Source organism: Plastoroseomonas arctica (assembly GCF_018128965.1).
Taxonomy (GTDB): domain Bacteria; phylum Pseudomonadota; class Alphaproteobacteria; order Acetobacterales; family Acetobacteraceae; genus Plastoroseomonas; species Plastoroseomonas arctica.
The window spans coordinates 108713-162177 of sequence record NZ_JAAEDH010000009.1 but is presented as its reverse complement, the minus strand read 5'-3'; the positions used below and the strand labels follow the sequence as shown (position 1 = coordinate 162177).

28 protein-coding genes (1 of these 28 cut by a window edge) are annotated in these 53465 nt (G+C 71.1%); 20 read left to right on the top strand and 8 right to left on the bottom strand.

What is annotated here, in order from left to right:
• The 6 genes from tagH to GXW79_RS10030 all read left to right on the top strand — a co-directional run.
• On the top strand, positions 1-856 hold an 856-nt coding region (tagH, locus tag GXW79_RS10055), incomplete at its 5' end, for a type VI secretion system-associated FHA domain protein TagH (protein ID WP_211874246.1).
• A 145-nt stretch (positions 857-1001) separates the two neighbouring features.
• The gene (tssK, locus tag GXW79_RS10050; protein ID WP_211874245.1) at positions 1002-2339 is read left to right on the top strand and encodes a type VI secretion system baseplate subunit TssK; all 1338 of its coding nucleotides are present in this window, start codon (positions 1002-1004) and stop codon (positions 2337-2339) included.
• Entirely contained in the window at positions 2336-3775 is a 1440-nt protein-coding gene (gene tssL / locus GXW79_RS10045) for a type VI secretion system protein TssL, long form (protein WP_211874244.1), read from the top strand. Before tssK ends, tssL begins: the two co-directional genes overlap by 4 nt.
• A gap of 1 nt (position 3776) precedes the next feature.
• Entirely contained in the window at positions 3777-7235 is a 3459-nt protein-coding gene (tssM, locus tag GXW79_RS10040; RefSeq protein WP_211874243.1) for a type VI secretion system membrane subunit TssM, read from the top strand.
• Positions 7211-8584 carry a type VI secretion system-associated protein TagF gene (gene tagF, locus GXW79_RS10035; RefSeq protein ID WP_211874242.1) on the top strand — a complete coding sequence of 458 codons (1374 nt, stop codon included), beginning with the start codon at positions 7211-7213 and terminating at the stop codon, positions 8582-8584. The genes tssM and tagF overlap by 25 nt, the downstream gene beginning before the upstream one ends.
• Complete coding sequence (locus GXW79_RS10030) at positions 8581-9294, top strand: PP2C family protein-serine/threonine phosphatase (protein WP_211874241.1); 714 nt, start codon at positions 8581-8583, stop codon at positions 9292-9294. The genes tagF and GXW79_RS10030 overlap by 4 nt, the downstream gene beginning before the upstream one ends.
• A gap of 115 nt (positions 9295-9409) precedes the next feature.
• Here GXW79_RS10030 and GXW79_RS10025 read toward each other — a convergent pair whose 3' ends face one another.
• From GXW79_RS10025 to tssH, 3 genes are all read right to left on the bottom strand, one after another.
• Complete coding sequence (locus GXW79_RS10025) at positions 9410-9877, bottom strand: Hcp family type VI secretion system effector (RefSeq protein ID WP_211874240.1); 468 nt, start codon at positions 9875-9877, stop codon at positions 9410-9412.
• 131 nt (positions 9878-10008) lie between these two features.
• On the bottom strand, positions 10009-10482 hold the full coding sequence (locus GXW79_RS10020) for an Hcp family type VI secretion system effector (protein ID WP_211874239.1): 474 nt from the start codon (positions 10480-10482) through the stop codon (positions 10009-10011).
• A 145-nt stretch (positions 10483-10627) separates the two neighbouring features.
• Positions 10628-13273, bottom strand: a complete 2646-nt coding sequence (gene tssH, locus GXW79_RS10015) for a type VI secretion system ATPase TssH (RefSeq protein WP_408901550.1) — start codon at positions 13271-13273, stop codon at positions 10628-10630.
• Positions 13274-13554: 281 nt separating this feature from the next.
• Here tssH and tssA point away from each other — a divergent pair, with 281 nt between their 5' ends.
• The 11 genes from tssA (at position 13555) to GXW79_RS09960 (ending at position 26235) form a co-directional block, all read left to right on the top strand.
• Positions 13555-14694, top strand: coding sequence for a type VI secretion system protein TssA (tssA, locus tag GXW79_RS10010; RefSeq protein WP_211874237.1), 1140 nt, complete (start codon positions 13555-13557; stop codon positions 14692-14694).
• Between the two features lie 134 nt (positions 14695-14828).
• Positions 14829-15332 (top strand): type VI secretion system contractile sheath small subunit, encoded by a 504-nt coding sequence (gene tssB / locus GXW79_RS10005; protein WP_211874260.1) that lies wholly within the window; start codon positions 14829-14831, stop codon positions 15330-15332.
• Between the two features lie 6 nt (positions 15333-15338).
• A complete protein-coding gene (tssC, locus tag GXW79_RS10000; RefSeq protein ID WP_211874236.1) occupies positions 15339-16832 on the top strand; it encodes a type VI secretion system contractile sheath large subunit in 1494 nt (497 codons plus the stop codon).
• A gap of 101 nt (positions 16833-16933) precedes the next feature.
• A complete protein-coding gene (gene tssC / locus GXW79_RS09995) occupies positions 16934-18454 on the top strand; it encodes a type VI secretion system contractile sheath large subunit (protein WP_211874235.1) in 1521 nt (506 codons plus the stop codon).
• Positions 18451-19242, top strand: a complete 792-nt coding sequence (locus GXW79_RS09990; RefSeq protein WP_211874234.1) for a type VI secretion system accessory protein TagJ — start codon at positions 18451-18453, stop codon at positions 19240-19242. Before tssC (GXW79_RS09995) ends, GXW79_RS09990 begins: the two co-directional genes overlap by 4 nt.
• Positions 19243-19250: 8 nt before the next feature.
• Positions 19251-19757: a type VI secretion system baseplate subunit TssE gene (gene tssE / locus GXW79_RS09985; RefSeq protein WP_211874233.1), complete on the top strand. Its 507-nt coding sequence runs from the start codon at positions 19251-19253 to the stop codon at positions 19755-19757.
• Positions 19758-19872: 115 nt separating this feature from the next.
• The gene (tssF, locus tag GXW79_RS09980) at positions 19873-21696 is read left to right on the top strand and encodes a type VI secretion system baseplate subunit TssF (RefSeq protein WP_211874232.1); all 1824 of its coding nucleotides are present in this window, start codon (positions 19873-19875) and stop codon (positions 21694-21696) included.
• Positions 21693-22853: a type VI secretion system baseplate subunit TssG gene (gene tssG, locus GXW79_RS09975; protein ID WP_211874231.1), complete on the top strand. Its 1161-nt coding sequence runs from the start codon at positions 21693-21695 to the stop codon at positions 22851-22853. Before tssF ends, tssG begins: the two co-directional genes overlap by 4 nt.
• Before the next feature lie 31 nt (positions 22854-22884).
• Positions 22885-24381: a class I SAM-dependent methyltransferase gene (locus tag GXW79_RS09970; protein WP_211874230.1), complete on the top strand. Its 1497-nt coding sequence runs from the start codon at positions 22885-22887 to the stop codon at positions 24379-24381.
• A 104-nt stretch (positions 24382-24485) separates the two neighbouring features.
• Positions 24486-25142 (top strand): OmpA family protein, encoded by a 657-nt coding sequence (locus GXW79_RS09965; RefSeq protein WP_211874229.1) that lies wholly within the window; start codon positions 24486-24488, stop codon positions 25140-25142.
• Between the two features lie 10 nt (positions 25143-25152).
• On the top strand, positions 25153-26235 hold the full coding sequence (locus tag GXW79_RS09960) for a hypothetical protein (protein ID WP_211874228.1): 1083 nt from the start codon (positions 25153-25155) through the stop codon (positions 26233-26235).
• A 90-nt stretch (positions 26236-26325) separates the two neighbouring features.
• Here GXW79_RS09960 and GXW79_RS09955 read toward each other — a convergent pair whose 3' ends face one another.
• The 5 genes from GXW79_RS09955 to GXW79_RS09935 all read right to left on the bottom strand — a co-directional run bounded on the left by GXW79_RS09955 (position 26326) and on the right by GXW79_RS09935 (position 50508).
• Positions 26326-28812, bottom strand: coding sequence for a serine/threonine-protein kinase (locus tag GXW79_RS09955; RefSeq protein ID WP_281414706.1), 2487 nt, complete (start codon positions 28810-28812; stop codon positions 26326-26328).
• A gap of 88 nt (positions 28813-28900) precedes the next feature.
• On the bottom strand, positions 28901-31927 hold the full coding sequence (locus GXW79_RS09950) for a CHAT domain-containing protein (RefSeq protein WP_211874226.1): 3027 nt from the start codon (positions 31925-31927) through the stop codon (positions 28901-28903).
• Positions 31918-48000 carry a filamentous hemagglutinin N-terminal domain-containing protein gene (locus GXW79_RS09945; protein ID WP_211874225.1) on the bottom strand — a complete coding sequence of 5361 codons (16083 nt, stop codon included), beginning with the start codon at positions 47998-48000 and terminating at the stop codon, positions 31918-31920. The genes GXW79_RS09950 and GXW79_RS09945 overlap by 10 nt, the downstream gene beginning before the upstream one ends.
• Before the next feature lie 3 nt (positions 48001-48003).
• Complete coding sequence (locus GXW79_RS09940; protein WP_211874224.1) at positions 48004-49542, bottom strand: ShlB/FhaC/HecB family hemolysin secretion/activation protein; 1539 nt, start codon at positions 49540-49542, stop codon at positions 48004-48006.
• A gap of 372 nt (positions 49543-49914) precedes the next feature.
• Positions 49915-50508 carry an OmpA family protein gene (locus GXW79_RS09935; RefSeq protein WP_211874223.1) on the bottom strand — a complete coding sequence of 198 codons (594 nt, stop codon included), beginning with the start codon at positions 50506-50508 and terminating at the stop codon, positions 49915-49917.
• A gap of 132 nt (positions 50509-50640) precedes the next feature.
• Here GXW79_RS09935 and GXW79_RS09930 point away from each other — a divergent pair, with 132 nt between their 5' ends.
• From GXW79_RS09930 to GXW79_RS09920, 3 genes are all read left to right on the top strand, one after another.
• Positions 50641-51984 carry a cytochrome P450 gene (locus GXW79_RS09930; RefSeq protein WP_211874222.1) on the top strand — a complete coding sequence of 448 codons (1344 nt, stop codon included), beginning with the start codon at positions 50641-50643 and terminating at the stop codon, positions 51982-51984.
• Positions 51985-52150: 166 nt separating this feature from the next.
• Positions 52151-53131, top strand: a complete 981-nt coding sequence (locus tag GXW79_RS09925; RefSeq protein ID WP_211874221.1) for a TRAP transporter substrate-binding protein — start codon at positions 52151-52153, stop codon at positions 53129-53131.
• Position 53132: 1 nt separating this feature from the next.
• Positions 53133-53465, top strand: partial view of a TRAP transporter small permease gene (locus GXW79_RS09920; protein ID WP_211874220.1) — the 5' portion only. 201 nt of this gene lie beyond the right edge of the window; 333 of the gene's 534 nt are visible here — the first part of the coding sequence; the start codon lies at positions 53133-53135; its stop codon lies off the right edge, out of view.

Sequence of the window (53465 nt, the reverse complement as noted above, 5' to 3'; positions counted from 1 at the left end):
GGCCTATCCGTCCGCGCCCGCGTCGGCGGCACCGGCCGCCTTCGCACCGCCGCCGGCATCGCCCCCGCCCGCCGCCTTTGCGCCCGCCGCCGATGCCGTGCCGCCGCCGATGACGCAGTTCCACGGCGACGACGCGGATCCGTTCCGCGAGGATGTGCCGGTGGCCAATAGCGGCCCGCCGCCGGCGGCTCCGGTGGTGGTGGCCTCGGTGCCGGTGGCGGCGCCCCCGGCCCCCGCCGCCGCGCCGGCATTCGCGCCGGCGCCTCCTGCCTATGTACCCTCGGCCAATGGTGGCGGCGACGCGGCCGCGGGCCTGGCTGCCTTCCTCGCCGGTGCCGGGCTCGGATCGGTGCCCCTGCGCGCCAGCCCCGAGGAGACGCTGCAATCGCTGGGCGCCGCCTTCGCCGCGGCGATCGGCGGCATGCGCGCGTTGCTGATCGCGCGGGCCGACGTGAAGCGCGAGTTCCGCATCGAGCAGACCATGCTCCGCGCTGGCGCGAACAACCCGGTAAAGTTCTCCGCCTCCGACGAGCAGGCGATCGCGGGGATGATCCAGCTCGGCCCGCAGAAAAGCGTCGCCGCCCTGGCCGAGACGGTCGCCGATCTCACCGCGCACCAGGTGGCCACGCTCGCGGCGACCCAGGCGGCGGCGCGCGCCCTGCTCGAGAAGCTCGCACCGGCCGTGGTGGAGGGGGCGGACGCCACCAGCAGCGGCCTCTTTGCCAGTCGCGAGAAAAAATACTGGGAGGCGTACAAGAAGCTTCACCAGCAGGTCAGCGACCAGTTCGACGATGATTTCGACAGCGCCTTCGGCAAGGAATTTGCCCGGGCCTATGAGCAGGCTTCGAAAAAATAGTCGGGGAAAAAAACCGGCCGGGAAAGAAATCGCCGTGACGGCGATCTTCATCCCAGGGACTGATGCGGGCCGGGATGATCTGATCTAGGATCGATCGGGCGGCGTGACGTGAGGCCCGTGGTTTTGGGCAGGGGGACAAGCCTGGATGGCGTGGAACGACAAGGTCGTGTGGCAGGAGGGCATGTTCCTCCGCTCGCAGCACTTCCAGCAGGCGGACCGGTATGCCGAACACCTCGTGCAGATGCGCGCCGCACCGCTGCGCGCGCATCCCTGGGGGGTGACGGAGCTCTCGCTCGACCGCGACCTGCTCGCGGCGGGGAAATTCGCCATCGCGTCGTGCTCGGGCATCATGGAGGACGGCACGCCCTTCGCCGTCCCCGGCGATGCCGACCAACCCACGCCGCTCGACCTGCCCGAGGGGCTGCGCAACTGCGTGGTGTTCCTGGCACTTCCCGTGCGCCAGCCGGGTGCGGCCGAGGTCACCGCCGGCGACGGGCCCGATGCAATGACCGCGCGCTACGGCCTGCGCAGCTTCGAGGCCTATGACACGCACAGCCAGTCCACCATGCCGGCCGAGTTGCAGATCGGCCGCCCGCGCCTGCGCTTCATGCTCGAGACGGAGGAGCGGCCCGGCTTCTCCTGCATCGGGCTTGCGCGTGTGGTCGAGGTGCAGGCGGATCGCCGCGTGGTGGTCGACGAGCGGTTCATCCCGCCGTGCCTGCGCGCCTCGGCCGCACCGCCGCTGGCAAACCTGATCGGCGAGCTCGTCGGCATGTTCGGGCAGCGCGCCGAAGCACTCGCCGCGCGGCTGACGCAGCCCGGCTCACGCGGCGTCGCTGAGGTCGCGGACTTCATGCTGCTGCAGACGGTCAATCGCTGCCAGCCGCTGCTGGCGCACTGGGCCGATGCGGCGAATGTGCATCCCGAGACGCTGTATGCCTCGCTGGTGCAGATCGCCGGCGAACTCGCCACCTTCACCGCGCCGGACAAGCGCGCGACGGCCTACCCGGCCTACCGGCATGAGGATCTGCAGCGCAGCTTCGCGCCCGTGGTCGCCGATATCCGGCGCTCGCTCTCCGCGGTGCTCGAGACAAACGCGGTCGCCATCCCGCTGCAGGACCGCAAGTTCGGCGTGCGCGTGGGCCCGATCGTGGATCGCAACCTGCTGCGCGCCTCCTCCTTCGTGATGACGGTGCAGGCGGACCTGCCCGGCGAGCAGCTGCGCCGGCTGTTCCCCAACCAGGTCAAGATCGGCGCGGTCGAGCACATCCGCGAGCTGGTGAACGTGGCCCTGCCGGGCATCGCGATCCGGCCGCTGCCGGTGGCACCGCGGCAGATCCCGTTCACCGCGGGTGCGACCTATTTCGAACTGGACCGTGGCTCCCCGCACTGGGCGCAGATGCAGAATTCCGGCGCCTTCGCGATCCATGTCTCCGGTGAATTTCCGGGCCTGCAAATCGAACTCTGGGCGATCCGCGGATGAGCGACAACCCGTTTGCCGAACCCAATGACAGCGACAAGACCGTCGTTCGCGGGCCCGCGGGCCCGAGACCAGCGGGGCCGTCGCCCGCCGGCCCCAGGCCGGCCGCACCGCCGCCCTACCAGGGTGGCGGTGGTGGCATGCCGGGCGGGGGTATGCCCGGGGGTGCCGGGCCAGCCCCGGCCGGGCAGTCCGCGCCGCGCCTGGCGGGCGAGGCGGAGGCCATCCCCAAGGTCGGTATCGGCCCTCTCGCCGCTGCCGCGGCACCGTTGCTGGACCTGCTCGCGCGCGTCGCGCAGGCGGGCATGGCGAGCCAGCCCAATGCCGATGATCTGCGCGAACGCGCGGTCCGCGCCCTGCGTCAATTCGAGGTTGATGCCCGCGACGCCGGCATCTCCGCCGAGCAGCTGCGCGCCGGCCACTACCTGATCTGCGCCAGCCTCGACGACGTGGTGCTCGCCCAGCAATGGGGCATCCAGTCCAACTGGTCGACGCGCTCGCTCGTCTCGACCTTCCACCAGGAGGTGAAGTCGGGCGACCGCTTCTTCGACGTAATGGCGGGCATGCAGAAGGAACCCGGCCGCTGGCTGCACGCGATGGAGGTTGCCTATCTCTGCCTCTCGCTGGGCTTCCAGGGTCGCTATCGCCTTTCGCCGCGCGGGGCTTCCGAACTCGACCGCATCCGCGAGGGGCTCTATCAGCTGCTCGTGCAGCTTCGCGGGCAGTTCGAGCGCGAGCTTTCGCCGCGCTGGAAGGGCGAGGATGCGCCCCATCGCGGCCCCGGGCGCGGCATTCCCGCCTGGGTCGCGGCCTGCTTCGCCCTCCTGTGTCTCGGTGGCGGCTGGTACTACCTGAGCAATTCGCTCGCCGATGCCTCGGATGATCTGTACGGCCGCCTCGCCCGACTGCCACCCGGCCGCCTGCCCGAGATCGAGCGCAGCGCACCGCCGCGCCCGCCCGCGCCGCCGCCGCCCGCGCCAAACGCCGTCGTGCGCCAGAGCCCGATGGTGCGGTTCCGCGAATTCCTCAAGCCCGAGATCGATGCCGGCCTGGTCACCGTGTTCGGGGATGCGCGCAGCGTGACCGTGCGCATCGCGAGCCGCGGCATGTTCCCCTCGGGCTCGGCGACGCTGGAGCCGCGCTTCAACGACCTGATGAGCCGCATCGGCCTGGCACTCCGCGAGGAGCCGGGGCGGGTGCAGATCATCGGCCATTCCGACAACCAGCCGATCCGCACCGCGCGCTTCCCGTCGAACTTCGAACTGTCCCGCGCGCGCGCGGATTCGACCATGGCGCAGATCGCCGCCGTCACCGGCGACCCGCGCCGCTTCTCCGCGGAAGGCAAGGCGGATTCCGACCCGCTGCAGCCAAACACGACACCGGAGGGCCGCGAGGCCAATCGCCGCATCGAAGTCGTGCTGTTCTGGGGAGTGAACTGAGATGGAAGCATTCGCTCCCTTCTTCAAAGGCCGTGCCCTCGTCGCGATGATGGGCGTGGCGATGGTCCTGCCGATCATCTACCTGTTCAGCCCGCTCATCGTCATCGATGGCTTCCGGCCCTTTGAGACGCAGATCTCGCGGCTCGCGACCTGCGCCGTGATCTTCCTGGTGTGCCTGCTGGTCATCTTCCTGATGGAGCGGCGGCGCCGGAAGCGCGACTTCAACCTCATGCAGGGCGCGGCCGAGGCCGATGCCGGGGCCGACCAGGCCGCCGAGGAAGAGGCCGAGCTGCGCGAGAAACTCGCCAACGCCATGGCGGCGTTGCGCAAGGCGAAGGGCGGCAAGGGCGGGTTCCTGTATGACCAGCCCTGGTATGTGATCATTGGCCCGCCGGGTTCGGGCAAGACCACCGCGCTGGCCAATTCCGGCCTCGAATTCCCGCTCGCCGATGGCGGCAAGCTGCAGGGTGTCGGTGGCACGCGGCTGTGCGAGTGGTGGCTGACCGACCGCGCCGTGCTGATCGACACGGCCGGGCGCTACACGACGCAGGATTCCGACGCCTCGGCCGACAAGGCCGGGTGGGAGCGTTTCCTCGGTCTGCTCAAGAAGAACCGGCCGAAGCAGCCGCTGAACGGCGTGCTGGTGGCGTTCGGCATGGACATGATCGCGCGGCTGGGTCCGGCCGAGCGCGAGCAGCATGCCCGCGCGGTGCGCCGGCGCATCAAGGAGCTCGAGGAGAATCTGGGGCAGCGGCTGCCGGTCTATGTGCTGATCAGCAAGGCCGACCTGATCCCCGGCTTCGTCGAGTTCTTCGACGACCTCGACAAAAACGGGCGCGAGCAGGTCTGGGGCGCGACCTTCCCCGCCGGCAAGAATGCCGAGGGCGCGGTGGGCCTCTTCGCCGCCGAGTTCCAGGCGCTGCTGACGCGGCTGCAGGAGCGCGTCGTGGAACGGCTTCAGCAGGAGCGCGGGCCGCAGCAGCGCGCGGCGCTGGCCGGCTTCCCGGCGCAGTTTGCCGCCCTCGAAGGCCCGCTCGGCGCCTTCCTCCAGGCAGGGTTCGCGGGGACGCGGCTGGAGCCGGCGCCCTTCCTGCGCGGATTCTACTTCACCTCCGGCACCCAGGAAGGCTCGCCGCTGGATCGGCTCGCGGGCGCGATCAGCCGCAATTTCGGGCTCGATGCGCGGCGTCCGGCCGCGGTGATGGGGCAGAAGGGGCGCGCCTATTTCCTGGGGCGGCTGCTCAAGGATGTGGTGTTCAACGAGGCGCGGCTGGCCGCGCGCAACCGTGGGCTCGAGAAGCGCAAGCGCATCGTGAGTGCCATCGCCTGGTCGCTCGCGCTGCTGATGATCCTGGGTGGCGGCTTCTTCGGCTACACCGCCTGGAGCGCCGAGCAAACCCGCACGGCGAGACTCGCGGAGCAGCTGACGAAGGCCGAGCAGGCGACGCAGGGCGTACCGTTCGACCGCATCACGGACGCCGAGTTCCAGCGCGTTCTCCCCTACATGGCCGCGGCGCGCGACCTGCCGCCGGCGGCGCGTGGCGACGGCGCCTGGCTGGGCCTCAGCCAGGAGGAGAAGCTGGTCGCGGGTGCGGAGAGCGCCTATCGCCGCGCCCTCGAACGCAGCTTCCTTCCGCGCATCCTCGCGCGGCTGGAACTGCAGATCCGCGGCGGCTTCCAGCGGCCGGAATTTCTCTACGAAGCCACGCGCGTCTATCTGATGATCGGCGGTGAAGGGCCGATGGACAAGGAGCTGGTCAAGCAGTGGTTCCAGGTCGAATGGGCGCGCGCCTATCCGGGCGCGATCGGCGAACCGACGCGCGTCGCGCTCGCGCAGCACCTGGACGCGATGCTCAACCTGGCGAACATGCAGGTCTATCCGCTTGACGGCGCGCTGGTCGATGAGGCGCGGCGCATCTTCTCGCGCCTGCCGCTGGCCGACCGCATCTACGCGCGCATGCGCACGGTGGCCGCGAACATCCCGCCGTGGCGGCCTTCGGATGCCGCCGGTGCGGCGGGGCAGCGCTTCTTCACCCGCGCCTCGGGCCGGCCGCTGACGGAGGGCATCGCCGGGCTCTACACCGTCAATGGCTTCTACCGCGCGCTGCTGCCCGCGCTCGGCGACGCGATCCGCGTCGGCGCGCAGGAAAGCTGGGTGCTCGGCCCGGCGGCCGCGGCGCAGCGGACCGAGGACCTGCCGCGCATCGAGGAGCAGGTGCTGACCATCTATGCCAACGAATACGCCTCGGTTTGGCAGCAGATGCTCGACGACCTGGCACTGCCGGGCTTCAACGGGCTGCAGAATGCGGCGGAGGGCCTCAACATCCTCGGCGCGCCGAATTCACCGCTGCGCGACATGCTGCGCTCCATCTCGCGTGAGCTCTCGGTCGGCACGCCGCCAGAGGGCGTGACGCCGCCGGCCCCGACCGGTTCGGCCGCGCGCGTCGCGGCGGCGCAGGGTGGCCCGCCGGAGCCCAAGGTGTCGGACCCCGTCGCACGCGTGGTGGAGACGCGGTTCGAGGCGCTGCGTGCCGCCTCGGGCCAACCGCTCGAAGGCATCCTGACCATCATCAACGACCTCTATGTGCAGGTCGCGCGGCTCGCCACCGCCCCGCCGGGGACGGTGCTGCCGCCACCGGTCGGGCTGGATCCCGGGCAGCGCCTTTCGGCCGAGGCGGCCCGCGCGCCGCAGCCGCTGGGCCGCTGGCTGGCCGGGCTGTCCACGCAGACCTCCACCGCGCGTACGGGTGGCGCGCGCGCCGCCATCGCGGGTGCTGCCGGTGCCGCCGGCGGGCTGCTGCCGAGCTGCCGGGCGATGGAGGGACGTTTCCCGTTCCGCGTCGATGGCCAGGAGATGCCGGTCGACGACTTCACCCGCTTCTTCGGGCCGGCCGGGGTGCTGGACCAGTTCTTCACCCAGCAGGTCCGCCAGTATGTGGACACGACGCAGGCGGTGTGGCGGCCGGTCGCGGCCTCCGGCCTCGCGCCGCCGATCACGCCGGCGGATGTGGCGCAGTTCCAGCGCGCGGCGAATATCCGCGACGCCTTCTTCCCCGGTGTCGCCGCGGCCGGGCTGCGCTTCGAGATCGTGCCCCAGGGCATGGACCCGGGCGCTGCCGGCGCCGTGCTGGAAGCCGAGGGTCTGCGCACGGAAATCCGCCGCGACGGGCCGTCCCGCCCGCTGCCGCTCTCCTGGCCGTCGCGGACCAACACGACGCTGACCTTCGAGCCGGCGTCTTCGGCCGGGACGCTGAACTTCGATGGCGGCTGGTCGGCGCTGCGCCTGATCCTGCGGCGGCAATCCACCCTGCAGGCAACGAACGACCCCACGCGGCTACGGGTCAACGTCCAGCATGGTGACCGCTCCATCGTCTTCGAATTGCGGGCGGGGAGCTCGAAGCACCCCTTCGGGTTGCGCGACCTGGCGGAGTTCCGATGCCCGACGCTCAGCCCGAACTGAGCGGCGCGCCGCTCGCGCTCGGCATCTACGGCAAGATGCCGGCGCACGGAGATTTCGTGCGCCGGGGCCTGCCGAGCAGTTTTGTGGCGCCCTGGGACGCCTGGCTCGCGGCCGGCGTCGCGGCGGCACGCGAGCAGCTCGACGCCGGCTTCGCCGCCGTGTGGGACGAGGCGCCGGCCTGGCGCTTCTCCCTGCCGGCCGGCGTGTGCGGGCCCGATGCGGTGGCCGGCGTGATGCTGCCTTCCGAGGACACGGTCGGGCGGCGCTTCCCCCTTACGGCGGCAGCGCTGCTGCCGCCGGGCGTGGTCGCCGAGGAAAGCTGGTTCACGCGGCTGGAAGCGGCGGTCCGCGCCGCGCGGCAGGGCGCGCTCGATGCGGATGGGATGATCAGGGCGATGCAGTCTTCCCCGGATGCGGCGCCCGAGGCGGGCGCGACTTCTGGCGATGTGCTCGGGATGCTCGGCGGCGGGATGGCGGCAGCCGCCTTTGCCGAACCGGCGCCTGTGGCCGCCGCGCCGACGAGCGTCGCGGATAACTGGGATTCACCGCTCGGCGCGGACCCGATGGAAGGCCCGGCCGAGAGCGTGGTGCCCGCGGCGGACGACATGTGGGGCGCGCTGCTGGGCGACGCGCCGGCCGATCCTGCGCCGAAAGAGGACCCGCTCGATGGCCCGGTCGTGCCATCCGCCACGCCGGTCGACTGGAGCGACGTGATCGGCGACGCGCCGCTCGCCGCGCCACCTCCGATGGCGGACATGCCGGAGGCCGGCGACATGTGGGGCAACCTGCTGGGCGATCCGGAGACCGGCAGGGCGACGACCGAGGCATCCGGCGGCATCTCCGAAACCGTCGCATCGGGGGTGACCGACGAGAACTGGGATGAACTGCTCGCCGACACGGTGGAGGTGCGCCCGAACAGCGCGACGGCCGCAGCCGGACCGGCGCCCGACGCAAGCGGAGGGCAGGGCGCGGTGACCGGCAGCACCGAGGAAGCCTCAACCGGCGATCGCGGGCGCCGGTTGCCGGGCGACGCCGACATCGGGTTCGCGCACACGGAGCCGACCGATCCCGCGGCTGAGTCGACCGCTGCGATGGTAGCCTCCGTGGCGGCCGCCCAGATCGCCGCAGCCCAACCGTTCCCGGATGCCGCACCTCCGGCGGTTGCCGCGCATGACGTCGCAACCAACGACGCGCCGCCGCACGCGCCGCTCATCCGCCCCGAACATGGCGGGTGGTGGACCCTCGGCGGCGCCCACCTGTCGCCGATGGTCTGGCCCCTGCCCGAACTGCCGCCCGCGGAGAGCTTCATCTTGTTGTTGCACAACCAGGACCCGGAGAGCGGCGCATGAGCGGATTGCTCAAATCGGAGGCGGTGACCCATCCGGGCGCGGTCCGCAAGCGCAACGAAGACGCGCTGGTGGACAAGGCGGAGATTGGGCTCTGGGTGGTCGCGGATGGCGCGGGCGGCCACGGCTCGGGCGATGTCGCCTCCACCGCGATCGCGGAATCGCTCGGGCAGATGCCGGCGGGACTGTCCGCAGCCGAGCTGCTGGCGCAGATCCGCCTGCGCCTCACCGCCGTGCATGCCGAGCTGCAGGCTGAGGCGGAGCGGCGCGGGCCGAGCCAGATCCTGGCATCGACGGTCGTCGTGCTGCTGGCGCGCGGTGGCCATTTCGCCTGCCTATGGGCCGGCGATTCGCGCATCTACATGCTTCGCAACGGCACGCTCAGCCGGGTGACGCGCGACCATTCCCTGGTGCAGGAGCTTGTCGACCAGGGGACGCTGAGCGAGGCTGAGGCGGAGCAGCACCCGCAGGCCAACGTCATCACGCGCGCGATCGGCGGCCACGGCGACCTGATGCTGGACAAGCTCTCCGGCCGCATCATGACCGGCGACCGGTTCCTGCTGTGCAGCGACGGGCTGTTCAAGGCGCTGCCCGAGGCCGAGATCGCCGGCATCATGGCGTCAGGCCTCGGCGCGAGCGCGCTGGTCGATCTCGCCGTCGAGAGGGGCGCGCGGGACAATGTCACCGCGGTGGTGGTGGACGTCCCGACCTGAGCTGAGGGTCGGATCGGCGCGATCGCGCCCAATCCTTATCGGCGTTGGCTTGTATGTCGCTGCCGTGTCGCGACCGGGTGCGGTCAGGCCCGCTCCGCCGACCGCCGGAAGGGGCTCAGCGCCCCTGGTACAGGTCGTAGTTGGCGCTGGCCGAGTCACCGGCGCTGTCGTTGCTCCAGGTCCAGGTCTTCAGCTCGAACTGCTTGAACCCGATCATCCAGGTGTCCACGGGACGGTCGCCGGCCATCGCCAGCTTGTACTTCGTCATGGTGGAATCGGTGAGGGTCAGCCGCGCATAGGCTTCGAGCTGGCCGGTCTTGTTGGTGCGCACCCAGTCGATGATGACGGAGCGGTTCAGCTTGTTGGTGAGCAATTCGTTCATCAGGTTGCTGGTCGCGAAGTCCAGCAGCTTCACGATTTTGACGTGCTGCACGGTCGGTCGCGCCCGGTTGTTCGCGTCCGCGCCGACGCTGTCGAGGTTGCGCTCGACGCCCCACTCCACGTCTTCCAGCAGGATGTATTTGTCGTAGCCCTGGGAATCGACCGTCCCGTCCGAGCCTTCGAATTTCATCAGAATGGGCATGGGTCAGCGCTTTCCTGCCAGGTGCGGGCGGTGACTTCGCGCAAACGCCGGGCCCGGCAAAAGCGGACCCGGCGTAGGCAATCGCGTGGCCTTGGGGGCCGGCACAAGGCCCGCCCCCAAGGCCCGCGTCATCAGACCTTGACGGCCTTGGCCAGGTCCCAGCCGACGGTCGCCGGGCTGCCCGAGAAGTCGTCGCCGATCGGGTTGTACTTCAGGATGAACTTGTCGAAGTTCAGCGACAGGCTCTCGGAGGGGCGGTCGCCGCCCGACGACAGCGAGTAGCCCGAAAGGCCCGTGCCGTTCAGCTCGAACGACAGGTATTCCTGGGCGGCGCCGGCACCGGTGCGCAGGAACGCGATCTTGACGATCTTGTTCAGCTTGCCGTGCAGGGCTTCTTCGAGCAGCTTGATGGTCGCGCCATCGGTCAGCTTGGAGACGGTGATCTCGCTCACGGACACGATCGAACCTTCGCGGGTCGAGTTGCCGTAGGCGGAGGAGATGCCGCGGCCGACGCCGAACTGGCAGGACTCGACCGGGATCCACTTTTCAAAGCCCTGGATCGTGGACTCGCCGGGAACGCCTTCGTAGTCGATCATGATGGTCATCGTAGTCTCTCCCTTTGCAACAACCCGCGGTTGAAGGCAGACCCCATGTCCACCCCTGACCGATAGGTTAGCGGAATAAATACTCCGCCGTAATACCTCAAAACGTCCTTGTGACCCCGTGCCGCCCTGCGGTCCTAGCGATCACCTATTCGATCGTATAGCGGAACGATCCGTCCTCCGCAATACCCACTGCCACTTTCGTGATCTCGGCACCTTCGGCGCGCTTGCCGAGGATCTGGCCGGACAGTTCGGGCAGCAGGGTGCGATTGAGGATGTTCTCGATGTTGCGGGCGCCGGACTCCACCTCGGTGCAGCGGGCGGCGATCGCCTGCGGCAGCTCGGGGCCGTACTCCAGCGGCACGCCGTAGGTCTCCTTCAGCCGCTTGTTGATGCGGTTGAGCTGGAGGACGACGATCTTGCGCAGAACCGCATCGTGCAGCGGGTAGTAGATGATGACGTTCACGCGGCCCAGGAAGGCGGGCTTGAACACCTTCAGCAGGTCGGGGCGCAGCGCCTCGCCCAGCGCCTCGGGGTCCGGCATCGTGTCCGGGTCGGCGCAGAGCTTCGCGATGGTGTCGGTGCCGGCATTCGACGTCATGATCAGGATGCAGTTGCGGAAGTCGATGTCGCGACCTTCGCCATCCTTCATGTTGCCCTTGTCGAAGACCTGGTAGAACACGTCCTGGACGCCCGGATGGGCCTTCTCCATCTCGTCGAGCAGCACGATGGAGTAGGGGCGCCGACGCACCGCCTCGGTCAGCACGCCGCCCTCGCCATAGCCGACATAGCCGGCCGGCGCGCCCATGAGCATCGAGACCTTATGCTCTTCCTTGAACTCGCTCATGTTGATGATGGTGATGTTGCCCTCGCCGCCATAGAGCAGGTCGGCCAACGCCATCGCCGTCTCGGTCTTGCCGGTGCCCGAGGTGCCGGCGAACATGAACACACCCACGGGCTTGCGCGGATCGGTGAGGCCGGCGCGGTTGGTGCGGATGGCCTGGGCCACCGCTTCCATCGCGTGGTCCTGGCCGATGACGCGGGTCTTCAGCGTCTCGGCCAGCGCGAGCACGCCCTTGATCTCGTTCGACACCATCCGGCCCACGGGGATGCCGGTCCAGGTGGCGACGACTTCGGCAACCGCCGCGCCATCAACCAGCGGGTGGACCAGCGGCTCCTCGCCCTGCAGCTTGTGCAGTTCGTTGGTCGCCTCGGCGAGCTCCGCACGCAGCTTGTCGGGATCGGCCGCATCGGCAGCCTGGTCGGCCGGCGCGGCCTCACCCTCGGCCAAAGGCTCGGGCGGATTCTCGAGCGCGGTGCGCAGCTCCTTGATGACCGCGACGAGCTTCTTCTCCTCGTCCCACTGCACGTTCAGCGCCTCGAGCTCCTTCGAGGCCTGGTCCTTCTCGCTCTCGAGCTCGGTCACGCGCTTGAGGTGATCGGCACCGGTCACCGCCTCGCGCGAGAGCGAGGCGAGTTCGGCGGCGACCAGGTCCAGCCGGCGCATGCGGTCCTCGATCGGGGCCGGGATCGCGGCCTGCGACATGGACACGCGGGCGCAGGCCGTGTCGAGCAGCGACACGCCCTTGTCGGGCAGCTGGCGCGAGGGGATGTAGCGGGCCGACAGCCGCACCGCATCGTCGATCGCCTCGTCGAGGATGCGCACGCCGTGGTGCTTCTCCAGCGTCGGCACCAGGCCGCGCAACATGGCGCGGGCCAGAGGCTCGGTCGGCTCGTCGATCTTGACCACCTGGAAGCGGCGGGTCAGTGCGGCGTCCTTCTCGAAGTACTTCTTGTACTCGGCCCAGGTGGTGGCCGCGATGCAGCGCATCTCGCCGCGCGCGAGCGCCGGCTTGAGCAGGTTGGCCGCATCGTTCTGGCCCGCGGCGCCGCCGGCGCCGATCAGCTGGTGCGCCTCGTCGATGAACATCACGATCGGGATCGGGGAGGATTTGATGCCGTCGATCACGCCCTTGAGGCGGTTCTCGAACTCGCCCTTCACGCCCGCGCCGGCCTGGAGCATGCCCAGATCGAGCGCCATGAGCCGCACCTTCTTCAGCGCCTCGGGCACGTCGCCGGCGGCGAGACGCAGCGCGAGGCCCTCGATCACCGCGGTCTTGCCGACGCCGGCCTCGCCGGTGCAGATCGGGTTGTTCTGGCGGCGGCGGGTGAGGATGTCGATGATCTGGCGGATCTCGCCGTCGCGGCCGAGGATCGGGTCGATCTTGCCGGCCTTCGCTTGCGCCGTGAGGTCGGTACAGAACTGATCGAGCGGTCCGCCACCGCGCGGCGCTTCGCCGGGTGCGGCACCGGCAGCGGCCGCGCCGGGGCTGCCAGCGGGGGCCGCGTCATTGGCCTCGTCGCTGCCTTCGGTGAAGCCCTCCAGACCGCGGCGAAGCTGGTCGGCCGGGATCGCCATCAGGCTCGGTGCGCTGTCCTTGAGGCCGCGGCTCAGCGTCTCATCGTTCAACAGCGCGATCAGCAGGTGGCCGGAGCGGATGATGCCCTTGCCCTCGAGCGAGGCGAGCAGCCAGGCCTCGCGCAGCCAGGTGACGATGTCGGGCGACAGGGCAGGGGCGCGGGCATTGCCGGTGCGCAGCTTGTCCAGCGCGCGGGTGATCTCCATGCCGACCTTGCCGGCATCGATGCCGGCCTTGCGCATGATCACCGAGATGTCGGAATTCTGCAGCTCGATGAGCTTCAGCAACACATGCTCGATTTCGACGTTGTAGTGGCTGCGGGAGAGCGTGAGCCCGGCAGCGCCTTCGAGCTGGCGGCGCGCAAGCGCGTTCATCCGCCCGACAAGTGTTTTCAGGTCGAGAGCAATCATGCTGGAACGCATCCCACCGCAAAGCGACGCCGAAAGCGCCGCGGTTTAAGAGCCCTGGGGCGTGCGAACGCGCGCCCGGACAAGCCCCCCCGAATACGCATCGAAGACTAGATGCGCGCACGCATCAAGTCCATGGCCTTGCCCTGGCCGCCGAACGGGTTTTCAAGACGGTACGAAGAAATTCGTTCCGATACGGCTTTGCATCGGCAGGCGTTGCGCTACACTCCGGGCTCAGGGGGAATGGCATGTCTGAACTGACGATCGACCTCGCGGCGCTGCTCGCGCCCCTCGCCGAAGGTGACGGCGCGGGCGTGGACATGCGGACGGATTTCACGCCCAAGGCTCCCTACCAGCTGCTGCGCGGCGCGCGCGGCGAGGCCCGTGCGCTCGAGCGTCTGCTCGACGGCGGCGACCCAAATGCCGACCCCGTTGCGATCGCCGGCCACTGGCGCGACGTGAAGAAGATCGCGACCAACATCCTCGAGACCAAGTCGAAGGATTTCGAGATCGCGGCCTGGCTGACCGAGGCGCTGGTGCGCCAGGATGGTCTGACCGGCGTCCAAGCCGGCGGGCTGCTGATCAAGGGCATCGCGGAGACGTTCTGGGACAAGGCCTTCCCCTCGCTCGAGGAGCCGGAGGGGCTCGAGGATCGCGCCTCTCCCGTCGGCGGCCTCGCCGGCGAAGGGGCCGATGGCACGCTGATGCAGCCGCTGCGCCGCACGCCGATGTTCAAGCGCGGCGACGGCAGCATGTGCGACCTGTTCCTCTACAAGCGCGCTGAGGAAGTGGCCGCCATCGTCGATGCCGAGCGCAAGGCCAAGCGCCTGAAGGAAGGCGTGCCCGAGCTCGAGGTGCTGCAGCGCGAAGGTCGCGCCGACAGCGCCTTCCTCAAATCCGTGGGCCTCGCGGCGATGGCCGCGCGCGAAGCCTGGGTCGCGATGGATGAGGCGCTGACCGATCCGTTCAAGGGCAACGCGCCGTCTGCGCGCAACGTCACGATGCTGCTTGACGAAGTGATCGGCATCGCAGTGAAGATCGTGGGTCCGTTGCAGGCCGCCACGGTCGCGACCGAGGAGGGCGAGGCGGCGGCGGGCGATGGCGATGCGGGAGGTGCCAGCATGATGGATGGCGGCGGCATGGCCATGCCCGGCGGCGCGCCCGGTCCGCGCGCGATGCGCACCCGGGAAGACGCGATCAAGCAGATCGAGGAGATCGCGGCCTGGTTCAAGAAGACCGAGCCGCATTCCCCGGTGGCGTATACTCTTGAGGACACCGCCCGGCGGGCGCGCTTGCCGCTGGACGAGTTGCTGGCCGAGGTTCTGACCGAAGGCGACGCCCGCAAGGCGATGCTGGTTCGTCTGGGTATTCACCGGCCAGAAGGGTGATGGTTGACGGGACGGCCGGATGGGGGAAGCTTCATCGAGAGTGCCGTTGACCATAGGGCTAGGGTTTGCGTAGGCTCCGGTTCAGTCTGGCTGCGCGGCCAGTTTCCGAGAAACGAAATTAGAAAGGGTTGGCGATGAGCAGCGTTCACGACAAGCTTGCGCGCGTGCGGAAGCCGCGCGTCCACATCACGTATCAGGTCGAGACCGAGGGCGCCGAAGTCGTTCGTGAGCTGCCGTTCGTGGTCGGCGTGATGGGCGACTACGCCGGCGACCCGGCCGAGCCGCTGAAGCCGCTCGGCGAGCGCAAGTTCACCCAGATCGACCGCGACAATTTCAACGACGTCATGGCGCGCATCCAGCCCGGCCTGAACCTCAAGGTCGACAACACGCTCGCCGGCGACGGCAGCCAGCTCGGCGTGAACCTGAAGTTCAAGTCGCTCGACGATTTCGACCCGGCGCGCGTCGCCGAGCAGGTCCCCGCGCTCAAGGCGCTGATGGAGACCCGCTCCAAGCTGCGCGACCTGATGAGCAAGGTCGACCGCTCCGAAGACCTCGAAAAGATGCTCGAGGACGTTCTGCAGGACAAGGACAAGCTCGGGCAGCTGTCGTCCGAACTCGGCCTCGACAAGAAGGAATAAGAGATCATGAGTGAGGCCCAGGGCTCCGCCGCGGCAGCGGCCACGACGACCACCGAAGGTGGCGTCTCCTTTCTCGATCAGGTCATCGGCGCGACCAAGCAGACTGAGCGCGATCGCGCCCAGGACCTGATCAAGGCACTGACCGAAGAAGCGCTGAAGGGCACCGTCACCTTCAGCCGCAACCTCACGGTCACCTTCGACCGTGCCATCGCGGCGATCGATCAGAAGCTCTCCGAGCAGCTGAACAAGATCATGCACCACCCGCGCTTCAACAAGCTCGAAGGCAGCTGGCGCGGCCTGAACTACCTGGTCATGAACTCCGAGACCGGTACCGGCCTCAAGATCAAGATGATCCAGGCGTCGAAGAAGGATCTCTCGCGCGACCTGCAGAAGGCCGTGGAGTTCGACCAGAGCCAGATCTTCAAGAAGCTCTACGAGAACGAGTTCGGCACCCCCGGCGGCGAGCCTTACGGCGCGCTCATCGGCGACTACGAGTGGACGAACCACCCCGACGACGTCGAGACGCTGCGCCTGATGTCCTCGGTGGCGGCCGCGTCCTTCGCGCCCTTCATCTCGGCCGCCGGCGCGGGCCTGTTCGGCATGGACAGCTGGCAGGAGCTCGACAAGCCGCGCGACCTCGCCAAGATCTTCGACACGACGGAATACGCGAAGTGGCGCGCCTTCCGCGAGAGCGAGGATGCGCGGTTCGTGAACCTCGTCATGCCGCGCACCATCGCCCGGCTTCCCTATGGCTCCGCGACCAAGCCGGTCGAGGAGTTCAACTACGAGGAAGCCGAGTACGATGCGGCCGGCAACGCGAAGCAGATGGAGCACGAGAGCTACAACTGGATGAACGCCGCCTACGTCATGGGGGCGCGCCTCACCGACGCCTTCGCGCAGTACGGCTTCTGCGTCGCGATCCGCGGTGCGGAAGGCGGCGGCAAGGTCTCCAACCTGCCCACGCACGTCTTCAAGTCCGATGACGGCGACAGCGATCAGCAGTGCCCGACCGAGATCGGCATCACCGATCGTCGCGAGGCGGAGCTCTCCGGCCTCGGCTTCCTGCCGCTCTGCCACTACAAGAACACCGACTACGCCGTGTTCTTCGGTGGCCAGTCCGTGCAGAAGCCGAAGAAGTACGACCGCCCGGAAGCGACGGCGAACGCCGCAATCTCCGCGCGCCTGCCCTACCTGATGGCGACCAGCCGTTTCGCGCACTTCCTGAAGGTGATGGCGCGGGACAAGATCGGCTCCTTCATGGAGGCGACCGACGTCGAGAATTGGCTGAACCGTTGGATCCGCAACTACGTCAACGCGTCGGAAGGCGGCGGGCAGGAAATGCGCGCTCGCTACCCGCTGCGCGAAGCGAAGGTTGAGGTGAAGGAAGTGCCCGGCAAGCCGGGCGTGTACAACGCCGTTGCCTACCTGCGCCCGTGGCTGCAGATGGAGGAACTGTCCACCTCCATGCGCATGGTCGCGCGGATCCCGCAGAAGTCCTGACGCGGCTGTTCTGAAGGGGGGCGGGCTCCATGGGCCCTGGGCCAGACGGCTTGGCCGTCCTGGAAAGCGCGCCCCCCGAAATCTTGGGGGGCGCCGATGTGGTGCGCCCCGCGCTCCGCGCGCGCATCCTGTCCGGCAATTTCTACGGTCCCGGCTACACCGACACTGGGGCCGACCTGTCGCACCTCGTCGCCGGCGCGAAGCCGGTCGAGGCGCTGCAGCTTTGGTGCGGCGCGCGGCTGCCCAGCCTGCTCGCGCATGATGGTACCGCGCGGGGCAAGCGCCTGGCCATGCAGCGGCTGGAAGCCTCCATCGACCGCGACATCGCCGCCATCGACAAGCTGATCGGCACCCAGCTCGACGCGATCCTGCACCATGAGCGGTTTCGCCGCCTCGAGGGCGGCTGGCGCGGGCTGCACTGGCTGGTGGACCAGGTGCCGTTCGGCGCCAAGGTCAAAGTGCGCGTGCTGAATGCGCGCTGGGCCGAGATCTGCCGCGATTTCGACAAGGCCTCGGATTTCGACCAGAGTGCCCTATTCCGCATCATCTACGAGGGCGAGTTCGGCACGCCGGGCGGCGAGCCCTTCTCCATGCTCATGGCCGATTACGAAGTGCGTCACATGCCCGGCCCCGGCAGCCCGACCGACGATGTGAGCGGGCTCGACGGCCTCTCCGCCGTCGCCGCCGCCTCCTTCGCGCCGACGGTGATCGCCGCGCATCCCGCCCTGGTCGGTTTCGACACCTGGGGCGAGGTCGGCGCGCATTCCGACATAGCCGAGCCGTTGCGCAGTTCCGACCGGCTGCGCTGGCGAAGCCTGCAAACGCGCGACGACACGCGCTTCCTCTGCGTGGTGCTGCCGCGCATGGCGGCGCGCTGCCCCTGGCCCGATGACGGCACCCGCGCCGACCGCTTCCGCTACCGCGAATACGCGCCCGATTCATCGACGCGCGTCTGGACCTCGGCCGGCTTTGCGCTCGCGGCCGCCGCCGTGCGCTCCTTCGCCACCTCGAACTGGCCGGCCGATATCCGCGGCGCCACGATCGACCACGAAGCCCAGGGCGGCGTCATCGCCACGCTGCCGAATGAGCGGCACTTCGCCGACCCGGTCGGTCTGGCCCTGCGCCCGCCGATGGAACTCGCATTGACGGACGACCAGGAGCGCCAGGCGGTGGAAGGCGGCCTGGTCCCGCTCGTCGGCCTCGAGGGCCTGGGCGAGGCGAGCTTCGGCGCCATGCCGTCGATCCACGTGCCGCCCAAGATGAATTCGGACATCGCCAACGCGAACCAGCGCCTCTCGGCGCAGTTCAACGCGCTGCTGTGCATGTCCCGCTTTGCACATTGCCTCAAGCTGATGGGCCGCGACATGGTCGGCTCCTTCCAGGATGCGGACCAGATCCAGCGTCGGCTGCAGGCCTGGCTGCAGAAATTCGCCGACATGTCGGCGGGTAGTGATCGCGGCGCGCGCTACCCGTTGCGCGAAGCCAAGGTCCAGGTCACCGAAAAGCCGGGCAAGCCCGGCGTTTTCGGCTGCGTGATTCATCTTCAACCCCATTACCAGCTCGACGAGGTCGGTGCCTCCTTCCGGCTGGTGACGGATCTTCAGGCGGCGAGGTCAGCATGACGACGACAGGCGAAGCGTTCACCAGTGGCGACATCGACGGCGCGGTTGCCGCCGCGATCGCGGCCGTCAAGGCATCCCCGCGCGAATCCGGCCTGCGCTGGATGCTGGCCGAGATGCAGATCTTCGCCGGCGAGATCGAGAAGGCGGACCGTGCGCTCGACGCCGTCATCCTCGACGAGCCCTCGCCCGCGGTGCTCGAATTCCGCTGCCTGCTGCGCGCCGAGGAATGGCGACGCCAGACCTTCGCCGAAGGCCGCCTGCCCAAGTTCCAGGGCGATGACCCGACCGAGGCGCAGAAGGCCGCCATGCAGGCGCTGGTGCAGCTGCGCGCCGGCGACGTCGCCGGCGCCAATGCCTCCGCCGCCGAGGCGGAATCCCTCCGCGCCCGCGTCTCGGGCAAGCATGGCGACGTCGCCTTCGACGACCTCCGCGACGCCGACGACCTCTTCGCGCCGATCTTCGAGGTGATCACCACCGGCGGCGACTACATGTGGGTGCCGGTCGAGCGACTGCGTGCGCTCTCCTTCGACGCCCCGCGCCGTCCGCGCGACCTGTACTGGCGCCGCGCCGCGATCGAGACCAAGGATGGGACGGAAGGCGTGGTCTACCTGCCCAACATCTATCCCTGGACCGCGAAGGACATGCCCTCGCCGCTACGCCTGGGCCGCAACACGGATTGGACGGAAGCCGAGAAGGGCCCGGTGCGCGGCCTCGGCCAGCGCCTGCTGCTGATCGGCGAGGATGCGGTGCCGATGGCCGAGGTCACCGAGCTGACCTTCGAAGACTGAGCCGCGCAATGAGCGACACGCGGCGCAACGACAAGAATGCAGGGGCGCGGATCCGCCTGCCCCTGCTGGACCGGCTGCTCGACGCCGATCCAGATGCGCCGGCCGACCCGCCGCTCACCCAGGGCTACGCCATCGAGATTCTGCGCGGCGCGGTGCGGCGCGACATGGAGACCCTGCTCAATGCGCGGCGCCGGCGCGTGCCGACACCGCCGGGGCTGCTGGAACTCGCCGTCTCCCCGGTGGGCTACGGCGTGCCGGACCCGACGGCGGGCGCCTTCAGCGAGGAGCAGCGCCGCCTGGCCGTCGCGCGCGAGGTGGAGGCGACCATCCGCCGCTACGAGCCGCGGCTGATGCAGGTGAAGGTGCAGCTGCGCGACGCCTCGCGCGAGGCGATCGACCGCGTGCTGCGCTTGCGGATCGAGGCGGTGCTGCGCACCGACCCGGTGCCGGAGCAGATCAGCTTCGAAACCGTGGTGCGCCCCTCCACGCTCGATATCTCGGTGACCGAGGGGTAGCGGCTCGACCGGCGACCCCCTGCGAAAGCGGGTCGCCACATGCTAGACGTTGTACCTGCGCGGACGGGATGATGCCCGCTCGCACCGGCTGCGCTTTGACCTTTGGGATGGTGCCGTGTCCGATACGCTGCTGCCCTACTACAACCGCGAGCTCGCCGCGATCCGCAAGCTCGCCGGCGAATTCGCGGACGCCTATCCGAAGGTCGCAGCCCGCCTGCGCGTCACGCCCGACGCGGTGGACGACCCCTATGTGGAGCGGCTGCTCGAAGGTGTCGCCTTCCTCGGCGCGCGCGTGGTCAAGCGCCTTGATGACGAGCTGCCCGAACTGTCGGACGCGCTGCTCGAGATGCTCTCGCCGCAGCTCCTGGCACCCGTGCCCTCGATGACCACGGTGCGCCTGCACGGGCCGCCCGAGGCGCCCGAACCGGTGCTCGTCAAGCGTGGCCTGCTGCTCGAGACTGAGCCTGTGCGCGGCGAGCCGGTGCGCTTTGCGACCTGCCACGACGTGACCCTCTGGCCGATCGACGTCGAGGCGGCGCGGCTTTCGGGCCAGCCCATCGCCGCCCCCGCAAACCCGCGCGCGCCAGGCGCCCAGGCCTGCCTGCGCCTCACGCTCAAGACCAAGACTCCCGACGTCACATTCGCCCAGCTCGGCGTCGACAAGCTGCGCTTCCACCTGCGCGGCGTCGGCGCCCAGGCCGCGCTGCTGATGGAACTGATTGGCACCGCCACCACCGGCGTGGCACTCGCTGACAGCGCGCTCGACGCCAGCCCCACGCTGTTGGGCCCGGAATGCGTCTCGGTCGGCGCCTATGCCGAGGACGAGGCCGCACTCCCCTGGCCACGGCGCGCCTTCGCCGGGCATCGCCTGCTGACCGAGTATTTCGCCTTCCCGGAAAAATTTCACTACCTCGACATCACCGGCCTCGACGCCCGCACCCTGGTCCAGGAAAGCGACAAGCTCGAGATCTTCTTCTATCTCTCGCGACCCGCGGCCGAGCTGGAGCGGGTGATCAATGCGGAGAGCTTCGCGCTCGGCTGCACGCCCGCGATCAACCTGTTTCCGCATCGGTGCGAGCCGGTGGCACTCGACGGCACCGTCGCCGAGTTCCGTGCGGTGACCGATGCGCGGCGGCCGGTGGCGCTGGAGATCTATTCGGTCGAGGCGGTTCGGGAGAGCCGCTCGGATGGCTCGATCCGCGAGGTGATGCCGTTCTACCGGCTCGGCTCGGACACCGAGGATGCGCGTGTCGCCGAGATCACCTTCATCGCGACCCGCGAGCCGGCGAACCCGCCCTTGACGGGGACCGAGACGATGATCTCGCTGCGCGACCTGGCCTTCGACCCGACGATGCCGGCCGATGGCGTGCTGACGGTGGAGGCGCTGTGCTGCAACCGCGACCTGCCCTCGATGCTGCCCTTCGGCGGCGGCCAGCCGCATCTGCGCATGGTCGAGGGCGGGCCGCCGGTGAAGCAGATCGATTGCCTCTCGCCGCCCACGCCCACGCTGCGGCCGAACCTGCTGGAGCGGAGCGCGTGGAAGCTGATCTCGCATCTCGCGCTGAACCATCTGAGCATCGCCGGCGGTGCCTCGGCCGCGCATGCACTGCGCGAATTGCTGCGCCTGCATGACCTGCGCGATTCCGCCGAGAGCCGCGCCGCGCTGGGCGCCCTGCTCGCGGTCGATTCCAAGGCCGGCGTCGCGCGGCTGCCCGGCGGGCGCGCCGGCGCCTTCGTGCGCGGGCTGGAAGTGACGCTCACCTTCGACCAGCAAGTCTGGCAATCCGCCGGGCTGTTCCCGCTGGCGCAGGTGCTGGAGCGCTTTCTCGCGGTGCAGGTGTCGATCAACGCCTTCTCGCGTACGGCGGCGGTTCTCCGCGGCCGGCCAGGTGTCGCCGCGCGCTTCCCCGCACGGAGCGGGACGCGGGTGCTGCTGTGAGCGACGAGACGACCGGGGAACCGCCGGCCGAGCTCGCGACCAGGGCGGCGTCGCTGCTCGACGAGGCGATCGACAAGACGGCAAACGTGCCGCGCTTCGGCGTGCTCGAGGGCCCCGAGCGCCCGGTTGCGTCCGAGACGCCGGCGGCGGCCCTCGCCGGGCCTGTCGTGGACGAGGGCGAGCCAAAGCCATCGCCCTCCCTGCGCATCCTCTCGCCGGTCGGGTTGCTGGCGCGCGAGCCCACGCGCTTCCATCCCGACGAAGCCGCCGCGATCGCCGCGCGCGTCACCGGGAAGGAGGCGCGCGACCTCGATTTCCGCTCGCCCGTGCGGCTCGGCGCGCCGGGCGGGGCCGTGGTGCAGGCCAAGCCAGAGGATGGCCAGATCACGCTCGGTACCTTCGGCCTGATCGGACCCGGCGGCGTGCTGCCGCGCCACCACACCGCGACGGTCGCGGGCGAGGTGCGCAAGCGCTCGCGCGCGCTCAACGCCTTCATGGACCTTCTTGCCCGGCGCATGGCCGGCGCCTTCACGGAAGCCGGGGCGAAGTACCGACCCACGCGCAACCCCGAGCCGGCGCGCCTCGCGCTCGCGGCGACCATCGGACTCGCCACGCCGGGCCTTGACGGCCGCATGGCCATGCCGCTCGACGCGCTGCTGTATCATTCGGGCAACCTCGCCTCGCGCAGCCGCAGCGCGGAGCGCCTGCGCGGCATGCTGGAGGCCGAGACCGAGCGCGCCGTGGAGATCGAGGAATTCGCCGGCGGATGGATGCGCCTGCCCGCCACCGAGCAGACCCGCATGCCGCTTGGCCGCGGCGCGCCGCAGCATTGCGGCCTCGGCACCACCGCCGTGCTCGGCGCCCAGGTGTGGGACGCGCAGGCGCGCTTCATCATCCGCATCGGACCCCTCACGCGCGAGGAGTTCGAGGCGCTGCTGCCCGGCCGGCCGATGTTCAAGCGCGTGACCGACCTCGCGCGGCTCTTCGTGGGCCTCGACACCGGCTTCGCGGTCAACCTCGTCCTCAAGGCCGACGAGGTGCCGCAGGCGCGTCTGGGCGGCAACACCCAGCTCGGCTGGTCCTCCTGGCCTGCCACGGCCAAGCCGCGCACCGGCCACAGGCGCGACGCGATTTTCGAGCCACAGGAAGTGACATGATGTCGGCACGCCAGACCCCGGACCTCGGCGCATGAGCGGCGGGATGAAGGACAGCTACGCGGCGGCGGATATCCGCTACCTCGCCGCCTTCCAGGAGGAGACGGTGCCCGCCCGGCTGCGCCTGGCCGCCGCCCTGCAGGATTCGATCTGGAACCCGGACCACGAGCGCCTCACGGTCATCGACATCGGCTGTGGTCGCGGCGTGACGGCGACGGTCCTGGCCGCGGCCAACCCGGGCTGGGACGTGCATGGCCTCGACCTGCAGCCCGCCCATGTCGCCGAGGCGCGCGAGATCGCCGAGGAGGCGGGCCTCGCCAACCTGCATTTCCATGAGGCCGACATCGCCGCGATGGACGAGGCGACCCTGGCGAGGACCCTGCCCGAGGCAGACCTCGTCATCCTATACGGCGTCTGGACTTGGGTGCCCGATATCGTGCGTGACGGCATCGTGCGGTTCCTGGCCTCCCGGCTCAAGCCCGGCGGGATGCTGCTGATCGGCTACAACTCGCTGCCCGGGTTTTCGGATTCCATCGTGCTGCAGAAGATCATGGCGCAGGGCATGGCGGCTTCCACCGGCTCGGACGCGGCGCGGGCGCGCGCGGCGGTGGGCGTGGTGAAGTCGCTGGCCGATGCAGGCGCGCGCTACTTGCCCTCCGAGAAGATGCTGGAGCGGCTGACCGGCTACTCCGACGGCATGTCCGCCTACCTCGCGCATGAATACGGCACTGGCTTCTGGCGCCCGGAGTTCGGCGCCGATGTGCGCCAGGCGATGGTGCCGGCGCGGCTCGACTACGTGGGTTCCGCGGTCCCGGCGGAGGTCGCCCCGGAATTGAACCTGCGCCCCGAGCAGCGGCTCGCTCTGGAGGGGCTGCCGCCGGGCATGGACCAGGACCTGATGCTGGACCTGTTCCTGCTGCGCCGGTTCCGCCGCGACGTGTTCATCAAGGGCAAGCGCCCGGGCGGGCGCGGCATGCTGGCGCACCTGCCCTTCGCCCTGTTCCTCGCACCCGAGAAGGTCGATCTTTCGATCCAGACGATCGCGGGCAAGGCGGAGCTGCCGGCGGCCGCGAACGCCGCGCTGATCGATGCGCTCGTCGCCGGTCCCAAGACGCTCGGGCAACTCGCGGCGCTGCCGGCCTGCGCGGGCCTCTCGCCGGCTGACCTCGGGCTGATGCTGTCCACCACCAACACAGCGCTGCCTCTGTGGCGGGCGCCGGGTGCGGGAGACGCGGCCCGTGCGGCACGCACCAACCGTGTTCTGCTCAGCCGCCTTGGCGGCGAGGCGGCGGCGAGTTCCTCCCCGCTCGGCTTCGTGGTGCCGGCGCTCGGTGGCGGGCACATCATCTCCGCCTCCGACCTCGGGGTGGCGTGTGCGCTGCAGGCCGGCGCGCCGCCGGAGCCCGCAGAGCTCGCGCGGCGACTGTGCCGGCCCGGCGCCTCGGAGGCGGATCTGGCGCGCGTGGAGCAGGGTGCCTTCGCCCTGCTTGAGCGCCAGTACGGCACTTGGAAGGCGATGGGAGCGGTGTGATATCGTCACGCTTTCGGGTGTTACGCGCCGGAACCCATGAGAGCCATTCCGGTAGCCGAACTTTGATGGTATGCATGGCTCAACCGTACAGGAGACCCCTTCCGATGACCCTCCGCCTCGCATTGGCCGGCGCCGCCGCCATCGCCCTGAGCCTTCCCGCCATGCCCGTCCTGGCGCAGAGCGACCCCGCCGCACTCGATCTGATCCAGCGCCTGCGCCCGCAATCCGGCTCCACCCGCGGCATCCGCGTCCCGGGTGCGGCCGAAAGCGCCCCCGCCGCACCGACGGTGCAGCCCGCGCCGGTCTATTCCACCCCGCGCGCGAACCCGCCGAGTGCGGCCGTCGCCGGCCCCGGTGCGCCCGTCGCGCGCCCCGCGCCCCCGGCACGCGAGACGACGGCTACCGACGGCGTCGCCGCGGCCAACATCACGGTCACCTTCCCCTCCGGCTCCTCCACTCTGACGCCGGAAGCCGAGCGCCAGCTCGCCCCGCTCGGCCGCGCGCTCGCCTCGGCCGATCTCGCCGCCTTCCGCTTCCGTATCGAGGGCCACACCGACACCGTCGGTGACGCCGCCTCCAACCAAGCCCTATCCGAGCGCCGTGCCGCCGCGGTGCGGAGCTTTCTGATGCAGCGTTTCAACGTCGATGCGGCGAGGCTGTCCGCGGTCGGCATGGGCGAGAGCCAGCCGCTGGTCCCGACCGGCGACGAGGTGGCCCAGCCGCGGAATCGCCGCGTGCAGATCGTGAACGTCGGCGGGTAAGAACGCAGCCGTGCCGGAGGGTCCGGACGACACCGTCAGGATCATCCCGGCGCATGCGCCGGTGGGGCAGGGCGTCCACGCCCTGAGCCCCGCCGCGCCGATCGCGGGCAGCGCGCGCAGCCGCGGTATCCTCGTCGCCCTCATCCTGCTGCTCGTCGTGGTCCTGGGCGGGTCGATCACCGCCTGGGTGATCTTCGCCGGGCCGCGACCCGAGACGACCGCCGCCGCCACCTCCACCGGTTCATGGAGCCCGCAGCCCAACGCGGCCGCGATCGCGGTGCCGGCCGAGCCCATCGGCATCCCTGGCGTCGTGCAGGCGGGACTGTCGAACGCGCCGGTGCAGCGCTCGCTCTCCAGCCGCGTCATCGTGCCCGTGCTCGACGAGCAGTCGCTGCTGGCGCATGCAGCGCCGATCGCGCGCCTGTTCCGCCTGCGCGAGAATCCGCTCGTCTTCATCCTGGATTTCCCGAGCCTCGACGAGCAGGGGGCCGCGATGAACCGCCTGGCCGCGCTGGTCGAGAAGGCGGGACAGCCGCGCGACCGGGTGCTCGACGATGCGGCGCTGGCGCGGGCCATCAGCGAAGCCGGCGACACGGCGGCCACCTATTACTACGGGCATAACTACCGGGCGAGCGACATCGACCGCTTCTTCGCGCTCGCCTGGCGCGACCGCGTCACGCTCACCCCGGGCGAGGAATGGCTGCGCCTGCAGCACGCGACGGCGCGGGAGCTCGTGGGCGATGTCGATTTCGCCGTGCTGTCGATCCCGGGGGTGGAACGTCGCGTGGATGCGTCGATGCGCGCGGCCATCCTGCACCACGAGATCGGCCACGGCCATTTCTTCACCCGGCCGAGCTTCGCCGCCCATGTGAACCGCGTCTGGCGCGAGGTGTTCACCGAGGCCGAGCGCGCCTCCTTCCGCCGCTTCCTGTCCAGCGAGGGCTACGACGCCCAGTTGGAAGAGGTGATGGTGAACGAGACCATGGCCTTCGTGGCCTTCACCCCCGATCGTCGCTTCTTCAACGCCGGCATGGTGGCGATGGATGACGGGCGGCTGCAGGTGTTGCGCGCCGCCTTCCTCTCGGCGTTCTGACGGCGGCAAGCGGCGCGCGCGCGACCGCTATCGGGCGCGCGGTTCATCTTCGCAAGGGCAGAGGGTCGCGGCCGTCGCCCGCTCACCGCCTCAGCGGCGGGGAACCGTCTCGATGATGATCGGGCGCACCAGAACGCGGTTGCCGGCGGTGCGTGCATTGCGGAGCGCCCCGGCCAGCGCGTTGAGATAGTCCTCCTGCTGCTCGATCACGGGCCGGGTCGTCGCGAACAGGGGGCGGTCGGAGGCGATGACGATCGCAAGGTCGGTGCCGAAGGGCTCGTCGACCGGCCAGCCGTTGAAATTGCCGCGCGGCTCGCCCAGGCGGATGCGGGCGCCAGCGGGTTGCAGCTGCGAGGGCACCAGATGGGCGACCTCGCCCAATTTGTTGAAATATGCGACGTAGAGATGCGCCGGGTAGTCGGGCATCTGCACGTCAAGGCGCATCAGCTGGCCCTCGACCAGCGGCGCTGTGCCCACCAGCGCCACGCGCGGCGCCCGGTCGCCCTGCGCCAGCACCGGGCGGAACAGGTCCAGCGCCTGGCAATAGGGCCCCTCGAAGCTCTGCAGCGCGAGCCGGGCGGAGCCTTCGGGGATGTTGCGGGCGCTGAGTTCCTGGCGGACCAGCGCGTCGTCGCCGCGGCGGACGACGCCGCCGATGGTCAGCGACTGGTCCGAGGCGGTGAAGCTGAGCAGCCCGCAGCTCGAGGCCTGGACGGCGGCGAGTGCGGCGGCGCGGAAATCGGGGCGGATCATCGCGAGCTGCTGCTGGCGCGCGATCTCCGCCTGGCGTGCGGCTTCCTGCTGCGCGGCGAGGTCGGCCTGGCGCTGCGCCTCGGCCTGGCGCGCGAGGTCCGCCTGGCGCTGTGCCTCGGCCTGCCGCGCGGCCTCCGCTTGGCGGGCGGCTTCCTGCTGCTGCGTGAGCGTGCCTTGCTGCTGTCGCGCGATCTCGGCCTGCCGGGCCGCTTCCTGCTGTGCCGCGGCGGCCTGCTGCTGCAGCCGGGCGAGTTCCGCCTGCCGCGCGGCCTCGGCCTGTCGCGATGCCTCGGCCTGCCTCGCCACCTCGGCCAGCCGGGCCGCCTCGGCCTGGCGCTGGGCCTCGGCCTGGCGTGCGGCGTCCTGCTCGCGCAGGAGCGCCTGCTGGCGCGCCTGCTCCTGCTGGGTGAGGCGCTGCTGGCGCTGGGTCTCGGCGAGGCGGGCGAGCTCGGCCTGGCGCGCCGCTTCGAGGCGCTGTGCCTCGGCCTGGCGATCGGCCTCGGCGCGGGCGGCTTCCTGGCGGGCAGCCTCGGCGACGCGCGCTGCTTCCTCGTTGCGCTCTCTCTCCAGGCGCGCGGTCTCCAGGCGCGCCGCCTCGGCGCGCGCGGCGGCGGCAATGGTCTCGGCCTGGCGCTGGGCTTCCTGGCGGGAGAGCTCCGCCTGGCGGACGATTTCGGCCTGCCGCGCAATCTCCTCGGGCGAGGGGCCCGCACCGGGCTGGATCACGAAGAACCAGACGGCGACGGCCGCGGCCGCGAGACCGCCGACACCGCCGAGGATCAGCGGCAGGGGCGATTTCTTTCCCGTGGTGGTCACGGGAGTCGGCTTCGCCGTGGGGTTCGTGCGGGTCGTCGCCGTCGTCGCGGCGTTGTTCGCCGAGGACCCGTCGAGCCCGGGCAGGCCCGGCATTGCGCTCGGCGGGCGCGAACCGGTGGCGAGCATGGTCGCATCGGCGTCGCCGCCCGGCATCGGCAGCGCCGCGGAGGAGGCGTTCGGGTTGACGATCGCGTCCTGGATGCCGGCCGCAAAGGCTTCGGCCGAGGCGTAGCGATCCTCCGGCCGCTTGGCGAGGGCGCGGCTGATCACCGCGTCGAAGCTGCGCGGCACGATCCCCGACAGCTGCGAGGGCGGCGGCGGCTCGGTGTGCAGCGCCTTGTGCATCACCGCCGAGAAACCACCCTCGAACGGCTTCTCGCCGGTCAGCAGCTGGTAGAGCATCACGCCCGCGGCCCAGATGTCGGCACGGGCATCGACGGGCTCGCCTCGGAACTGCTCGGGCGCCATGTAGGAGGGCGTGCCGATCAGCGTGCCCACCTGCGTCATCGAGGAATTCTCGAGCCGCGCGATGCCGAAATCGGCGATCTTCACCTGCGCGTCCGCACCGTGCGACGACATCATGATGTTGCCGGGCTTGATGTCGCGATGGACCACGCCGCGGGCATGCGAATACGACAGCGCCGAGCAGACCTGGCCCATCAGCCGGGCGACGTCGGCCACGGTGAAGCGCTCGTGCTTGTCGAGCCGGTCCTTGAGGCTGCCGCCCTCGACCAGTTCCATCACGATCCAGGCGGTCTCGGCATTCTCGCCGTAGTCGTAGACGCCCACGATGTTGGGGTGGCTGAGGCGTCCGGCGGCCTGCGCCTCGCGGCGGAAGCGGGCATGGGCCTCGGCGCCGTCGGGGTCGTTGGCAGCCGGCACCTTCACGACCTTGATGGCCACGCGGCGTTCGATGATGCGGTCCACGGCGTCGAGGACGGTGCCCATGGCGCCAGCGCCAAGGGTCCCGCGGACTTCGTATTTCTGGGCTAGCTCGGCCGGAAGCATCGAACCCCGCTGCAGGTTTTCGTCAGGGGCTTGTTATAGACGCGAATTCCTTTCGCTGTCGCCAGCGGATGCGCCCCGCGAAGGCGCATCAGAGAATGCGCGCGCTGGCGGTGTCGGCCGCCGCGCGGCGCAATGGCGCGGCGGCGGGCGCACGCTTGCCATCGCCGATCAGCGCGAAGGGCGCCCAGTAGTAGGGATGGGCGAAGTTGGCCGGCAGGCGCCGCCCGGCCTCGTCGAGCAGCAGGATCTGCGCGCCGCGCAGCGCGGCCGCGGAGGTGCCGCCCTCCTGGCTCTGGCGGCGAATGGAATCCGCCACGATCAGCGAGGCGGCACCGTCATCGACGGCCCAGTGGGTGATGAGCAGGCCGCGCGCGCCGGCGTAGAAGAACGACCGCGCGAGGCCCGACAGCGCCTCGCCGCCGGCACCCGCCGCACCGCCGGTGTTGCAGGCGGAGAGGATGACGAGGTCCGCGTCCATGCGGATGTTCATCACCTCGGAGGCGCGCATGAACGACGCGTTCGCATCGGCCGCGTTGGCCGGCGGCGTCAGCACGATGGTGGGCTCGGGCAGGCAGTTGATCTCGCCGGCGAGCAGCGCGTGGGTCGCGAGGTGGACGATGCGGTATTGCCCGAGATTGGCCGCGCGGAACCGCGCCTGCGTGAAATCCGCGCCCATGATCACGGAATCCGGGCTCGCGCCGGTGAGCTGGCGCGCGGCGAGCACCTCGGCACGGGTCCCGGGCAGGCGCCCCAGGCCGGTCGCATTGCGCGCATCGGTCCCGCAGCGGTCAGCGGGGAAGCTGCGCGCCAGCTGCGCCTGGGAAGGCGGGGTGAAATCGCCGAAGCCGATATAGGGCAGCGGTGCCGCGGAGCCGCCCGAAGCGGCGCGCAGCGTGGCCAGCGTCTGCGGGCTGGGCACGTGCACCACGGCATGTCGGCGGATCAGGAACGGGGCGGACCCCAGCGTGTCGCGCTCCGCCGGGCCGGCCAGCAGCAGCCCGAAGGGCACCGAGAGCAGCGGCCCGTCGGGGGCGATGATCAGCGTCGCCGCCCCATCTGTCGCCGCGGCGACCGGCGCGATCAGCGCGTCATAAAGCGCGCGCGATTCGGCGATGGAGAATTCCGGCACCTGGCCCTGCTGGTTCAGCTCGATCGAGGCGCGCAGGCGCACCACACGCTGCTCCGCCTCGGTCTCGCCGAGTGCGGTGCGCACCGCACTCACCCGGCCACCGCGGATCGCCATGACGTAGCCGTGGCGCGGGCCGAGCAGCATGGTCACCAGCGCCTCGTCGGGCGCGAGCACCCGCGCGACGGCGGGGGCATCGACGGCGCTCAGCAGCAATTGCCGGTAGCCGGGGGCGGCGGCGGCGACTTCGCCCTCCGCCTCGTTGCGGCGGATCTGCGCGGCGTTGATGCGGGCGTCGAGATCGGCATTGCCGGCGCCAGCGGAATCGCGTTCGGCGAACAGGGTGCGCAGAGCGCGGTCGGCCTCCTGCAGGCCGCGCACTGCCTCAGCCACGCGGGGGTCGCCGCCGGCCGCGCCAACGCGCGCACTCGCCTGCTGGACGAAGCGCGCGGTGGTGCCGCGCTGGGCGAGCTGGGCGGCGGCAAACATCTCCGCCCGCAGCGCCTGGTCCTGCCCAGCGTTGGAGTTCGCCTCCTCGTCGAGCGCGTCCAGATAGGGGATCACCGCCTCGACCGGCAGCGCGACCTGGCGGGCGCGGACGATGGCGGCCCCCGCGCGGAAGGCGGACAGCGCCTCGGCCCGCCTGCCGGTGACGAAGCGCTGGCGGCCGGCGAGGAACAGCGTGATGGCCTCGGGACGTTCGCCGGGGACGGCGACGGCGAAGCGGTTCGCGGCCTGTTCGAGCAGGCGGGCCGCGGAATCCGCGCGTCCGCTGCGCGCCTCGGCATCGGCCTGGGTGCGCAGCGAGCGGCCGATCGTGACCGTCGCCTCCAGCCCGGCATTGCGCAGGATGCCGCGCGACTGCGCGATCAGCGCGCCGGCCTCGCCCGAGCGACCCGCGCGCACCATGGCGAGTGCCCGGTTCCGCTTGGCCTCGGCGAGACCCAGGATGGCCGATTGCACGACGGGGTCGGCGACCACGCCGGCGCCGGCGCCTTCGGCCAGCGCCTCGGCGGGCATTTCGCGGGTATAGGCCGCCTCGGCGCGCTCGAAGATCGGGATCGCCTCGGCCGCGTCGCCGCGGTTTAGCGCGACCAGGCCGGAATAGTGCAGGTGCCGCGCCGTCGCGATGCGGTCCGCAGCGCGCGGCGCGAGTTCGCCGGCGCGATCGAGCAGGATCTGGGCCTCGCGCGCGCGCTGCTGGTTCGAGATGTTCACGGCGAGGCCGAGCAGGGCGCCCACGATGTTGGGGTTGTCGCGCCCCAGCACGCGTTCCTGCACGGCCAGCGCGGCCCGATAGGCTTCCTCGGCGCCGGTGAAGTTCTCGGTCTGGTTCAGCTCGGCGCCGAGCCGCATGAGCTCCTCGTAGCGGCCGACATCGCCGGTGCGGAAGGCATCCGCCGCGAGGCGCGTGACGGCAAGCTGCATGGCGGCGGAGCGCGAGCCGGCATCGGCCCCGCTCGCCTGCTGGCCCAGGGCCAGGCGTTCGATCACCGGTGTGGCCGTCGCGACGCCGTCGGCGACCACCGGCCCGTCGGGTCCCGCTATCACGAGGGCGATATGCGGCCAGCCTCCGGCGCGACGCGTGCAGGTTAGCAGCCTCGCCGCGGCACCCGAGCCCACCGTGGTGCTGGTCGGCGCGCCGCAGGTCACCCGCTGGTCGAGCCAGGAGCGCCACAACCCGCCGGCGGCGAGCTGGTCAAGATCGCCGGCTGAGGTCGAGCCCGAGAGCTGGATGATGCGCGCCGCCGCCTGGCTCCAGCCGCCGCAATAGACTTCCTGCGCGCGGCGCACGGGGCGGTCCGCCGGCGGCTGCCGGCCGGTCTGCACGGTGCAGGCATCGCCGCGCGAATCATTGCCCGCGGGCTGGCCCGCCTGGGTGCCGCCGCGGCCGACATAGGCCTCGGGCGGCGGCGCGGCGCAGGCGCCGAGCAGGGTCAGGAGCGTCGCGGCGATCCAGCGCCCGGGCATCATGTGTCTCAGCGACATTCGGGGTCGCTCGTCAGCGCCAGCGGGTCCCGGCATTTGTCGGAGTCGTCCCGCACGCTCCATTCCTCGGCGACGTTCGGGCTCACCGCGTCGGGGTCGCGGCCGCCGACGCCGAAGACCAGCGGCGGGATCGAGGGCACGGTGACAGGGATCACGATCACCTGCGTGGGTGCCACGCAGTTGAACGAGGAGATGACGCAGTCATTCACCCGGAAGCGGGAGATCTCCGACCCCGTGGCCGGCCGCGTCGCATCCGCGAGGCTCGCCGTGGCCTGGCCCTCGAGGCGCCGCCCGAAGGGATCCACCAGCACGCCGGTGCCCTGGCTGCCGCCGCCGCGCCCATGCACGCCGACCCGGCCGGCGGTGTTGAAGACGGCGGTGAAGCTGCCGCCGTCGAGCAGCAGGAAGACCGGGCTTTGCAGCGCGTCGAGGCGGACCTGCGCATTGCCGGCTGGCGCATTGCTCGAGGGGCCAAAATCGCCCGGCAGGTCGGCATTGGGCGTGCGCACCTGGGTCGGCTGGTCATTGACAGGGACCCCGAAGATATCGGCCTGCACGATCGTCAGCGGGTCATAGCCGGCGAGGCTCTGGCGGGTGTCGTAGACGACGCCCGGGAAGGTGCCGGCGTTGCGGCTGCGCACCACGGTGGGTGCGCCGGTCGAGATGCCGGCGGCACCGGCGAAGACCACCACGCGGCCGAGCGTGTAGTTGCCGCCACTGAGGGCCAGGAAGCCCGGCGTGCGGAACTGCGCGGCGTTGGCGTTCACCACCGGGTCGTTGAGGTTCATCGCGCCGGCGGCAGTGACGCTGACCAGTTCGGTCGCGTTGAAGGTGGTGCCCGAGATGTCGGCGGTGGAGCTCGAGCGCAGCAGGATGGTGTGCGCCGAGAGGCTGCCGCTGTTGGTCTGCAACGCGCCCGAGGTCACGTCGATGACCCCCGGCGCAGCGAGGCCGGCCGCAATGGCACCGCCCGCGAGGCTGAACACCCCCCCGGTCGTGGCGTTCACGATGGGCGCCGTGACGCCGCCCTGGACGAGGATGCCGCTGCCGCCGAACAGCGTGACCGTGCCGGCCGAGGTGAGCTGCCCGCCCGGCGCGATGGTGAGCAGGCCGCCGGCGGTGAGCGAGATCGGCGCCGATAGCGCGGTCGCCACGTTGAAGGTCAGCGCGTTGCCGGTGGTCAGGCGGGTGGCACCGCCACTCGCGATGCCCGACTGCACCGTGAAGCCGGCGCCGCCCTCGGTGATGTCGATGGTACCGCCGGCGACAAGGCTGTTGGCGCTCACGCTGCCGTCCGACGAGGTGCCCGCCGCGAGCGCGGTGAAGCGGTTCTCCGCCCGGTCCAGCACGATGTTGCCCGAGGGCGCGGAGAGGGAGAGGTTGTTCGCCTCCACCGCGCCGCCCTGCTGGATGATGCTGCCGGTCCCGGCCAACGCCGGGCCGTCGAAACCCGGCTGGGTGCGCAGCACCACGGTGCCGCCGCGGATCAGCGTGCCGCCCTGGCCAGGCTGGCCGATGGTGATGCCGGGCGCTTCCAACGTCACCGCGCCGGAGGGTGTCCCCGTCGTGCTGCCCGCGCCCACCAGCCCGACCACCAGGGTGGGCAGGCCAAGGCGGATGTTCACCGTGCCGCCGGCGGTGACGCCCGCCAGGATGCCGATCTGCGAGAGATCGTTGATGCTGTTGGACCCGCCGGCGGTCAGCAGCACGTCGCCGCCGGGTGCCGAGGCCAGGAGCACGTCCGTGCGCAGCCGCGCGCCGGCGCCCTGCGTGAGGCTGCCGCTGCCCAGGATCAGCGACGTGGCCGAGGCCGGCCCACCCGCGGCGGAGCCGACATCGACCGGGCCCGTGAGCGCAAGGCTGCCGGCATTCACCAGGACGAGGTCGCCGGCGATGGTGCTGGTGCCGAGGCTCGCAATGGCATTGACCGCGCCGAAGCTCGCGCCGCCGCCGGGAAGCGTCACCTCCAGGCGATTGGCGCGGATCAGGCCGCCCGTCTGCACGATGGCCCCGCTCGGCGCGAAGAGCTGCGCGGTGCCGAGCGCGCCGCCGGCCCCGTTGTCGAGCGTGCCGCTGATGGTGAAGCCCGCGGCATTGCGCAGCCGAAAGACGCCCCCCGCCGCGGCCCCGCCGCCGGCCAGGCTGCCGACCTGGTTGAGGTCCGGGCCGCCCGAGGCCGCGCTGCCGCCATCGAGCAGGGCCGAGCCGGTGCGGGCCAGCGCGAACAGGCTGCCGGCGATGATCGGCGCGCCGGCGGCCTGGGTGATGGTGCCGGTCTCGGCCGTGAGGCTCACGGCCGCCGCGCTGATGCCCGGTGCGATGATCTGGAAGCCGTTCGCGTCGCGGTAGGTGAAGCTGCCCCCGGCATTGCTGCTGCCGGTGACATTGGCGAAATCATTGAGCGCGCTCAGCGTGACCGAGCCGAACGGGGCGGTCGCGATCAGCGTCTGGCCGGAGACGCCGCCCGTGGTCGAGGTGATGGACTGCGTCAGCGCGCGCAGCTCGGTCACGGCGGTGCCGGTCGCGCTCAGCGTCCCGTTGACCGCGATGCCGCTGCCGAGCAGGCGGAGCGTGGTGGTGACGCTGCCCGGCACCGAGGTGGCGCCCGAGATGGTGATCTGGCCTGCGATGGCCGCCGCACCTGCGCCGGTGCTGCGGCCGAGGATCAGCGTCGGCGTATTGATCGCCGCGAGCTCCGACGTCGTGAGCGACAGCGCATTCGGATCCTCGACGCCGAGCGAAATGCCGCGCGGCGTGGCGCCGAGCGTCAGCTGCTCGATCCGCACCTCGCCCGCCGTGGCGTTCACCCCGGCGGCGATGGCCATGGCATCGGCGCGCAGCTGGACGTCGCCGGCGGTCGCGGTCACCGCCGCGTTCAGCGTCAGCCCCGGACCGGTGAGGAAGGCGGTCGTGCCGCTGACGCCGGCGATTGTGGTGGTGGCGCCGCCATGCAGGGCGACGTTGGCGCTGCTCACCACCGTCATCGCGGTGCCGGAGAGGATATCCACGCGCCCGCCGATCGCATTGGCCGAGAGGTTGGTGATCGCGTTGCCCGGGTTCTGGATGTCGATCGCGCCATTGGCCTGCACCGCGAGCCCGCCGGTGATCGTGCCTGTGGTCTGGGTGACCGGGCCGGTCGCGCTGGTGAGCGTGGTGAGGCCCGCGGTCATCGCGCCGCGGAGATCGACCGGGCCGCTCGCCGCGACGATGATGGTGCCCGCGGGCGCGCCGAGCACGCTGGTCGCCTCGAACACCGGCGTGCCCGTGACGTCGAGGCGCAGCACCTGGCCAGAGCCGACCGTGACGGTGCCGGCAACGCTGAGGTCGCGGCTGTTGCGCAGCGTGAAGCCACCGCTGCCGCCGCTGCCGGAGGCGAGCGTCGTCACCTGGTTCCAGGCCGTGGTCTGGCTCGCCGCCGCGTCGCCGGCATTGAGGCTGACTCCGGCGGTGGCATTCGCGACCAGGCTCGGCGTCGTGATGATCCCGGCATTGCCCTGCGTGATGCCGCCGGCGGTCGCGCTGAGCGTGACGGTGCCGGCGGTGAGCGCCCCCTGGATCGCGAGGCTGGCCGCGGTCAGCACGATGGCATTGCCGGGGGTGCTGAGCGGGCTCGTCACGGTGAGGCCCACGGTGCTGAGCAGGGCGAAATCAGCGCCGAGCGTGAAGGCGCCGGTGCTGCTGACGACGTTGTTCGCAGTATTGAGCGCGACGCCGCCTGTGGCCGCTCCCGACAGCGACGCGCCGGTGACGATGCCGGTCGCGAGCTGGGTGATGCTGCCCGACAGCGCGTTGAGCGTGACGGCGCCGAGCGTGGTGGCGTTGACCGTGCCGGCCAGGCTGAGGCTCGCCGCCGTGAGGGCCACGCTGCTGGTGCCCGCGCCGCCGCCGCTGGAATTCGCGCGCGTCACGCCGAGCGCACCGGTGCTGGTGACCGCGAGCGCGCCGCGCGCCTGGGCGTCGAGCGTGGCGATGCGGTTGGCCGCGGTGAGGGTGACGCCGGCATCGAGGCTGCGTCCGGCGAGGAGCAGGTTCGTCGTGCCGCCGCCGGTCCCGCCGAGAATGCCGGCCGCGGTCTGGGTGATGCTGTCGGCCGCGGTGCCGGCGGCAGCACCGGCGTTGAGCGTGATGGTGCCCCCGGCGAGCGAGGTGATGGCGCCGTTCAGCACGATCGCCCTGCTGGCGTCGAGCGTCACATTGCCGGCCGTGGCGGTGACCGCGGCATTGGCCGTGATCGCGCCCGCGGTGCCGGTGATGCCGACATTGCCGGTATTTGCCGTGACCGCCGCACCGAGTGTCACGCCGCCGGCCGACAGCGTGACGCCGGTCTGGCCGGTGATGGCGGCCGTGGTCGCGAGCGTCGCGGCACCCGTGATCGAGACCGCGCCACCCGCGTCGCTGATTGCGCCGCCGATGGTGACGGTGCCGGTATTGGCGATGGTGAGCGCGTTGGTCGTCGTCACCGTGAGCGTGCCGGCTGCCGTCGAGGTGAAGCCCACGCCGCTGATGGCGAGTGCGCCGCCGGTGATGCTGATCGGCGCATTGACCAGGGTGGCGCCGGCCGAGCTCAGTGTCGCGCTGCCGTTCAGCGTGGTGACCGAGGCATTGATCGTGAGGTCGCCGACCGTGGTGATCAGCCCGAGCGGGCCGCTTTTCAGCGAGATCGCGCTGTTGATGGTCATCGTGCCGGCCGAGAGCGTCAGCCCGCTGGCGGCGTTGATCGTCGCGTTCACGTTCAGGATAGTGGCGCCGTTGATGGCGATGCTGCCGGTCGTGGTCAGCAGCGCGCCGCCGATCGTCACCGTGCCGGAATTGGCGATGGTGAGGTCGCCATTGGCGACCGTGATGGTGCCAGGCGCGGTGGAGGTGAAGCCGGTGCCAGTGAAGCCGGCATTGCCCCCGGTGACGGAGACCGGGCCGTTGACGAAAGTCGCGCCGGCGCCGGACGCGAAGGTTGCCCCGCCGGCCAGCGTGGTGACGCCGGCGTTCAGCGTAAGGTCGCCCGCGGTGCTGGTGAGCGCGGCCGCGCCGGTGGTGGCGGTGACGGTGGCGCCGGTGGTGACCGAGCCGGCCGTCAGCGTGACGCCGGTCTGGCCGGTGATGGTCGCCGTGGTCGTGAGTGCGGTGGCGCCGGTGACGGAGACGCTGCCGGTGCTGTCGACCACCGTTCCGCCGACGGCGACCGTCCCGGTATTGGCGATGGTGAAATTGCCGCCGGCGACGGTGAGCGTGCCCGCGCCAGTCGAGGTGAAGCCGGCGCCGGTGAAGCCCAGCCCGCCACTGGTGACGTTCACCGCCCCGTTCACCGTGGTGGCGGCGGCCGAGGTGAAGCTCGCCGAGCCATTCGCGACGGTGAGCCCGGCATTGAGCGTGATGGTGCTGACGGTCGCCGTCAGCGATGCGTTGCCCGCACCCGTCACCGACAGCGCGCCGCCGATCAGCAGGCTGCCGGCGCTCAGCGTGAGGCCCGTCTGACCGGCGATGCCGGCCGTGGTGGTCAGCGTGGTCGCACCGGTGACGGAGACGCTGCCGGTGGTGTCGCTGACCGTACCGGCGATCCCGACGGTGCCGGTATTGGCGATGGTGAGATTGCCGCCCGCGACGGTCAGGCTGCCGGCGCTGGTCGAGGTGAAGCCCACGCCGGTGAAGCCCAGGCCGCCGCCGGTGATGCTCACCGCGCCGTTGACCGTGGTGGCGGTCGTCGAGGCGAAGGTCGCGCCGCCATTGGCGACCGTCAGCCCGGCATTAAGTGTGATGCTGCCGGTGGTCGCCGTCAGCGCCGCGTTGCCGGGGCCGGTCACCGACAGGGCACCACCAATGAGCAGGCTGCCGGCGCTCAGCGTGAGGCCGGTCTGGCCGGTGATGTTGGCGGTGGTGGTGAGCGTCGTCGCGCCGGTTATGGAGACGCTGCCGGAGGTGTTGCCGACAGTGGCGAGGATATCGACCGCGCCGGTGTTGGCGATGGTGAGATTGCCGCCGGAGACGCTCAGCGTGGCGTTGGCGGTCAGGCCCACGCCCGTGAAGCCCAGCCCGCCGCCGGTGACGCTGATCGGCGCGTTCACGGTCGTGAGCCCGGCCGAGCCGATGGTCGCGCCGCCATTGGTCGTGGTCAGGCCGGCATTCAGGGTGATCGCGCCGGTGGTCGACGTCAGCGCGGCGGTCCCGGTGCCGGTCACCGACAGGTCGCCACCGATGAGCAGGCTGCCGGCCGTGAGCGTCAGCCCGGTGCTGGCGGAGATGGCCGCCGTGCTGGAGACGCTGGTCGCCCCGGTGATGGAGACCGAGCCGGTCGAATTGGTCACCGCGCCACCGATGGTCACGGTGCCGGTGTTGGTGAAGGTGACGTTGCCGCCCGCGACGGTGATCGTGCCCGCCGCGCCAGAGGTGAAGCCCGCTCCCGAGAAGCTCGCCCCGCCATTGGTGACCGAGATTGCGCTGGTCACGCTGGTGCCGCCGGCGCCGGCGAAGCTGGCCCCTCCCGACAGCGTGGTGACGCCGCCCTGGACCGAGAGAAGCCCGGCCGTGCTGGTCAGCGAGACGGCACCGGTGGTCGCGGTGATCAGGCGCTCGGTCGTGACCGTCCCGGCCGAGATGGTGACGCCGGTCTGGCCCGTTATCGGCGCGGTGTTGTCGAACACGGTCGCGCCGGTGATAGAGACGCCGCCGCCCGTGGCGTTGATGTCGCCGCCGACCGTCACGGTGCCGGTGTTGGTGAGCGTGACGTTGCCGCTCGCGGTGATGGTGCCAGCACCGATCGAGGTGAGACCGGCGCCCGAGAAGCCCGCGTTGCCGCCGGTGACCGAGACCGCGGCGTTCACCAGGGTCCCGCCTGCGCCGGCGAAGCTCGCGCCGCCGCCCAGCGTGGTGATCGTGCTGTTCAAGGTCAGCGCGCCGGAGGTCGCGGTGAGCGAGGCGGCACCTGCGGTCGCCGTCACCGCCGCGCCGATCGTCACGGTGCCGCCAGACAGGGTCAGCCCGTTGGCCGCGGTGATCGTAGCGCTGGTGGTGAGGCTGGTCGCGCCAGTCAGGCTGAACGCCCCGCTGGTCGAAGCCGAGGCGCCGTTCACGCTGAGATTGCCGTTGGTCACCGCGACGTTGACGCTTGAGCCGCGCAGCTGCGTCACCGCGACGGTGCCGCCATTGGCATTGAGCGCGAGCGACACCGCGCCGGCGCTGCTGATGTCGAGCGTGGTGATCAGGTTCGACCCGCCGACATTGACCGCGCCGCCATCGCTGGTGCCGCCGGCCAGGCCGCGCAGCGTGAAGCTGGAGGCGCCGATGATGCCGCCCCCGCTGCTGGTGAGCCCGGCGATGCGCGCATCGATCGCCTTGCCGGTGGCGGTGAGGTTGCCGTCGAGCGTGAGGCTCGCCCCGATCAGGCGCAGGCTGCCGACCGTGCCGGGCACCGCGATGCCGGCGGCGTTGACCGTGATGGCACTCGCTTCGGTGCCGTTGAAGCGGCCGATGACCAGCGTACCGGTGGTGACCTGGTTCAGCTCGGCCTGGGTGAGCGAGAGCGTGTTCGCGACCTCGGCGCCGAGGGTGATCGGGCGCGGCGCGCCGCCCAGGGTCAGTGTCTCGAGTGCCACGGTGCCACCGGTCGCGGTTATCGCGGCGCCGAGCGCCATCGTGTCGGCCCGCAGCGTGATGGTGCCGCCGGCCTGCGCGGCAATCGCCGCGTCGCTGGTGATGGAGGACGCTTGCAGAAACACATCGCCGGCGGCGCTCGCGCCATTCACGTTCGTCACGCCGCCACCAGGAACCGGCCGGCTGCCAGCCGACGTGACGCTCAGCGTGCCGGTCGTCGCGACCCGCAGATCGCCGCTGGTCGTCTGCGCGGCGAAGAGGTTGAGGGTGTTGGCCGGCGCACGCAGGTCGATGGCGCCCCCTGCGTTCACGATCGTGCCAGTGCTCGTGGTCAGGCTGGTCGAGGCGCTGTAGGTGCCACCGACGCCGGCGGCATTGTCCGGCTGGATCACGCTGCCGGTCGCCGAAAACACCGCGATCGACGCCGAAACCGCGCCGGGCAGGCTGATATTGCCGTTGGACAGCACGGTCAGGCTGCCCGATGTGGTCAGCGCCGCGTTGATGGTGACATCGCCCGCGGTCACGCGTGCCCCGATCAGCGTCTCGCCGATCGTCAAGGCAACGCCCGGCGCAGTCAGCCGCGCGAGCGTGGTCGCGTCGAAGCCGAGCGTGGTGCCGGTATCCGCGCTGCCGATCTCGATCGCCTGGCCGGCCGTGCGCGGGCCGACCGCAATGGAGGAGCCGCTCACCGCCACGCCGGCACCAAGCGCGAGGGCGTCGGTGCGCAGCACCAGAGCGCCGCCCGCGGTGATCGGGCTGCTCACGCTGGTCAAGCCGGCGGCCGAGACCGTGATCGCGCCGCCGGCGGAAAGCCCGCCGATCGTCGCGGTGCCGGTAACGGTCGCGGCATTGATGCTGCCGAGCGTCACGCTGCCCGATTGATCGATGTTGATCGCGCCGGTGGTTGCCCGCAGCGCCAGCGTGCCGCTCAGCGCATTGGTGCCGGCCGCGAAGTCCAGCGTGGTGCCCTGGGCCGCGAGATTGCCCGCCGTGATGCCACCGCCGGTCTGGGTGACCGCGCCGGTCGCGGAGGTGATGGTGGTCTGGCCGCTGCCGGTGTTGATCGTGCCGGCGAGCGTCACCGTCCCGTTGGCGGCGAGTGCGAGAGAGGCGCCGGTGATCGCGCCCGCCGTCTGGCTCAGCGTGCCGTTGCTCGCGATCAGCACCGCGCCCGCAACGCCAATCGCATTCGTCAGCGTCAGGGCGGGCGTCGTGTGGAAGGTGAAGTCGTTCCCCGCGCCGGTGACGGTAACGGCGCCGAGCGTGCCGACCTGGTTCCACAGCGTGGGCGTGGCGCGCCCGGCATCGCCGGCGTCGAGAACAACGCTGCCGGCGGCCGAGACGGTCAACGCGGCGGCCGTGATCCGACCGGCGCTGGTCTGGGTGATGCCGCCCGTTGTGGCGGTGAGGCTCGCCGTGCCGGCGCCGGCATTGACCGCGCTCGTGAGCGACAGGCTGGCGGCGGCGAGGCTCACCCCGGCGCCGGATGCGCCGCCGACCACCAGGCCGGCGCCGTTGCTGGATGTCACGGCGAGCGCACCGGTGGCCGCGGCGGTGAGGCTGCCGATGGCGTTGGCCTGCGTCAGCGTCACCGCGCCTCCGGCCGAGGAGCCGGGCCCGCCGGTGCCCTGGATGACGAGCGCGGTGCTGCCGGCGCTGCTCGGCCCGATGCTGCCCGACGCATTCTGGGTGACCGCGCCGCCGCTGGCGAGCGTCAGCGTATTGGCCAGCAGCGCGCCGTTGACCGCGAGGCCGCCCACGCCGGTCGCGGTGAGCGTGGCAAGGTCCGAGGCGAAGATCCGCGCCTGCTGGTCGATGCTCGCCGCGGCGAGAGTGATGTTGCCGCCGCGCGACTCGATGCCGCCGGCGACCGTGAGGCCCATCGTGCTGGCGAGGCCGATATTGGCGGTGGCGAACAGCCCGCGCGTGGTGTCGGCAAAGCCATTCGCATTGGTGCCCACGGTGACGCCGCCGACCACGCTGCCGATCGCGTTGCTGCCGGCGGTGAGCGAGATGGCGCCGCCGCGCGCGATGGCCGTGAACTCGGCCGCGCTGATGCCGCCGCCGGTCTGGCTGATCGCGGTCGCGGCGTCGAGCGTGACGCGCCCGGTGCCAGGGGTGCTGGCGATGAGGGTGGTGGTGCCGAGCACCAGCGCCCCGCTGGTGCTGGTGAGTGCAAGCGAGCCGGCGGAGAGACCCGCATTGAGCGTGATGGCGCCGCCGATCACCGCCAGCGTCCCGCTGCCGGTCCGCGTCACGGCGCTGTCGATCGTGGTCGTCGTGGCGGTGACGGTGGCCCCGCCGTTGAAGGTGCTGCGGCCGAGCCGCACCGTGGTCGCCACCGCATTGTTCAGCACCGCGGCGGCGACGCCGGTGGCACTTGCCGCGATGGTCGTCGCACTGCTGGGGCCGATCTCGACGGTGCCGCCGCTCGCGCTCAGCACGCCGGCGCCGGTCAGGGTCCCGCCGCCCGCGATCTGCACCGTGAGCGTCTGGCCATTGCCCGCGGCGACATCGTTGTTGAGCGTGATGGATGTGGCGCGGAGAGCCGCATTGCCGGTGGTTGCCGTGATGCCGAGCCCGCCGGTGCCGCCAGCTTCGACGCTCAGCACGCGGGTATCGGCATCGATGACGACGCTGGTGCCGCGCGCCTGGCGGATGATGATGTTGGTGGCTTGGTTGGCCACGAAGATCGCCGCGCTGCTGCGCGCGTCGAGCCGCTGCACCTGGTTGCCGACCTGCGTCAGGTTGACCGTACCGGCGCTGCTGTTGGTGGTGCCGTCGGCGCCGCGGATGACGAGGCCACCGGTGCCGGTGACGATGGTGCCGGCGCCGGCGATGCTGCCCGTAGCGCGCAGCTCGACCGAGCCGGCGCCGAGCGCGGACACCGTGAACGGCGCGTCGACGGCGATGTCGCCATCGGTCACCACGACGAGCCGGGTGGTCCCGGCCGCCACCTGAACGCCATTGCCGCCAGCGGCCGCGGTCACGTCGGTGCCGCGCACGGTCGACCCGCCGATCACCGTCTCGCCGAATTGCAGGCGGCCGGGGGCCGCGGCGATCAGCGCGGCGAGCGTCCCGGTATCGAGGCTCAGCGTGCCCGCGAGCGGGGCGCCGAGCACCATGTTGCGCGACCCGGTGCGCGGCCCGACCTCGATCGCGGCCAGGCCATTGGCCGTGATGAGGCCGGTGAGGCTGGAGATGGCGAGGCTGTCGGCGCGCAGCACGATGCGCTGGCCCGCCACGCCGGTGAGCGTGCCCGCGACCGAGATGGCGGTGCCCGACCCGGTCGTACCCACCAGGATCAGGTCGCCGGTGCTCACCGACAGCGTGTCGCCAATGGCGACGGTGATGGAGGAGGCGGTGAGCGTCAGCGATCCCGCATTGACCGTGTTGCCGCCGGTGTTGAAGGCCTGCGTCGTGGTGAAGGCAAGCGCGCCGGAGACGTTGGCGCTCACCGAGCCCACGACATTCGCCTCGGTCAGCGTCGCACTCGTGGCGTTGGTGACGCTGGCGCCGCCGATGGTCAGCGTGTCGCCCGTGATGATCGCGCCGGCATTCTGGGCAATGGTGCCGTTGGTGCGCAGCGTCACGTTGTTCGAGCCGACGCCGGTGGCGGTCATCGTGCCGGTCAGCGTGATCGCCGTGCTCGCGCCGCCGCCGCGGATGGTGATGTCGTTGCCGGCCGTGAGCCCGACCGCGAGGGTCGCGGCGTCGGAGCGGATCGTCAGCGACCCGCTCGCGCGCGCGCTGCCGATGGACGTGAAGGTGTTGCCGGCCTGGTTGATGTTGACCGAGGTGGCCGCCGTGGTGCCGCCGGCGCTGCCCGCCACGCTGAGCGCGGCACCGGAGATGGTGCCGCCGTTCTGGGTCACGGCGCCGTTGCTCTGCAGCGTGACGGTGCCGGCGCCACCGGCGATCGAGCCGGCGGTCTGGGTGATGTTGTCGGCGGTGATGGTAACGCCGTTGCCGGCGAGCGTGCCGGCGAGCGATGCATTGCCCGAACTGGTGAGCGTCAGCAGCCCGGTCGCGTCGGCATTGGTGACGGCGAGGGTGCTGGACCCGGTGTGGATGGTCATCGCGCCGGTGCTGCGCGCATCCGTGACGGCGTCGATGGCGTTGGCCGAGCGGCCGAGGGTGACCGCGCCCGAGCGGGTGCCGGGCGTGATGCCGCCCAGGGTGAGCGTGGCGCCGGCCATGCTGCCGCCGGTCTGCCCGATGGTGCCGTCGGAGCGAAGCGTCAGTGCGCCGCCATTGCTGTCGACGCTGCCGCCGGTCTGGCTGATGGCGCCGGCTGCGCTGATGCTGACGCCATTGCCGGCGATGGCGCCGGTGAGCGTGGCGGTGGTGCCGGTCGCGAGCGTCAGCAGGCCCGTCGCGTTCGCCACGCCGACCGACATCGCGCCGGCGCCGCCATTGATGGTCATCGCGCCGGTGCTGCGCGCGTCGGTGATGCCCGCGATCGCGTTGGTGGCCTGGTTGAGCGTGACCACGCCCGAGCGCGTGTTGGAACTGCCGGCGATGGTCAGCCCGCCGGTCGTAATGGTCCCGCCCGACTGGCTGATGGTGCCGTTGCTGAGCAGCGCGACGTCGCCGGCGCCGGCATTCACGCTGCCGCCGGTCTGGGTGATGGAGGTCGTCGCGCTGATCGCGATGTTGGCGCCCGAGATCGCTCCCGTGAGCGTGGTCGCGCCGGTGCCGGTGAGCGTCACGTCGCCCACCGCATTCACCGTGGCGATGGACGCCGCGCCGCTGCCGGTGTGGATGGTGAGCGCCGCGCCCGAACGCGCCTCGGCGACGGTGGCGAAAGCGTTGCCGGTGCGGTTGAGGTTGATGCTGCCCGCCGCCGTGCCAGTGCCGCCGGCGCCGACCGCGGTCAAGCTTCCGGCCGCCATGGTGCCGCCGGACTGGCTGATCGTGCCGGCAGCGGCGAGGGTGAGGCTAGCCGCGCCGCCGCTTGCCGTGATCGCGCCGCCTGTCTGGGTGATGTTGGCGGTGGTCGAGGTGAGGGCGATCACCTGGCCGGTGATGATGCCGTCGAGCGTGACGGTGCCGTTGCCGGCGATGGCGACGCCACCGGCGCCGCCCGCGATGGTGCCCGTGCTCTGCCCCACCGTGCTGCCGATGGAGGTGACGCTGACCCCATTCGCCGTCAGGTCATCGCCGATGCTGACGGTGCCGCTGCCGCGGATCGACAGCGCGGTGCTGCCGGCGGTGTTCAGCGCCGTTGCGATGGTGACGTTGCCGGCGGTGGTGGTGCCCGCAGCGTCCACCCCAAGCGCGAGGGTACCCGCACTGACCAGGTTCAGGGTCGTGGCCGAGAGCGACACCGTGCCTGCCGTGCCCGTGCCGCTGATGCGCAGCGCGGAGGAGGCGGTGTCCGCGCCGATCCGCACGGTGCCGGTGCCCGCGGCGCTGACCACGCCCGAACCAGTCAGAACACCACCACTGCGCAGTTCGAGGCCCACGATGGCACCGCTGCCGCCGGTGACGCCCGCATCGAGGGTGATCGAATCGCCGCGCAGCGTCACGTTTGCGGTGCCGGAGACGCCGCCGCCCGCGCTCGCGACCACGAGGTCGGTGCCGGAATTGCCCAGCACGCTGACCGCGCCCGAGGTGCTGCTGATCGCACGGTTGATGGTGAGCGTCGCCCCGCCGCTGGCGACGTTCAGCGTGCCCGCGGTGAGCGCGTTCAGCGTGCCGATTGCGTTGGTGCTGCGGTTGAGGTCGAGGCTGCTGGCCGAGGTCGCCGCACCCGCGGTGCCGCGCACGGTGAGCGTGCCGGCGGCGATGCTGCTGGTGCCGGATTGGGCGATGGCGCCGTCGGAGTTCAGCGCGAGCGTGGCCGCCCCGGTATTCGCCGTGATGCTGCCGCCGCTCTGCGTGATGGCCCCGGCGGTGATGGTGACGCTGGGTGCCGCGATGGTGCCGGTCAGCGTCGCCGTGCCGGTCGCGGTGAGCGCGATGGAGGTGCTGGAACTGGCATCGGCCAAGGAGACGGCGCCGGCGCCGGCGTTGACGGAGACCGCACCGGTCGCCTGCAGGACGGTGATGCCGGTGATGGCGTTGCCGGTCTGCCCGAGCGCGATGGAGGTGGCGTTGCTGGCCCCGCCCGTCGCACCCAGCGCGCTCAGCGCGCCGGTCGTGATGGTCCCGCCCGACTGGCTGATGGTGCCGCTGGCCTGCAAGGTGAGGCTGGCCGCCCCGCCGCTCGCGCTGATCGCGCCAAGCGTCTGGGTGATGGCGCCGCTGGCTGCGGTCAGGGTGATGGCCTGGCCGGAGATGTTGGCGCCGACCGCGACGGCGTCGCCGGCGAGCGTGACCGCGGCCGTCCCGCCGACCGCGCCGCCGATGCTGAGGCTGGTGCCGCTGTTGGCGGTGATGCTCACGAGGCCGGAGCTAATGCTGACCGCCTGCGCGACGGTGAGGGTGGGGCCGCCGCTCGCCACGTTCAGGGCGCCGGCGGTCAGGGCGTTGAGCGTGGCGATGGCGTTGGTGGTGCGGTTGAGGTTGAGGGTGCCAGCTGAGGTCGTGCCGCCCGCCGTCCCGCGCACGGTCAGCGTGCCGGCCGCGATGGAACCGCCGCCGGATTGCGCGATGGCGCCGGCGCTGTTGAGGTTGACCGCGCCGCCGCCCGCATTGGCCGTGATGCTGCCGGCCGTCTGGGTGATCGACCCCGCCGTGACCGTGACGCTGGTCGCGCCCGAGAGCCCGCCGCCGAAGCTTGCCGCGCCGGTCGCCGTCACCGACGCGCTGCCGCCCGCAGCGACGCTGCCGCCGGTGCTGACGAAGCCGCCATTGAGCGCCACGCCCGAGGCCGCGATGGTGAAGGCGCCCGCCGTATTGGCCGCGAAGCTGCCGGCGGTGAGCGAAATGCCCGCGCCGATCTCGATCCCCGTCAGCCCGGCGGTCCCGGCCGCGGCCAGCGTGTTCAGCGTCAGGTCACCGGCGAGCTTGGTCACCGCCGCCTCGACCGTGATGCCGAGCGTGGCTTCGAGGATCAGGTTGCCCGTCACCGCCGCGATGTCGGCCGTGCGCACCAGCACCGCGCCGGTGTCGGGCGCGGTCACCGCGCTGACCGTGCCGCCGGCCGCCGGGGCGCCCGGCGCGACCGTGTCGGAGCCGCCGGCGGCCGCATTGGTGATCCTGATGCGCTGCGGGTCGAGCAGGATGGAGCCCATGGCCCCGTTCGTCGCCGTCACGTCGACCGGCGCCTGGTTGATCGTCAGGACCCCCTGGCCGGAGATCTCGACGAAGCCGCCATTGCCGCCCTGCGCGCCGCCGCGGGCCGAAAGCGTGCCCTCGACCAGCGTCGCCTCGGTGGAATTGATCGCGATGGTGCCGCCCTGGCCGAGCACGGTTGCGTCGGCCCGGATGACGGCACCCCGTTCCACCGTGGTGCTGCGCGCCATGGTCTGGTTGCGCCCCACACCCGTGGTCCCCACCAGCACGGTGCCGCCGCCAGCCCCGCCCGAGGCATCGACCACGGCGCCGTTGGCGACGCGCACCGCCTCATTGGACTGCGCCGCGATGGCGCCGCCTCGCTGGCCGGCCGCACCCGTGGCCTCGATCCGCCCGGTCACATCCACGCCGCCGCCGGTACCACGCAGCGCCACCTGGCCGGCCTGCCCGGCCTCGGTATTGGCGCGGATGGTGCCGGTGTTGCGTACCAACCCCTCGACCAGATCGCCAGCCGCCGCGGCGGTCAGCAGCACGGAGCCGCCATTGGCCTCGATCAGGCCCTCATTGGTGACGACACCCGCACCACCGCCGCGCACCGCCTGGGTGATGTCGATGCTGATCAGCCCGTCGCCCGCGAGGTCGAGCGTGAAGGCCTCAGCCCCCGCGAGCACGACGCGCCCCAGCCGGGCGCGGATCTCGCCGGTATTGGTGACGCGCGGCCCTGCGAGCACCGCGATCCCGCGATCCATGACGGTGATGCGGCCATCGTTGCGCACCTGCGCGCCCGGGTTCGCCGGCTGGTCGAAGCGCATGCGCCCGGCCATGAAATTTTCGTTGGTGATGCCCGGCGCCGTCGCGATCAGCGACCCGACATCGACCTGCGCCCCGCGCGCGAACACGATGCCCGACTGGTTGACCAGGGCCACGCCACCATTGGCAGTGATCCGCCCGGCGATGACGGAGGGATCGGGCCCGACGACGCGGTTCAGCGTCCAGCTGCCGGCCCCCGGCTGCTGGAACTGCACCGTATTCCCCGCACCCACCGAGAACCCCTGCCAGTTGATCGCGGCGCGGTCGGTGCTCTGCGTGATGGTGGTGCGGGTGCCGGACTGCGCGATGCCGGCCTGCCCGGCCACCACCTGCCCGCCGGTCGGCGCCTGCGCCTGGGCGGCGAAGCTTGCCAACGCCACCGGCAACAAAGCGGTCGTGCGCAGCAGCCAGCCGCGCGATGCTGCGACGGGACCAGTCTGTGGGGTGTTGCGCAGGGAAGCAGAGGCAAGCGGCCGGGGGGCAGCGCGCTGGGCCATGGATCAGAACCTCACGGAAGTGCGGATATAGACGTAGTCGCTGCGAAGCGGTTCGGAGTTCTCGCCGTCGATCCGCCGCGTGAGGCGCCGGGTGAATTCGAGATCGATGCCAACAGTCTCACTGATCACCGTGCGGACGCCGCCACCATAGCTCACCGCCTTGACGTCGCGGTCGGAGGCGAGGTTCTGGGTGACGCGTCCGTAGTCCTGGAAGACGTAGAACTGGCTGGTCGCGCGGCCGCTCCCGGGGAAGGGGGTCAGCGGCACGTCCCAGGCCGTATCCAACTGCAGTTCGAGCGCATAGCCGTAGCCGCGGTCCCCCGCTGCCTGGCCCACGTAGTAGCCACGCAGCAGCCGATTTCCGCCGAGGAAAAAGCGTTCCGCGGACGGCAGGATATCATTCGTAAACTGCCCGGACACAAGCCCCTGGATGTTGATCATGGTGTCGTTGAAGGGCGCGAAAAGCGGCTGCGTGCGCTGAAACTCGCCGGCCACTTTCAAAAAGTTGAACACACTCGATTGGCGGGAAACGTCGAGCGCGTCGTTGCGGCTGGCGCCGAACCGGTTGGTCCCCTGGCTGACGCGCACCGTCCCGAGGTTGATCGAGAGCGGCAGCAGGCCGAACGCCGTGTCGCTGAACTGCAGATCCACGCCGCCGCGATAGGCGCGGATCTCGTCGCGCGCCACGCGGGTGGAATTGCCGTTGATCTCGTTCTCGATCACCGCGTTGTAGATGTCGAACTGACCCACGGCGGTGAGGTTCAGCGGGCGCGAGCGGATGATCGGGTAGGACAGGCTGAAGCCGCCGACCTGGGTGGTGGCGGTGAAGCCGACGCTTTCCAGCTCGCCAACCGGCCGGGTGACGCCGGTGCCGGCATAGAGCCGCATGCGCAGCCCTGACCCGCCGAGGAAGGTCTCGAACGCCGCCTGGCCGAAATACTGCGACTCGCGCTCGGCCAGGAAGGTCGAGACCTCGGTCCGCTCGCCGAATTCGGTGAAGGAGTTGGCGTTCAGTACTGCGAGCGCCTGGAACGGGCCGGTCAGCCGGTAGGCGCGATTGTCGACGGTGGCGTAGCCGGTGATGGGGCGGCGGCTAACCTGGGCCACTAGGCGCAGCGCGCCGGGCTCGCCCTGGACTGGCTGCAGCAGCCCGCGCACCGTGACGCCGGGCACGTCGGAGGCGAGCAGCAGGGCGCGCTCAAGCGTTTCCACCCGCACCGGGCGCTGTTCGGTTGCCCCGTTGAGGAAACGTAGCACCTGGGTGCCGGCCGGGCCGATATCGCCCTCCAGCCGGACCTCGGCGACATAGCCCTCGGTGACCGAGAGCTGCAGGTCGGACTGGTCGGGACCCGAGGGGGCGAGTGCGGCCGCCACTGTAACGAAGGCATAGCCGGCGTTGCGATACGCGGTGACGATGGCGAGGCGCGCCTGTTCCACACGAGCGAGCGTGACGTTCTGTCCCTCGAGCGGCGTGACCAGCGGGCGCAGCGCGTCCGCGCTGAGGACGGTGTTCCCCAGGATGGCGACCCGGGCGATCGTCACCCGGCGACCCTCGCCAGGACCGCGTTGCGCTTCGGGCGGGGCAGGTTCGATACGCGGCCCCAGGCGCGGCGTTTCGCGCGGGGTCAGTTCCTCGATGCTGCGGGTCGGGGGGACCGGCGGGGCAATCTGGGCTTCAGCGGTCCATGCGAGGAGCGCGAAGGTGGCGCCAGCACAGAGTCGGCAGCTTCGCAAACCAGCCATGAACGCGAAAGTTCCCCTGAACGCACCCTTTAAGTAACATTTAACAGCATCGGTAAAAAGTGAAAATCCCACGAAGGTCCCGCGCCGCGAGACATTGGCTAACCCATGGGGCAGCCGACGCTCGACTTGGCGAGAACCTTCAGCAAGGGACGGCGAAGCGCCGTCCGCGCCTTAGCTGCCGATGTTGAGAACCTGAACGCGCCGATTGCGCACTTCCGACACCTGCGACCCAGTGCGGACCAGGAGATTCGTCTCACCCAAGCCCACAACCTCCAGGCGGCTCGGGTTGACGCCGTAGCGCTGGACCAGGAAGTCGCGAACCGCGGCGGCGCGCCTCTCTGAGAGCTGCTGGTTGCCGGCCGCGTCGCCGGTGGTGTCGGTGTGGCCCTCGATGCGGAACCGGAAATTCGACAGTGCGGCGGAGGCGAGCGCCTGGCCCACCGGGGCGAGCGCGCGCTCGGCCGCCGAGGTCAGCGTGGCCGAGCCGGAGGCGAAGTTCACCAGCACGGACAGGGCGGGCGTGCCGGCCGGCGCGGTGGTGTCGGCGCGGATGGGCGCGTCGGGTTGCCGCGCACGCGGCAGCGGCTGGCCCGGCTGGGTGACCTCCTGCTGGGGCACCCGGATGCCGCGCGTGCTGCCCGGGGTGAGCTGGTCGATGATGCGACCCACCAGCGGGTCGGGCGAGGCGGCGGGCTGGGCGATGGCAGGCGACAGCAGCGCCGGCACGCTCAGCATGGCCACCATCAGGGCAGGAAATTTGGTCATGTGGGAATCCTCCGCTCCCCCTCACCATCGCATAAACCCTTCCTTAGCCGCAACGGTCGAAACGGTGACAGGCCGCTGACGTTGGCGCGCGCACGGGTTTGGCCGGGGGCCGCTTCGCCGGTAGGAAAGGCCATGGCTGACGCGAAGCCCGATGAACTTCCCCCCATGCCCCGCATACCCAGGCGCGCCGCCGCAGGGCTGCTCGGGCTGCTGCGCGCCCGCGGCGACATCCTCTCCGCCTTCCCCGAGGAAGCCTATCGGCGCGAGGTCTTCACCCTGCGCCTGCCGCGACGGCTGCTGCTGGTCGCGAACCACCCGGACGTGGTGCGCGACATCTTTGTGCTCAGGCACGAGACCTACCAGGCCAAGAGCACGTCGATGGTGCGCGCGCTGGAGCCGGTGATCGGCGACAGCCTGTTCATCAACCACGGCGCGGTCTGGGAGCAGCGCCGCGCGGCCATCGCGCCCGCCCTGCACATCGCGGGGCTCGCGGCCTTCGAGGCGCATTTCGCCACCGCCGCCGAGGAGCTCGTCGAGGTGCTGGCTTCGGGACCGGCGGAGGTCGAGATCGGCGCCCCGCTCGCCGCGGCGACCGCGCGGGTGATGATGCTGGCCCTGTTCGGCGGCGCTTCACCGCCCGCGGCGGCGAACGCGCTGGCGGCGCGCTTCACCCTCTACCAGCAGGCCGCCGAGCATCTGGACGTGATCGGGCTGCTCGGGCTGCCGGCGCTGTTCGGGCGCGGCCAGGGGCTCCGGGCGCGCACCCACGCCGCGGCGCTACGCGCCATGGTCGGCCAGGCGCTGGAGAATGTCGGGACGCCGACGCCGGTGATGGAGGCGCTGCGCACCGCCGCCGGCGACAGCGCCGAGGCGCTGGTCAACGAGACCGCCATGATGCTGCTCGCCGGCAGCGAGACTGCCGCCAATGCCCTGACCTGGACGTTGTGGCTGCTCGCGACGCATGCGGAAGCGCGGGCGCAGGTGCTGGCGGAGATCGACCGGTTGCCGCCGCGTGCCCCGGACGTCGCGGCCCTAGCCGCGCTGCCCTACGCGCGTATGGTCCTTTACGAGGCGATGCGCCTTTACCCGCCGGTGCCGGTGCTGTCGCGCGAGGCGCTGGCGCCCGGGCGCATCCGGCGGTGGGAGGTGCCCAAGGGCAGCTTCGTCCTCGCCGTGCCCTGGCTGATCCATCGCCACAGCGCCTGGTGGGAGGCGCCGCACAGCTTCCGGCCGGAGCGGTTCTCGCCCGAGGCGGCCAGGCTGCAGCCGAAATTCACCTGGCTGCCCTTCGGCCTGGGGCCGCGGGTCTGCGCGGGCGCCGCCTTCGGCATGGCCGAGATGCTGACCTTCCTGGCCGTGCTGTTGCGCCGCTTCTCCATCGCGCCGGCGCCTGGCTTCGTGCCCCGGCCGCGCGCCCGGCTGACGCTGCGCCCCGCGGCCGGCATGCGCCTGCTGCTCACCCCGCGCGGCGGCTGAACCACCGGGTGACCACGGCCAGGGCAGACAACGCCCGCCGCGCAAGCAATTTCAACTTTCCGGCGCCCGCGCCCAGGGATTAGGCACTTGCGCCCCCCGCTCCCGCGCGCGTTACTCGGGCCCTGAGCTGCACGGCGTCCCTGGCGCCGATTGAGGAGACAGGTTGATGACCACCCCGAGGCGTTCCCTGCTCGCCGCCGCGCTGGCGGCCCCGTTTCTCGCGCCCCGCGGTGCGGCCGCCCAGGCGCGCTGGCAGATGGCCACGCCCTACCCGGACGGCAATTTCCACACGCGCAACATCCGCGCCTTTCTCGACGAGGTGCAGGCCGGCAGCGGCGGGCGTTTCGCGGTGCAGCTGCACTCCAACGCCGCGCTGCTGCCGATGCCGCAGATCAAGCGCGGCGTGCAGACCGGCCAGGTGCAGCTGGGCGAGATCCTGTTGACCGCCTACGCCAACGAGGACCCTTTCTTCGACGCCGACGCGATCCCGCAGCTGGTCGTCACCCAGGCGCAGGCGAAGAAGCTGTCCGACCTGCAGAAGCCCTATATCGAGGCGCGGCTGCAGCGGCAGGGCATGCAGCTGCTCTATATGGTGCCCTGGCCGCGCTCGGGCCTGTACACTCAGACGCCGGTGGCCACGCTCGAGCAGCTGCGCGGCTCGCGCTTCCGCACCTTCAGCCCGACGACCAACCGCTTCGCCACGCTGATCGGCGCCAACCCGACGCTGGTGCAGTCGGCCGAGCTGGCGCAGGCCTTCGCGACCGGGATCGTGCAGGCGCAGATCACCTCCGCCGCCACGGGCGTGGACACCTCGGCCTGGGACTATGCGCGGGTGTTCTCGCCACTGGGCTTCACGATGACCAAGAACGCGGTTTTCGTCAGCCGCCGCGACTTCATGGCGCTGCCCGAGGATCTGCGCGCCCTGATGATGGCGGCCGCCGCGCGGGCCGAGACCCGCGGCTACGAGATGCAGAAGGAAGCCCAGGACGGCACCGAGCGCACGCTGGCCGAACGCGGCATGACCATCGTCGAGCCCTCGCCGGAGATGCTCGCGGGTCTGCTGCGCATCAGCGCGACGATGACCGACGAGTGGATCGCCCGCGCCGGCGATGACGGACGCCGGCTGATCGACGCGTATCGCGCGTAAGATGCGCCGCGCGCTCGATGCGCTCTACGCCCTGAGCGCGGGCCTCGCGGCGGCCTCGCTGTTCGGCATCTTCGCGGTGATGATGATCCAGATCGCGCTGCGCCAGTTCGAGGTGCAGTTCTCGGGCTCGGATGATCTCTCCGCCTATCTCTGCGTCGGCACGACGTTCCTGGGCCTCGCCGCGACCTTCAAGCGCGGCGAGCTGATCCGGGTGGGCATGTTCCTCGAGAAGCTGCCCACCGGGGCGCGGCGCTGGGCGGAGCTGTTCGCCCTCGCCCTCGGCATCGCCGTGATGGGCTACATCACCTGGTGGACCGCTCAGGACGTGCTGTTC

Bases quoted from the DNA above. Each gene is read 5' to 3' on its own strand.
- tssK (WP_211874245.1), top strand. From the start codon at position 1,002: ATGGCGTGGAACGACAAGGTCGTGTGGCAGGAGGGCATGTTCCTCCGC.
- tssL (WP_211874244.1), top strand. From the start codon at position 2,336: ATGAGCGACAACCCGTTTGCCGAACCCAATGACAGCGACAAGACCGTC.
- tssM (WP_211874243.1), top strand. From the start codon at position 3,777: ATGGAAGCATTCGCTCCCTTCTTCAAAGGCCGTGCCCTCGTCGCGATG.
- tagF (WP_211874242.1), top strand. From the start codon at position 7,211: ATGCCCGACGCTCAGCCCGAACTGAGCGGCGCGCCGCTCGCGCTCGGC.
- GXW79_RS10030 (WP_211874241.1), top strand. From the start codon at position 8,581: ATGAGCGGATTGCTCAAATCGGAGGCGGTGACCCATCCGGGCGCGGTC.
- GXW79_RS10025 (WP_211874240.1), bottom strand. From the start codon at position 9,877: ATGCCCATTCTGATGAAATTCGAAGGCTCGGACGGGACGGTCGATTCC.
- GXW79_RS10020 (WP_211874239.1), bottom strand. From the start codon at position 10,482: ATGACCATCATGATCGACTACGAAGGCGTTCCCGGCGAGTCCACGATC.
- tssH (WP_408901550.1), bottom strand. From the start codon at position 13,273: ATGAACGCGCTTGCGCGCCGCCAGCTCGAAGGCGCTGCCGGGCTCACG.
- tssA (WP_211874237.1), top strand. From the start codon at position 13,555: ATGTCTGAACTGACGATCGACCTCGCGGCGCTGCTCGCGCCCCTCGCC.
- tssB (WP_211874260.1), top strand. From the start codon at position 14,829: ATGAGCAGCGTTCACGACAAGCTTGCGCGCGTGCGGAAGCCGCGCGTC.
- tssC (WP_211874236.1), top strand. From the start codon at position 15,339: ATGAGTGAGGCCCAGGGCTCCGCCGCGGCAGCGGCCACGACGACCACC.
- GXW79_RS09990 (WP_211874234.1), top strand. From the start codon at position 18,451: ATGACGACGACAGGCGAAGCGTTCACCAGTGGCGACATCGACGGCGCG.
- tssE (WP_211874233.1), top strand. From the start codon at position 19,251: ATGAGCGACACGCGGCGCAACGACAAGAATGCAGGGGCGCGGATCCGC.
- GXW79_RS09970 (WP_211874230.1), top strand. From the start codon at position 22,885: ATGAGCGGCGGGATGAAGGACAGCTACGCGGCGGCGGATATCCGCTAC.
- GXW79_RS09965 (WP_211874229.1), top strand. From the start codon at position 24,486: ATGACCCTCCGCCTCGCATTGGCCGGCGCCGCCGCCATCGCCCTGAGC.
- GXW79_RS09955 (WP_281414706.1), bottom strand. From the start codon at position 28,812: ATGCTTCCGGCCGAGCTAGCCCAGAAATACGAAGTCCGCGGGACCCTT.
- GXW79_RS09950 (WP_211874226.1), bottom strand. From the start codon at position 31,927: ATGTCGCTGAGACACATGATGCCCGGGCGCTGGATCGCCGCGACGCTC.
- GXW79_RS09945 (WP_211874225.1), bottom strand. From the start codon at position 48,000: ATGGCCCAGCGCGCTGCCCCCCGGCCGCTTGCCTCTGCTTCCCTGCGC.
- GXW79_RS09935 (WP_211874223.1), bottom strand. From the start codon at position 50,508: ATGACCAAATTTCCTGCCCTGATGGTGGCCATGCTGAGCGTGCCGGCG.
- GXW79_RS09930 (WP_211874222.1), top strand. From the start codon at position 50,641: ATGGCTGACGCGAAGCCCGATGAACTTCCCCCCATGCCCCGCATACCC.
- GXW79_RS09925 (WP_211874221.1), top strand. From the start codon at position 52,151: ATGACCACCCCGAGGCGTTCCCTGCTCGCCGCCGCGCTGGCGGCCCCG.